Below are 55,508 nucleotides of genomic sequence, written 5' to 3' on the forward strand. Positions count from 1 at the left end.
CAACCCCAACATGGCGCTGGAGCTCGGCGTCATCGTCTTCGTGGTGGTGGTGGTCGGCGGGCTGGGCTCGCTCAAGGGCTCGCTGGTCGCGTCGCTGATGATCGGGCTGTTCTCGTCCTTCGCCGTCGGCATCGACTGGTCGCTGGCGAGCCTGTTCGCCATCGTCGGGCTCGGCGAGTGGGCGCGCTCGGTCGGTGGGCTGATGACGATGACGGTTTCCTCGGTGTCGGGCACGATCCCGTTCGTGCTGATGCTGGTCGTCCTGCTGGTGCGCCCGGCCGGGCTGATGGGCGAGCGCAGCTGAGATGGCCCGCATGAGATCCCTCGTCCTGATCGCCGTGGCGCTGGCGCTGCTGATCGCGCTGCCGCCGTTTCTCGGCCTCGGCTGGCAGAACGCGCTGATCAACATCCTGATCGCCAGCCTGTTCGCGCTCGCCTTCAACCTGCTGGCCGGGCAGGCGGGGCTGCTGTCGTTCGGCCACGCGGCCTATTTCGGGGTGGGTGCCTTCGCCGTCCTGCACCTGATGCGGGCGGTCGAGGACGGCTTCGGCTTCCCGACCCCGCTGCTGCCGCTCGCCGGCGCCGCCGTCGGCCTCCTCGTCGGCCTCTGCGCGGGCTTCTTCGCCACCATGCGCTCCGGCGTCTACTTCGCGCTGGTGACGCTGGCGATCGCCGAGCTGCTGCATTCGCTGGCCCCCCACTGGCAGGGCGTCTTCGGCGGCGAAGCGGGGCTGTCGTCGATGCGGATGCCCTGGCAGGGGATCATCTTCGGGTCGCTTCTGGAGGTCTACTACCTGACGCTCGGATGGGTGGCGCTGTCGATCCTGCTGCTGTGGGCCTACACGCGCACCCCGTTCGGCCGGCTGACGCTGGCGCTGCGCGACAACGAGGAGCGCGTGCGCTTCCTCGGCTACAGCGCGCACGCCTCCAAGGTGATCGTGTTCGCCATCTCGGCGATGTTCTCCGGCGTCGCCGGCGGCCTGCAGGCGATCTCGAACGAGGCCGCCAACTACGCGCTGTTCGGCTCCGGTGTGTCGGCGCAGGTGGTGCTCTACACCTTCGTCGGCGGCTCGACGATCTTCTTCGGGCCGATGGTCGGCGCCGTGACGTTCACGCTGTTCGCCTACCTGGTGTCGGACCTGACGCGCTCCTGGCTGTTCTACCAGGGCCTCGTCTTCGTGCTCGTCATGCTCTACGCGCCGACCGGCATCGGCGGTGTGGTCCAGGCGCATCTGGCCCGCCGCCACGAGCTGGACTGGTCGCGGCTGGCGGGACCCTATGCGATCGGAGCGGCCGGCGGCGTGCTGGTCGCCGCCGGAGCGGTGTTCCTCACCGAGACGCTGGCGATCCTGTTCGGCGACGGCTACGCGGTGCTGCGCCGGGACGCCGGCGGGGGCTATCCGCCCTACGCCGCGTTCGGCGCCGACTGGAGCCCGACGAGCCCGATCACCTGGCTGCTTCCGGCGGCCCTTCTCGTCGGCGGACTGGTTCTCATCCTCAAGGTGCGCGCGCCGATCGCGGCGGCGTGGGAAAGCGTGCAGGCGGCCCGATCCGAGCCCGAGCCCGGACCCGACCGGCCGGCCGCAGACGGGAGGGGGGCATGACCGCAACCGAGCTTCCCGCGCTCGAACTCGCCGGCGTGGTCAAGTCGTTCGGGGCGATCGAGGTCATCCAGGGCGTCGACCTCGCCGTGCGCTCCGGAGAGCGCCACGCCGTCATCGGCCCCAACGGCGCCGGCAAATCGACGCTCTTCAACCTGATCTCCGGCCAGTTCCCGCCGACGGCGGGCGAGATCCGCCTGAACGGCCGGTCGATCGCCGGCCTGCCGCCGGAGCGGATCAACCGCGCCGGCCTCTCCCGCTCGTTCCAGATCACCAAGCTGTTCCACCGCCTGAGCGTCTTCGAGAATCTCCGGATCGGCGTGCTGTCGCGCCACGGCGTGCGCTTCGGCCTGTTCCAGCCGGTCTCGCGCATGCGGGCGATCAACGAGGAGACCGCCGAGGTCCTGGCGCTCGTCGGGCTCGCCGCGCGGGGCGAGCATCTGGCCGGCGACCTGACCTACTCCGAGCAGCGCGCGCTGGAGATCGGCATGACGCTCACCACCGGCGCCGACGTGATCCTGCTCGACGAGCCGACCGCCGGCATGTCGCGGGAGGAGACGGCGGAAGCGGTCGAACTGATCCGCCACGTCACCAAGGGCAAGACGCTCCTGATGGTCGAGCACGACATGAGCGTCGTGTTCAGCCTGTGCGACCGCGTCTCCGTGCTCGTCTACGGCTCGATCCTCGCCACCGGCACGCCGGAGGAGGTGAGCGCCAATCGCGAGGTCCAGACGGCCTATCTCGGCGACGAGGCGGCATCATGAGCCTGCTCCAGGTCAGCGGGCTGCATGCCCACTACGGCAAGAGCCACATTCTCCACGGGGTCGATCTCGACATCGCCGACGGGGCGATCGTCTCGCTGCTCGGACGCAACGGGTCCGGCCGCTCGACGACGCTGAAGGCGATCATGGGGCTGGTGCCGCCGACCGCCGGTGCCGTCTGCCTCTCCGGCGCCGATCTCGCCGGCCATCGGCCCTACGACATCTGCCGCCGCGGCATCGGCTACGTGCCCGAGGAGCGGCTGGTCTTCTCCAACCTGACGGTGGAGGAGAACCTGCTGATGGGCGTGCAGAAGGCGCCGGCCAGCGCGCACAGCTGGTCGGTCGACGCCATGTACGACTACTTCCCTCGGCTCAAGGAACGCGCCGCGATCCGCGCGGGCTACCTGTCCGGCGGCGAACAGCAGATGCTGACGATCTGCCGGTCGCTGCTGGGCAATCCTCGCATCCTGCTGATCGACGAACCGACCGAGGGCCTCGCCCCGCGCATCGTCGAGGTGGTGATGGAGGTGATCCTCGACATCGGCCGCCGCGGCGTTGCGGTGATGCTCGTCGAGCAGAAGCTGACCATCGCGCTCAAGGTGGCGGCGGAAGTGATGGTGATGGGCCATGGCCGGATCGTCTTCCGCGGCCCCCCCGACGCGCTCGCCGAGCGCTCCGACGTTCGCCGCCAATGGCTGGAGGTCGCGTGACGCGGCCGGCCGCCCCAGGGAGACTGGAAACCCATGAGCCTGATTGAACGGATGCGGCCCCGGCCGGGCCTGCGCGTCGTCGTCACCGCCGGCGCGTCCGGCATCGGCGCGGCGATCGCGGCGGCCTTCCTGGAGGCCGAGGCGAAGGTGCTGGTCTGCGACGTCGACGCGGCGGCGCTCGACGCCTTCGGCAAGGCGCATCCGGCGGTGATGACGACCGAAACCGACGTCGCCGACGAAGCGGCGGTCGCCAGCCTGATCGCGGGCGCGGAGGAGCGCCTCGGCGGGCTCGACGTGCTCGTCAACAACGCCGGCATCGCCGGGCCGACCGACCTCATCGACGATCTCGAGATCGCGGACATCCGCCGCACGCTGGACATCAACCTGGTGAGCCAGTTCCTGACGGTGCGCCTGGCGGCGCCGATGCTGCGGGAGAGCCGGGGATCGATCGTCAACCTGTCGTCGGTCGCCGGCCGACTCGGCCTGGCGCTGCGCACGCCGTATGCGGCGTCGAAATGGGGAATCGTCGGCCTGACCGACAGCCTTGCCAAGGAGCTCGGCCCCGATGGCGTGCGGGTGAACGCGCTGCTGCCCGGCTTCGTGCGCGGCCCGCGGATCGAGGGGGTGATTCGCGCCCGGGCCGGTGCTTCCGGCCTGTCCTACGAGGCGATGGAGGCCGACTACCTGAAGGCGGTGTCGCTGCGCCGGATGGTCGAGCCGGAAGACGTGGCGGCGATGGCGCTGTTCCTGTGCTCGCCGGCCGGCGCCAACATCTCCGGCCAGGCGATCAGCATCTGCGGCAACGTCGAGCACATCTGAACGGCGCTGCGGAGCGGTTGCCTCGACCCGGACCGTCCGTCACGGCGAGGCCGCCAGGCCGGGCGCGTGCCGGCTTTCCGCGGGCGCCGCGGAGCGGTCGCGGCCGAGGAAGCGCGCCAGGCGCGCCATCAGCAGATCGATGCGGTCGTGGCTGCGGGCGTTCGGCTTCTCCGGCCGGTTGAGCCGGAGACGCCGTGTGGATCCGTGATCTTCCGTCTCGACGCGTGCCATCGGGGTCTCCCGTCGGTTGCCCCGAGTGCAGGCTGCCGATGGCGGGGTTGTCGACTGATATCGGCTGGCCCAGGATCGAGGATTCCTCCCTCGATCCGGGGGGCCGAAAGGCGCACGGCCGGTCCTCTGCAACCCGAACGGTGATCCGCCATGACAACCTCCCCCGTCGTCACGCTCGCCCGGCTCGCGCTGCAGCCGCAGGTCCACGGCGACAGCTTCGAGGCGCATGTCGCGCCGATCGCGGCCCCGGCCGGCGCGCGCCGCCTCGGCTCCCGGCTGGTCGAGGTGCCGGCGGGCAAGCGCGCGTGGCCGTTTCACTGCCACCACGCCAACGACGAAATGTTCGTGATCCTCGGCGGCGCCGGCACGCTGCGGTTCGGGACCGACACCTACGAGGTGGCGGCCGGCGACGTCGTCGTCTGCCCGGCGGGCGGGCCGGAGACGGCGCACCAACTGACCGCCTCCGCCGACGGCCCGCTGCGCTACGTGGCGGTCAGCACCATGTGCGAGCCGGACGTGATGGAGTATCCGGACTCCGGCAAGGTGACGGTCTTTGCCGGCGCGGCGCCCGGCGGCGACAAGGCGGCACGGCGGATGGCGCTGACCGTGCGGGCCGGCGACGCCGTCGATTACTGGGACGGCGAGGGCTAGGCCAGGCCGATCGGGGTAGCGCTCCTCGGGCTGCCGTCAGGGCTGAGCCCGCCGGACGGACCGGGCCTCTACGAAATCTCGAACTGGGCGGCCATCGACGAGGCGAGCTGGTCGGCGAAGCGCGCCGCGGCGACCGGCAGCGTGCGTCCCTTCAGCTGACCCATGTAGAGCACGCCGGCGGGCACGTCGCGCCGGTCGACCGGGCGCGAGGTCATGTCGCCGTCCATCATCGAGCCGGCGAGGCCGATCGGGATCTGGAAGCTGAGGATGTTCTCGGCGATCGCGTGGCTGCGCAGGAATTCGAAGCTGTCGGACAGCACGACGGGCTCGAGGCGCAGCGATGCGCCGTGGACCGCGATGTCGAGCAGGTGGCGCACGCCGTAGCGCGACGTCGGCAGCGAGATCGGGTGGGCCAGACAGTCGCTGAGCCGGACGGTCTCCTTCGCCGCCAGCGGATGGCTGTGCGACATCACCGCGTGCACCGGCTGCAGCACCCGGATGAGGGTCATGAAGTCGGCGAGCCGGACCGGCTCGAACACGATGGCGATGTCGGCGGTGTAGTCGAGGAGCGCCTGCTCGGCCGCCTCGCGATCGCGCAGGTGGACGCCGAAGGTCACCTTCGGATGCTCCTTGCGGTAGTGCGCGATCTCGGCGGGCAGGAAATACGGCAGCAGCGCCTGGCTGCAGGCGATCGACACATGACCGCGCCGCACGCCCGACAGGTCGGCGATCTGCGACTTCACCCGCTCCATGTCGGACAGCTGGTGGCGGATGTGGTGGATCAGCACCTCGCCCGCCGCCGAAAGCCGCACGCCGTGAGGCAGCCGCTCGAAGATCGGCACCCCCAGCTCCTGCTCGACCGCGAGGATGCGCCGGTTGAGCGCGGTCGAGGTGATCGCCAGCGAATCGGCCGCGCCGCGGATGGAACCGGCCTTGGCGACGGCGTCGATGTAGCGGGCGGAGGTGAGGTAACGCATCCGGCCCCTCCCGGGTGGTGCATATTTTGCATCGGGCTGCGGAAAACTTAGCACAAGACAGAAGCACCACCATCCGGATTACTGACGCAGGGCCATGACGGGCGGGGATCCGCGGGGCCGGCCGGAGCCGGCCGAAGGCCTCCGCACCCAGAGGGAGATCACGCGAGATGACCAGCACACGGACGCCGAACCGCCGCGACTTCCTGCGCAACTCGGCCGCACTCGCCGGGCTGGCCGCCGGCGCCGGCGCCTTTCCGCTCGCCGCCGCCCGGGCGGCGGGGCTCACCGTCGGCTTCATCTATGTCGGACCGAAGGACGACTACGGCTACAACCAGTCCCATGCCCAGGGCGCGGCCGCGGTGAAGGACATGCCCGGCGTCACCGTGGTCGAAGAGGAACAGGTGCCGGAGACGGTCGACGTCCAGAAGACCATGGAGAGCATGATCAACTTCGACGGCGCGTCGCTGCTGTTCCCGACCTCGTTCGGCTATTTCGACCCCCACATCCTGGCGCTTGCCGGCAAGAACCCGGACGTGCGCTTCGAGCACTGCGGCGGCCTGTGGACCGAAGGCATGCCGAGCAACGTCGGCTCCTATTTCGGCTACATCGGCATGGGCCAGTACCTGAACGGCATCGTCGCCGGGCACATGACCAGGTCGAAGAAGATCGGCTTCGTCGCCGCCAAGCCGATCCCGCAGGTGCTGCTCAACATCAACTCCTTCCTGCTCGGCGCCCGCACCGTCGATCCGACGATCACCTGCCAGGTGATCTTCACCGGCGAGTGGTCGCTGGCGGTGAAGGAGGCCGAGGCGACCAACGCGCTCGCCGACCAGGGCGTCGACGTCGTCACCTGCCACGTCGACGGGCCGAAGGTGGTGATGGAGACGGGGGCCGCGCGCGGCATGTATCTGTGCGGCTACCACGTCGACCAGAGCGCGCTGGCGCCCGACAAGTACCTCACCGGCGCCGAGTGGAACTGGGGCAAGGTCTACACCGAGATGGTGCAGGCCCGGCTGTCCGGCGGCACCATCCCGAACTTCGTCCGCGGCGGCCTGGCCGAAGGCTTCATCAAGATGAGCCCGCTCGGCCCCGCCGTGACCGATGCCGCGCGCCAGCAGTTCGAAACCACCAAGGCCGATATCCTGCTGGGCGACTACGCGGTCATCCGCGGGCCGCTGAAGGACAACCAGGGCAACGTGATCGCCACCGACGGCCAGTCCTTCGTGGAGAGCGCCGTCGAGCTGGAAAGCATGGGCTACCTGGTCGAAGGCGTCCTCGGCTCGACCTCCTGACGGTCGCCGGAGGGGGAGGCGAGCCATGAGCGTCGAGGCGCAGTCCGCAATCGCAGCCGTCCCGGCGGCGCGCTTCCTTACCGAGGCCTGGGCCCGCCGGATCGAGGCCGTCGTGCTGCCGCTGGCGGCGCTGCTTGCCGGCCTCGCCGCCTTCGCGGTCTTCCTCGTGCTGATCGGCAGCTCGCCGGTCACCTTCTACGGCCTCGTCTACAAGGCGGGCTTCGGGACGGCGTTCTCGTGGACCAACACGCTGTCCCGGGCGGCGCCGCTGCTGCTTGCGGCGCTATGCGTGGCGCTTCCCGCGCGGCTCGGCCTGGTGGTCATCGGCGGCGAGGGGGCGATCGTGCTCGGGGGCGTCGCGGCCGGCGCGGTGGGCATGCTGGCGCCGTCGCTGCCCGGGCCGTTCGGCATCGCCGCAATGGCCCTGGCCGCGGTGCTGGTCGGCGGCATCTGGATCGGTGCGGTGGGGGCGCTCCGCCACTATCGCGGCGTCAACGAGACGATCGCGAGCCTGCTGCTCGCCTACATCGCCATCGCCCTTATGAACCATCTGGTGGAAGGGCCGCTGCGCGATCCGGCGAGCCTCAACAAGCCGTCGACGGCGCCGCTTCCCGAGGTGTTCCGGATCGGCGAGATCGCCGGCATCGGCGTGCACTGGGGCCTGGCCGTCGGCATCGTCGCCTGCATCGCGAGCTGGATCCTCGTCGAACGGACCACCTGGGGCTTCGCCGCCCGCATCGTCGGCGGCAACGTCCGCGCCGCCCAGATCCAGGGCCTGCCGGCCGGGCTTCTGGTGGTCGGCTTCACGGCGCTGGGCGGCGCCTTCGCCGGGCTCGCCGGCATGTTCGAGGTCGCTGCCGTACACGGTTCGGCGAACGCCTCGCTCGCCGCCGGCTACGGCTACACCGGCATCCTGATCGCCTTCCTCGCCCGCCACAACGGGCTCGCCATCATTCCCGCCGCGATCCTGTTCGCCGGCTTCGAGGCGTCGAGCGGGCTGATCCAGCGCCGGATGGACCTGCCCGACGCCACCATCCTGGTGCTGGAGGGCATGGTGTTCATCGCGATCCTGGTCTCCGAGACGATGCAGGACCGGCTGGACCTGCGCGCGCTTGTCCAATGGAGGCGGTCATGACCGACGGGATCGGCATATGGGGCGTACCGCTGGCGATCATCGGCGGCGCGATCCGGGTCTCCACGCCGTTCATCTTCGTCAGCGTCGGCGAATGCCTGACGGAGCGCTCGGGCCGCATCAATCTGGGTCTGGAAGGCACCCTGGTGTTCGGGGCGATGAGCGGCTACGCGGTCGCCTATGCCACGGGATCGCCGTGGATCGGCACGTTCGCCGCCGCGTTCGCCGGTCTGCTGTTCGGGCTGTTCCACGGCTGGGTCTGCAAGCTGCGGAAGGTCAACGACATCGCCGTCGGCATCGCCCTGATGATCCTCGGAACCGGGCTCGCCTTCTTCTTCGGCAAGCCGTTCGTGCAGCCGGTGGCGCCGGACCTGCCGTCGATCTCGTTCGGCTGGTGGTCGGACGTGCCGCAGATCCGGGCCGTGCTCAACGTCAACGTCCTGTTCCTGGTCGGCATCGCGCTCGCCGTCGCGGCGGCGTGGATGCTGCGCGCAACGCGGGTCGGGCTCATCATCCGCGTCGCCGGCGACAGCGCCGACGCGGCCCGGGCCCTCGGCATCAACGTCAACCGCGTACGGCTGTGGGCGACGGCGGCCGGCGGCGCGCTCGCCGGCATCGGCGGCGCCTACCTGTCGCTCTACTACCCGGGCAGCTGGAACGAGGGGATCTCGTCCGGCCAGGGCCTGATGGCGGTCGCCCTCGTCATCTTCGCGCGCTGGAGCCCGATCAACTGCCTGTTCGCCTCGCTGCTGTTCGGGGGCGCCGGTGCGCTCGGCCCGGCGCTGCAGTCGGTCGGCGTCAGCGAGGGCTACTACCTCTTCTACGCCGCTCCGTACGTGCTCACCCTCGGGCTGCTGATCGCCACCAGCTCGCCGCGGCGGGCGATGACGGCCGCGCCGGGCGAGCTCTCCATCACGAAATAGGACGCTGCCGGCGCCCCGGCGCAGAGCCACCCCAGACACAGGACCGATCGCTCCCATGACCACCGTGCAGGCAGATCCCTACCTCTGGCCCTACAACGGCGATCTCCGGCCGGAAAACACGACGCTCGTCATCATCGACATGCAGACCGACTTCTGCGGCGAGGGCGGCTACGTCGACAAGATGGGCTACGACCTGAGCCTGACGCGGGCGCCGATCGAGCCGATCAGGGCGGTTCTCTCGGTCATGCGCGCGAAGGGCTACCACGTCATCCACACCCGCGAGGGCCACCGGCCGGATCTCTCCGACCTGCCCGCCAACAAGCGCTGGCGCTCGCGGCAGATCGGCGCCGGGATCGGCGATCCCGGGCCGTGCGGGCGCATCCTGGTACGCGGCGAACCGGGCTGGCAGATCATCGATGAGCTGGCGCCGCTTCCCGGCGAGCCGATCATCGACAAGCCGGGCAAGGGCAGCTTCTGCGCCACCGACCTGGAGCTCTTGCTGCGCACGCGCGGCATCGAGAACATCGTGCTGACGGGCATCACCACCGACGTCTGCGTGCACACCACCATGCGCGAGGCGAACGACCGCGGCTTCGAGTGCCTGCTGCTGGAGGACTGCTGCGGCGCCACCGACCCGGCCAACCACGCCGCGGCGATCCGGATGGTCAAGATGCAGGGCGGCGTGTTCGGGTCCGTGTCCGACAGCGCCGCCTTCGTGGAGGCGGTGTCGTGACGCTGGGCCCCAACACGGCGACGACCCCGGCCGGGGCGATTTCCGTCGAGACCGTGGGCATGACCATGCGCTTCGGCGCGTTCACGGCGCTGAACGACGTGTCGATCGCCATTCCGGCCGGCAGCTTCCACGTGCTGCTGGGCGAGAACGGCGCCGGCAAGTCGACGCTGGTCAAGTGCATGATGGGCTTTTACCGGGCCACCTCCGGCCAGATGATGGTGGAGGGCCGCGAGGCCGACGTGCCCGACACCCGCGCCGCCCACGATCTCGGCCTCGGCATGGTCTACCAGCACTTCACGCTGGTGCCGTCGCTGACGGCGGCGGAGAACCTGGTGATCAGCCGGGCCGACGTGCCGATGCGGATCGACTGGGCCAGGGAGCGCGCCGACCTGGCGGCGTTCATGGAGCGGATGCCGTTCTCCGTGCCGCTCGACATGCCGGTGGGGTGGCTGGCGGCGGGCGAGAAGCAGAAGCTGGAGCTTTTGAAGCAGCTCTATCTCGGGCGCCGGTTCCTGATCCTCGACGAGCCGACCTCGGTGCTGACGCCGGCGGAGGCCGACGAACTGCTCGGCATGGTGCGCGGGCTGACCAGCGCCGGCGAGCTTACCTGCCTGATGATCTCCCACAAGTTCCGCGAGGTGATCGCCTTCGCCGACGCGGTCTCGGTGCTGAGGCGCGGCGAGCACGTCGGCGGCGGCAGGGTCTGCGACCTGACGACGGAGGCGATGGCGGCGCTGATGATCGGCGACAAGGAACTGGTCCGTCCCGCCGCCCGGGTGGCGACCGAAGGCCCGACGGTCCTGTCGGTCGAAGGCGTCCGCGCGCGGGACCGGACGGGCCTCAAGACGATCGATATCGACGGGATCGCGGTGCGCTCCGGCGAGATCGTCGGCGTGGCGGGGATCTCCGGCAACGGGCAGATGGAGCTGATGGAGATGCTCTCCGGGCAGCGCCCGCTGGAGCGCGGCGAGATCCGCGTCGAGGGCACGCCCTTCCACGCGACCCGGGGCGAGGCGCGGGCCCACAAGGTGCGCTACCTGCCCGAGGAGCCGCTGAAGAATGCCTGCGTGCCGCGCATGAGCGTCGCCGAGAACATCTTTTTCCGCGATTTCGACGACCAGCGCGGCAAGCGGCCGATCTGGCTGAACGGGCGGCGGATGATCGAGGAGGCGGCGCGGCTCGTCGGCGAATTCAAGGTGAAGACGTCCTCGCTCGCCGCCCCGATCGCATCGCTCTCCGGCGGCAACGTGCAGCGGGCGGTGCTGGCGCGCGAGCTCAACGGCGCGGTCGACCTGCTGCTGATCGCCAACCCGTGCTTCGGCCTCGATTTTTCCGCGGTGGCGGAGATCCGCGCGCGGATCATGGCCGCCCGCAACGCCGGCGCCGCCATCCTGCTGATCAGTGAGGACCTCGACGAGATCCTCGAGCTGTCCGACCGCATCCTGGTGATGTCAGAGGGTCGCATCGCCTACACGACGAGCGCCGCGGCCGCCGACATCGGCGAGATCGGCCGGCACATGGCGGGGCATCCCTGATGGCGAGGATCGACGCCCGCCCGTTTCCCTTCGAGCTGGAGCCCGGCGCCGCCGCGCTGGTGGTGATCGACATGCAGCGCGACTTCATCGAGCCCGGCGGTTTCGGCGAGACGCTCGGCAACGAGGTGGCGCTCCTGCAGGCGATCGTGCCGGCGACGGCGCGGCTGATCGCCGGCTTCCGGGCGGCCGGCCTGCCGGTCATCCACACCCGCGAGTGCCACCGGCCGGACCTCTCCGATTGCCCGCCGGCGAAGCGGGACCGGGGCGACCCGACGCTGCGGATCGGCGACGCCGGACCGATGGGTCGGATCCTGATCGCGGGCGAGCCGGGCGCCGACATCATTCCCGAACTGGCGCCCGTCGCCGACGAGATCGTCCTCGACAAGCCCGGCAAGGGCGCGTTCTACGCCACGCCGCTCGACGCGATCCTGCGGGAAAGGGGGATCCGCCAGCTGGTGTTCGCCGGCGTCACCACGGAGGTCTGCGTGCAGACGACGATGCGCGAGGCGAACGACCGCGGCTATGAATGCCTGCTCGCCACCGACGCCACGGAAAGCTACTTCCCCGCCTTCAAGGCGGCGGCGATCGAGATGATCACCGCCCAGGGCGCGATCGTCGGCTGGGCGGCAAGCGTCGACCGGATCGTGGAGGCGCTCGATGGCTAGCGCCTGGACCTGCGACGACTTCCTCGGCGGCGGCTGGCGCCGCTGCGCGTTCGAACCGTTCCGCGACGGCGTGGAGATCTGCAGGCTGGTCGCCGGCGAACCCGAGCTCGCGCTGCTGCGCTATGCGCCGGGGGCCCGCGTTCCCCGCCACCTACATCAGGGACTGGAGACCATTCTCGTGCTGGAAGGCTCCCAGAGCGACGAATTCGGCCGCTACGGCGAAGGCGCGCTGGTCGCCAACGCGGCCGGCAGCATCCATTCGGTGGCGTCGGAGGAGGGATGCGTCGTGCTGATCCAGTGGACGCGACCGGTGGCCATCCTATGAGCGGGCCGCACGTGCCCGGCGGGGCGCTCCGGGACGCCCCGTTCACCCTCGCGGGCCTGCGGGCGCTCTATGCCGCAGGCGTCCGGCCCGAGGTGGTGATCGACGAGGTCTGGCGCCGCATCGAGGCGGCCGGCGATCCCGGCATCTTCCTGCATGTGGCCGACATCGACGCGGTGCGGGCGCAAGCGCGGGCACTGGGGGCGCCGGATCCGGCGCGGCCGCTGTGGGGCGTTCCGTTCGCCGTCAAGGACAACATCGACGTGGCCGGCATGCCGACCACCTGCGCCTGCCCGGCCTTCGCCTACCTGGCGGAGAGCGATGCGCAGGCGGTGGCGCAGCTTCGGGCGGCCGGCGCCATCCCGATCGGCAAGACCAATCTCGACCAGTTCGCGACCGGGCTGGTCGGCGTCCGAACGCCCCATCCCGCGCCGAAGAACGCCGTCGATCCGGCCATCGTGCCGGGCGGGTCCAGCAGCGGCTCGGCGGTTGCGGTGGCGCGCGGCATCGTGCCGTTCGCGCTCGGCACCGACACGGCCGGATCCGGGCGGGTGCCGGCCGGCCTCAACAACATCGTCGGCCTGAAGCCCAGCCTCGGCGCGGTCTCGGCGACGGGCCTGGTGCCGATCTGCCGGACCCTCGACACCATCTCGGTGTTCGCCCTCACCGTCGAGGATGCCTTCGCCGTCTACGAACAGGTGGCCGGCTACGACGCGGCCGACGCCTATGCACGGCCACTGTCCAAGCCGGTCCGGGAGGCTTTCTCTCCCGGCCTGTGCGTGGGCGTTCCGGATGCCGCCTCGCGCCGCTTCTTCGGCGACGGCGCCCAGGCCGCGTCGTTCGAGGCGTCGATCGCGGCGCTGGAGGCCCTCGGCTGCCGGGTCTTGCCGCTCGACTTCGCGCCGTTCTTCGACGTCGCCGAGATGCTCTACGACGGCGCCTGGATCGCCGAACGCTATGCGGTGACCGAGGATCTCCTGCGCGACGCGCCCGAGGCGGTGCATCCGGTGACGCGGGCGATCATCTCGAAGGCGGAGGGCCTCTCTGCCGCCGACGCGTTCCGGGGCTTCTACCGGCTCGCCGACCTGAAGCGGGCGGTGGCGCCGGTGCTCGGCTCCGTCGATCTCCTCTGCGTCCCCACCGTCCCGCGCTTCTATTCGGTGGCCGACCTGGTGGCCGACCCGATCGGCCCGAACGCGGCACTCGGCACCTACACCAACTTCGTCAACCTTTTGGAGCTGTGCGGCATCGCCGTGCCGGTGGCGGCCCGCCCCGACGGCCGGCCGGGCAGCGTGACTCTGCTCGGCGAAGCCGGCCGCGACGGCCGGATCGCCGGCGTGGCAGTGGCGCTTCAGGCGGCCGCCGCGGCCCCGCTCGGTGCCACCGGCTGGGCGTACGAAGCCGGGCCCGCGCCAGCAGCGGAGCCCTCCGGCGACGAGATCGCCGTCGCCATGGTGGGCGCCCACATGCGCGGCCTGCCGCTGAACGGCGAGGTCACCCGCCTCGGCGGCCGCTTCCTCCATGAGAGCGCGACGGCGCCCGGCTACCGCTTCTACGCCCTCGCCGGCGGCCCGCCGGAGCGGCCGGGGCTGGTGCGCGCCGACGGCGGCTCGTCGATCGCGCTGGAGGTGTGGGCGATCCCGCGCGCCCGCTTCGGCGACTTCATGGCCGGGATCCCGGCGCCGCTCGGCATCGGCACCGTCGAACTCCGCGACGGGAGCACGGTGAAGGGCTTCGTCTGCGAGACGGCGGGGCTTGCCGGGGCGCGGGAGATCACCGCGTCGGGCGGCTGGCGCCGCCATCTGGAGACGGCGCGCCCGTCCCCCGCCAGGATCGCGTAGAGCGGCCCTTAGCGGCTGCTCGGCCCGTCCGGGCGCGAACCCCCGGAGGTGGTTGCGGGGCGGGCCTTCCGGGGCCCGTCCTATTTCCGGAAGAATGCGGCGAAGGCCTCTTGCGCCGCCGGTTGCCGCCTGAGCGTCTGGAAGGTCTGCGCCTCGATGGCCAGCGCCTCGGCGACCGGGCCGGCGGTGGCGTGGCGGAGCAGGCGCTTGGTGGCGACGACGGGGTCGAGCGGAAGGGCGGCGAGCGCGACCGCCCTCTCGAGCGCGGTGGCGAGGGCCGCGCCGTCATCGGTCACCGCGTTGACGATGCCCGCCTCTTGCGCCCGGGCGGCGGTGAACGGCTCGCCGAACAGCAGCAGCTCGGCGGCGGCCTTGGTGCCGGCGATGCGCGGCAGCAGATAGGTCGATGCGCCCTCCGGGCAGAGGCCGAGATTGACGAACGGCATCCGGAAGCGGGTGTCGCGGCCCGCGAAGGCGAGGTCGCAGTGCAGCAGCATGGTCACGCCGATACCGACGGCGAACCCCTCCACGACGGCGATCACCGGTTTCGGGAAGGTGGAGAGCACGCCGAGGAAGGCGAGCGCCGCGCTCGGGCCGCCGCCGTCGGACAGGTCCTGGAAATCGGCGAGGTCGTTGCCGGCGGTGAACACTCCGCCGGCGCCGGTCAGGACGACCACATGGACGGTGTCGTCGGCGGCCGCGGCCGTCAGCGCTGCCTCTAGTGCCGCATAGGTGGCCTTGTCGAGGGCGTTGCGGCGCTCCGGCCGGCTGATGGTCAGCTGGCGGACGCCCGGATGCGGATCGGTGATGACGAGGCTGTCGGCCATGGCGGCGTCTCCTGTCGCGGGCTCAGTCGCCGAACATCGCGGCGGACGCCGCGACGCGGTCCCGGGCCCAACGGTATTCCTCGGCCAGGCGGTCGACGAGGTGGGCGACCGGCGGCGCGTCGCAGATGGTGCCGACGCCCTGGCCGGAGCCCCAGATGTCGCGCCACGCCTTGGCGCTGCTGGCGCTGAAATCCATGCTGGTCTTGTCGGCCGCCGGGAGGTTGTCCGGATCGAGGCCGGCGGCGACGATGCTCGGTTTCAGATAGTTGCCGTGCACGCCGGTGAAGGTGGGCGAATAGAGGATGTCGGCGGCGGCGGACGCGGCGATCATCTCCTTGTAGCCGGCGGCGGCGTTGGCCTCGGCGGTGGCGATGAAGCGGGTGCCCATGTAGGCGAGATCGGCGCCCATCGCCTGGGCGGTGAGGATGGCGTCGCCGGTGGCGATCGCGCCGGCGAGCGCGATCGGGCCGTCGAAGAAGCGGCGGACCTCGCCGAGCAGCGCGAACGGGCTCAGCGTGCCGGCGTGGCCGCCCGCGCCGGTGCACACGAGGATGAGGCCGTCGACGCCGGCCTCCAGCGCCTTTTCCGCGTGGCGGACGGTGGTCACGTCGTGGAAGACCACGCCGCCGTAGGAATGGGCCTGGCGCACGACTTCGCCGGGCGGGCGCAGCGAGGTGATGATGATCGGCACCTGGTGGGCGACGCAGGTCTCCATGTCCTCGGCGAGCCGGTTATTGGAGGCGTGGACGATCTGGTTCACCGCATGAGGTGCGATGCGGCGCTCGGGATCGGCGGCCTTGGCCGCGGCAAGTGCCGTCTCGATGCGGGTGAGCCAGCCGTCCAGCGTCTCCGGGGCCCTGGCGTTCAGCGCCGGGAAGGCGCCGACGACGCCGGACAGACATTCGGCGATGACGAGATCCGGTCCGGAGACGATGAACATCGGCGCGGCGATGACGGGCAGCCGAAGGGTGTTGCGGAAGGCGGCGGGAAGACGGTCGGCGGCAGCTGTCATGGGCGGCGCTTTCGTTCTCGAGCTTCGGACGGCGGACACGCCTCGATCTTAGAGCTCAAGCACGGCAGGCATACGAAAAACCAGCCCGCCGATTTCCGCACGCCGCGCGTTCGTGCGGCGCCGGGACGATGCGCCGCGCCCCATGGGTGGGAGACGTCAGTCCAGGGTCTCCGAGCCGAGCGCCTTGCGGGTGCGTTCCGCGCCGACCTCGATGACCGCCCGCATCGCTTCGCGGGTCGCCTCCGCGTCGCGCCGTTTCATGGCGTCGACGATGGTGCGGTGATTGCGCGCGGTCTCCTGGATGAGGGCGGGATCGTTGGCCGGCGACGACAGCTTGAAGGCGATGGCAAGGGCCGCCTCGATCAGGCTTCCGATCGCCCGCATGAACGGATTGTGGGAGAGATCGGCGACGGCCACGTGGAAATCGAGATCGGCGCGGGCCAGGCTGGCGCGGTCGTTGGCCGGATCGCCGAGCCGGTCGACGATCGCGTAGAGCCGGTCGAAGTCCGCCTCCGTCGCGCGCTCGGCGGCCAGCGCCGCCGCCGCCGGCTCGAAGGCCAGCCGCATGGTGGCGAGATCGGCGATGAAGGTCTCGTCGAGGCCGGCCTCGACGCGCCAGCGCAGTACGTCCTGGTCGAGCAGGTTCCAGCGGCTCTTCTCGAGCACCCGGGTGCCGACGCGGGTCTTCGGCTCGATCAGCGACTTCGCGGCAAGCGTCTTCATGGCCTCGCGCAGCACGGTGCGCGAGACGTCGAACCGCTCGCCGAGCTCCTTGTCGCCGGGCAGGATCGAGCCGGCTGCGAAGATTCCGGCGACGATCTCGCGGCCGAGCACGCCCACCACGAAGGCGTGGCTGGTGCGCGGCTCGCGCTCGTCGATCGCTCTCTGCAGCAGCCCGGTCATGCCGATTGGGCCCGCATCGCCGCGATGCGCCGCTCGGAGAGCCACATGAGGCCGCGCTGAAGCGCGATGAACGAAAACAGCAGCAGACCGATGACGATCTTCGTCCACCAGCTGGAGAGCGATCCGTCGAAGATGATGTAGGTCTGGATCAGGCCCATGATGAGGATGCCGATGAAGGTGCCGGCGACGAAGCCGGATCCGCCGGTGAGGAGGGTGCCGCCGATGACGACCGCGGCGATCGCGTCGAGCTCGACGCCCACGGCCGCCAGCGAATAGCCGGCCGAGGTGTAGAGAGAGAACACGATGCCCGACACACCGGCGAGGAAGCCCGACAGGGCATAGACGCTGACCGTCGTCCGCGCAACGGGAACGCCCATCAGCTCGGCGGACTGGCGGTTGCCGCCGAGGGCGTAGACGTTGCGCCCGAACCGGGTGCGCTGGGCGATCAGGATGCCCGCCGCGAACACCGCCAGCATCACCATTCCGACGAAGGTGAGCCGTCCGCCGCCCGGCATCCGCCAGTAGATGTCGTGCAGCGCATCGTAGAGCGGCGCGTTGATCGGCACGGATTCCGTCGACACCAGGAACGCCATGCCGCGGGCGAAGAACATGCCGGCGAGCGTGACGATGAAGGCGGGCATCTCCAGATAGTGGATCATCGCGCCCATGATCGCCCCGAACAGGGTGACGATGACGAGCAGGAGGCCGATCGCGACGACCGGCGGAATGCCCCATTCGCCCATGCCGACGGCCAGGAACACGCCGGTGAAGGCAATGACCGAGCCGACCGAGAGATCGATGCCACCGGACAGGATGACGAACGTCATGCCCACCGCCGCGATGCCGAGGAAGGCGTTGTCGGTGAGCAGGTTGCCGAGCACGCGGGTGGACAGCATGTTGGGGAACTGCGCCACGCAGAGCGCGTAGGCGAGGACGAAGATCGCCGCGGTGGTGATCAGCGGGAAGTAGCGCGACGAAGTCATGACGGCACCTTCTGCACGGCGGCGGCCGGGCGCGCGGCGCGGCTGCGGGCGCGGCGGAACGCGATGGTGTTGCGCGCCGCCGGCGACTGCACCACCAGGATGACGACGATGATCGCCGCCTTGATCACCAGGTTGAACTCCGGCGGGAAGCCGGCGAGCAGGATGCCGGTGTTGATCGCCTGCAGGATCATCGCGCCGAGCAGCGATCCGGCGATCGAGAACCGCCCGCCCAGCAGCGAGGTCCCGCCGATCACCACGGCGAGGATCGCGTCGAGCTCCAGCCAGAGGCCCGCGTTGTTGGCGTCGGCGCCCTTGATGTCGGCGGCCGCGATGATGCCGGCCAGCGCCGCGCACAGGCCCGAGGCGATGTAGACGGTGAACAGCAGCGCGCCCGTGCGCACCCCGGCATAGGTCGAGGCGCGGCGGTTGATGCCGACGGCCTCGATCATCAGGCCGAGCGCGGTGGAGCGGACCACGACGGCCACCGCGACGCCGGCGGCCAGCCACAGGAGCACCGGCACCGGAAGCCCGAGAACGTGACCGCTGCCGATGAAGATCAGGCCGGGGTGGTTGAAGGTGAGAATGACGCCTTCGGTCACCAGCTGGGCGATGCCGCGTCCGGCGACCATGAGAATGAGCGTGGCGATGATCGGCTGGATCGCCAGGATCGACACCAGCGCGCCGTTCCACAGGCCGCACAGGGCGCCGACGCCGAGCGACACCGCCACGGTGGTGGCGAGCGAAGAGCCGGAGGTGATCAGCGCGGCGGCGACCGCGCCGGCGATCGCCATGACCGCACCGACCGAGAGGTCGATGCCGCGGGTGGCGATGACCAGGGTCATGCCGATCGCGAGCAGGGCCGTCGGGGCCCCCCGGTTGAGGATGTCGATCAGGCTGCCGTACAGGCGCCCGTCGGAAAAGGACACGTGCAGGAAACCAGGTGCGATGGCGGTGTTGAGCGCCAGGATGACGGCGAGCGCCGCGATCTGGGGCGCGAGACGCACGAGCGGCTTGATGAGGCTGCCGGTCATGCGGCGTGCTCCGGGTGGGGGGCGCTCGCGGCGATCGCCTTCAGGATGTTGTCGAGGGTGACGTCCGCGCCGGCCAGCTCGCTCGCATGCCGCCGTTCGGCGAGGATGCGCACCCGGGTTGCGTAGGCAACGAGCTCCTCCAGTTCCGACGAGACGACCAGCAGCGCCATGCCGTCGGCGCAGAGCGTCTCGATCAGGCGGATGATCTCGGCGTGGGCGCCGACGTCGATGCCGCGCGTCGGTTCGTCGAGGATGAGGAAGCGCGGATTGGTCGCCAGCCAGCGGGCGAGGATCACCTTCTGCTGGTTGCCGCCGGAGAGGAACTTGATCGGCGTTTCGCGGTCGCTCGTGCGGATGTCGAGGGCGGCGATGTAGCGGTCGGCGATCGCGATCTGCTCGCGACGGGAGAGCGGGCGCGCCCACCCGCGCCGCGCCTGCAGCGCCAGCACGACGTTCTCGCGCACCGAGAGGTCGTCGATGATGCCGTCGGTCTTGCGATCCTCCGGGCAGAACCCGAACCCCTGGGCGATCGCCGCGCGCGGCGATGACAGCGACTGCCGCACGCCGTCGATGGTGAGGTCGCCCCGGTCGGGCTGGTCGATGCCGAAAAGAAGCTCCGCCGTTTCGGTCCGGCCCGATCCGAGCAGGCCGGCGATGCCGATCACCTCGCCCTTCCGGATATCGAGGTCGAAGGGCACGACCGAGCCGCACTTGCCGTAGGCGCGGAAGCTGGCGATCGTCTCGCCGGCTGGAGCGGCCGCGTCGGCAATGCCGCGGGCCTCCTGCTCTTCCAGGTCGCGTCCGAGCATCATCGACACGAGATCGAGGCGCGGCAGCTCGGCGAGCGCGCGGGTGCCGATGCGGCGGCCGTTGCGCAGCACGGTCGCCCGGTCGGCGACCCGGTACACCTGATCCAGGAAGTGGGTGATGAACACGATGCCGAGGCCGCGGTCCTTCAGGCGCCCGATGATGGCGAACAGCCGGTCCACTTCGGCGGCGTCGAGACTGGCGGTCGGTTCGTCGAGGATGAGCACCTTGCCGGACAGGTCGACCGCGCGGGCGATCGCCACGATCTGGCGGACGGCGACCGAATAGGTCTCGAGGACCGCGGTCACCTCGATGTCGAGCCCGTAGCCGGCGAGCAGGACGCGGGAGCGGCGGTTGATCTCGCCGGTGTCGATGAACCCGAAGCGTTTCGGCTCGCGGCCGAGGAACAGGTTTTCCGCCACCGTCAGGTTCGGCAGCAGGTTGACCTCCTGGTAGACGGTACCGATCCCGAGGCGCTGGGCGTGCTGGACGTCGCGGGGGTCGATGGCGGCGCCGTCGAGCTCGATGGTTCCGGAGTCGCGCCGGTGGGCGCCGGTCAGAACCTTGATCAGGGTCGATTTGCCGGCGCCGTTCTCGCCGAGCAGGGCGTGCACCTCGCCGCCCTGGAGTTCGAAGTCGACGCCGTCGAGCGCCGCGATCCCGAAGAAGGACTTGGTGATGGCCTGTGCGCGGAGACGCGGCGCGCTTCCGGTCATGGTTCGCTCCGTATCGGAGATGCGGGGAGGCGGGGGCAGCGGGCTTGCGGCCCCAGGTCGGAGTGGGGCATCCCGTCCGGAGCGAGGCATCCGGACGGGACGGGCACGACCTGTGACCAGTGGCGCCGTTCCGAGCGGCCGAAGCCGGCCGCCGGGACGGAAGGCCCTGGAGCCTCTTCCGGTCGGGTGGTCACACCTGACCGATAAGAAACGGCTCCAGAGTCAATACTTTGAGCAATTCCTCTTCGTTCGGATCGCTTCGATCCGAACGGGACATGCTCTAGTAGCCGAGGCCCTTCTTCTCCTCGTAGACCTTCATCGGATCGTCGGCCTGGGTGTAGAGCTTCGATTCCGTCTGGATCCACTTCTTCGGCTCGGTGCCGTCGGCGCGGTACTTCTCCAGGGCGTCGAAGGCGGGGCCGGCCATGTTCGGGGTCAGCTCGACGGTGGCGTTGGCCTCGCCGGCCGCCATCGCCTGGAAGATGTCGGGCACGGCGTCGATCGACACCACCAGGATGTCGGTGCCCGGCTTCAGCCCGGCTTCCTTGATCGCCTGGATCGCGCCGACGGCCATGTCGTCATTGTGGGCGTAGAGGGCGCAGATGTCCTTGCCGCCGTTCTCCGCCTTGATGAAGCTCTCCATGACTTCCTTGCCCTTGGTGCGGGTGAAGTCGCCGGTCTGGGAGCGGGTGATCTTGATGTTGTCGTGGCCGGCGATCGCCTCTTCGAAGCCCTTCTTGCGGTTGATGGCGGGCGAGGAACCCGTCGTGCCCTGGAGCTCGACCACGTTGCAGGACTTGTCGCCGACCGTCTTCACCAGCCAGTCGCCGGCGACCTTGCCCTCGTGCACCTGATCGGAGGTGACCGCGGTCAGATAGAGCGTATCCGGCGCGTCGATCTGGCGGTCGAGGAGGATCACGGGGATGTTGGCGTCCTGGGCTTCTTCCAGGACCTGGTTCCAGCCGGTGGCAACCACCGGGGCGAGCAGGATGCCGTCCACGCCCTGGGCGATGAACGAGCGGATCGCCTTGATCTGGTTTTCCTGCTTCTGCTGGGCGTCGGCGAACTTCAGCGTGATGCCACGTTCTTCGGCCTGCTGCTTGGTCAGGCTCGTCTCCGCGGCGCGCCAGCCCGACTCCGAGCCGATCTGCGAGAAGCCGACCGTCATGTCGGCGGCAAATGCCGGTGCGGCGACCAGCGTGGCCGCCACCGCGGCCCCGCAAAGGGTGGTCAGGATCTTCATCGTATTTTCCTCCCGTTCTGCGTACCGGTCTCCGCCGGAGCGTTGAAATATAATATTATATGACTTATAAAGTCTACGCCTTTCGGTGGTCTTTCGATGGTCCTGGCGGCGATATCGCCGGCAGGCGGGGGCCGGGGCTGACCGCTCAGTCGATCCGCACCGGCGGAGCGAACCAGCCCTTCACCGCAACGTCGAGCAGGAACACCTGTCCCCCCTCCGGGTCATCGCGGCGGTCGGCGGCGTTCATGCCGAACCGGGCGGTGGTGACCATCAGGCGATCGGCGGTGCGCCCGACGAAGGCCGGACAGGTCGGCTGCCGGGCCGGGACCGTCAGGCTCGCCGTCCGGTCGCCCGCCGCCGAATAGCTCTCGATGCGGCCGCCCGCCCAGATCGCCACCCAGAGCGTTCCGTCGCGATCCACGACGGCGCCGTCGAAGCCGCCCTCTCCCTCGCATCCGTCGACCAGCACTTCCGGCTCGCCCAGCGGCAGGCCGGTCGCCGGATCGGTGCGCACGCGCTTCACGCGCCCCACGGCGGTGTCGACGAAATGGGCGAACCGCCCGTCCCGGGTGAAGGAGATGGCGTTCGGGATCGTCAGGCCGGGAAAGATCGTCCGGATCTCTCCACGGAACGCGTGATAGATCGCCCCGGCGCCCGGTTCGGCGGCCTTGCCCATGGTGGAAATCCACAGCGCGCCGCAGGGATGGACCGCGCCGTCGTTCGACCGGGTGCTCGGTTCGTCGGCTTCCAGCGGCAGGTGCAGGGTGAGCGCGCCGCTGGATACGTCACGGATGTAGAGGCCATCCTCGGCGGCGACGAGTTGCCGCTCCGCGTCGATCGGTGCGATGGCGCTCGCCATCATCGGCAGCTCGTGGCGGATCGTCCGGGCGCCCGCGAAGCGATGCTCGTAGAGCGCCTTGCCGACGATGTCGAACCACCAGGCCGTGTCGGTCGCGGGGTCGTAACGCGGTCCCTCGCCGAGTTCGAGCGGCTCCGCATGGAGGATGGTTGCGCCGGCAGGCGTGCGCTCCTCGGTCATGTCGGGTCTCCGAACGCCAGGTCGTAGGCGGCGATGGTGGCGCGGGCGCGGGTCCCCACCTCGCCGGGCGTCATGCCGGGCCTGTAGAGGCTCGACCCCAGGCCGAAGATGCGGATGCCGGCCTTGGCGAAGGCGGTGAAGTCGGCCTCCGACACGCCGCCGACCGCGCCGATCGCGGTGCCGGGCGGCAGCACGGTGGCGATGGCGGCGATGCCGGCCGGACCGAGGATCGATGCCGGGAAGAACTTGAGGGCGGAGGCGCCAGCGTCGAGCGCGGCGAACGCTTCGGTGGCGGTGAAGACACCCGGCATCGTGACCATCCCGCGGGATGCGGCCCGGGCGATGACGTCCCGGTCGGTGTTCGGGCTCACGACCAACCGTCCGCCGGCGCGGGCTACGTCGTCGACCTGGTCCGCAGCGAGCACGGTTCCGGCGCCGATGAGGCAGGAGGAGGGGGCGGTTCTCGCGGCGATCTCGATGGACCGACAGGGCTCCGGCGAGTTGAGCGGGATCTCGATCGCCTCGAATCCGGCGTCGACGAGTTCGGTCACGACGGCCGCGGCATCGTCCGGCGCGATGCCGCGGAGGATGGCCACGAGCGGGCGGCGAAGCGCCGGCCAGGGGACGGTCGGCGACTTCATGCCCGGCACTCCTGCTGTGCGAGCAGCGGCCCGGCGGCGGCGAACAGGCCGCGCCGCACCGCCTCTTCGGCATCGACCCGCGTGACCGTGAACCCGGCCCGGGGCAGGGCGCTGGCGTACAGGTCGGCGAGGGGGCCGGTGGCGACGAGATGGACGCGCGCATCGCCGCCGGCGAACCGACGGGCGCCGGCAAGCTCGATGCCGATGAGCAGGCCGGAAAGCCGCGCGCGTCCGGCTGCCGGCGGTCGATCGGTCAGCAGCGATGCGGCCCGGATCTCGAACAGCCGGTTCGTGATGCGCTCGGGCTCGGCAAACGCCGCGTCGACACCGTCTGCGAAGGCGGCCGCATCGAAAGGGGCGCCCGGAAGACCGAGCGCGTCGGCGAGCGTCGAGTGGGCCGCCAGAAGGGAAAAGAGTTCGCCGGTGGCAAAGGTGGCAAATGCGCTGACGGTCGCGTCTTCCATCCGCACCCATTTGGAGTGGGTGCCGGGAAGACAGACGAGCGCCGAGGAGATGCCGCTGGCGGCCAGCCCCAGGAGCTGCGTCTCCTCGCCGCGCATCACGTCGAGGCGGTCGGGGTCGCGCTGGGCGAGGCCCGGCAGAATGCGGACCGGGCGTGCCTGCCCCGGGACGGCAACGGCGCGTCCCAGCAGCGTGTCGAGGCGCGCTGGAACATCGACGTACGCCGCCTCGTGCCAGCCCTGCCGGGCGCCGGCCATGCCGGCGATCACCACGGGCAAATCCGGCGACGCAACGAGATCGGCGAGGTGGCTTTCGAGCACCGTCTCGAAGCTGTCCGTGGCGGCGCGGACCATGCCCTGATCGCTGCGCCGTTCGGCGAGGACGCCGCCGCTCTCGTCAAGCAGCCACAGGCGAAAGGTCGAAGTTCCCCAGTCGACCACCGCAACCCGCGGCGGCCCGCCTTCGCCACGGACGGTCGCGTCAGTGGTTGTCACGCGGCACCCCCCTGGTCTGGGCGATGCGCTGGTAGGACACCGCCGGCTCGAGCACCATGCCGGTGTCGTGCTGGGAGACGATCGCGCGCTGGATCTCCTGCCAGGGCGTCTGGGCGGCCGGATACGGAAAGCCGCCGGCCGCTTCGAGTGCCGCGCGACGGCTTGCGAGTTCCTCTTCGGACACCAGGATGTCGGCGGTGCCGCGGCCCAGGTCGATGCGCACCCGGTCGCCCGTCTGCAGCAGCGCCAGGCCGCCGCCGGCTGCCGCCTCGGGTGAGGCGTTCAGGATCGACGGCGAGCCCGAGGTTCCCGACTGGCGCCCGTCGCCGACGCACGGCAGCTCGTGGATGCCGCGCTTCAGCAGGTAGTCCGGGGCGCGCATGTTCACGACCTCGGCGCCGCCGGGATAGCCGATCGGCCCGACGCCGCGCATGAACAGGATGGTGTCCTCGTCGATGGCGAGCGCCGGATCGTCGATGCGGGCGTGGTAGTCCTCGGGCCCGTCGAACACCATTGCCGTCCCCTCGAAGGCCATCGGGTCGTCCGGGTTGGAGAGATAGCGCTTGCGGAAGTCGTCGGAGACGACCGAGAGCTTCATGATGGCGGAGGTGAAGAGGTTGCCCTTGAGGACGCGGAAGCCGGCCGCCGGCATCAGCGGGCGGTCGAACGGCCGGATGACGTTCTCGTCGAGGATTTCCGCGCCCCGGCAGTTGTCGCCGATGGTCCAGCCGTTGGCGGTGATCTGGTCCTCGTGGATCAGGCCCTGGGCCATCAGCTGGGCGACGACGGCCGGCACGCCGCCGGCGTGGTAGTAGTCCTCGCCGAGATATTCGCCGGCCGGCTGCAGGTTGACCAGCAGCGGGATGTCCTCGCCGTAGGTTTGCCAGTCGTCGACCGACAGCGGCACGCCGAGGTGCCGCGCGAGGCCGTTCAGGTGGATCGGCGCGTTGGTGGAGCCGCCGATCGCCGAGTTCACCCGGATGGCGTTGACGAAGGCCTCCCGGGTCATGATGTCGGTGGGCTTCAGGTCCTCGTGCACCATGTCGACGATGCGCAGGCCGGTGCGGTAGGCCATCTCCTGCCGGTCCCGGTAGGGGGCCGGAATGGCGGCCGACCCCGGCAGCTGCATGCCCAGCACCTCGGCCAGCGAGTTCATGGTCGTCGCCGTCCCCATCGTGTTGCAGAAGCCGGTGGAGGGCGCTGACGAAGCGACCAGGCGGATGAACTCCTGGTAGTCGATCTCGCCGGCGGCCATCAGTTCCCTGGCCTTCCAAACGATGGTGCCGGAGCCGGTGCGCTCGCCTCGGAACCAGCCGTTGAGCATCGGGCCGACCGACAGCGCGATCGCCGGAATGTTCACCGTCGCGGCCGCCATCAGGCAGGCCGGCGTGGTCTTGTCGCAGCCGATGGTCAAGACGACCCCGTCGAGCGGATATCCGTAGAGAAGCTCCACCAGCCCCAGATAGGCGAGGTTGCGGTCGACCGCCGCGGTCGGCCGCTTGCCGGTCTCCTGGATCGGATGGACGGGAAACTCGATGGGGATGCCGCCCGCCTCACGGATCCCGTCGCGGACCCGCTTGGCGAGTTCCAGATGATGCCGGTTGCACGGTGACAGGTCGGAGCCGGTCTGGGCGATGCCGATGATCGGCTTGCCCGACTGGAGCTCCTCCTGGCTCAGCCCGAAGTTCAGGTAGCGCTCCAGATAGAGCGCGGTCATGTCGGGATTGGCGGGATTGTCGAACCAGGCGCGCGAACGCAGCGTCTGTCCCTTGAGGCCGGTCGACTTGCTCATGATGGCCGTCTGCTCTCTCACTCGAACCGGCGCGCCGCACCGTTCACGTCGTCTTCAGTTGGTAGACCGACACCTGCCGGCAGGTGTCGCCGGGATCCAGTCGGGCGGATGGAAAGTCGGGCCGGTTGGGCGCATCCGGAAAGCGCTGGCGCTCCATGCAGAAGCCGGTCGAGCGCCGGATCACGGCGGGTCGCCGCCCGGGCGTCTCCTCCTGGAGAAGCGCGCCGGAATAGAGCTGCAGGCCTGGCTCGGTGGTCAGGATGGCAAGCGACCGCCCCGAGGTGTCGTCCTGGACCCGCGCCGCGAACTGCAGCCCGTCCTCACGGTCGACGAGCGCGAACGTGTGGTCGAAGCCGCGTTCCTGCAGCAGCTGCGGATCGGAGGTGTCTCGAATGCGGTCGGCGAAGGTCTTCGGCGTCCGGAAGTCGAAGTCCGTGCCCTCGACGGGCCGCCGCTCGCCGGTCGGAATGCGTGTCGCGTCGATCGGCAGTACCGCGTCTGCGGCGATCCGGACGCGGTGGTCGACGATGGTGTTTCGGTCGTCGCCGGTCAAATTGAAGTAGGCGTGGTTGGTCATGTTGACGACCGTCGGCCGGTCGGTCGTCGCCGTGTAGGCAATGGTCAGTTCGCCGGGTCCCGTCAGCGCGTAGCGCGCCGTGGCGACCAGATGGCCGGGAAACCCGTCCTGGCCGTCGGGACAATCGAGCTGCATCGCCACGAACGGATCGCGCGCGTCGCCCGTGTCGGTGATCGTCCACGTCCGTCCGTGGAAGCCGAGCGGTCCGCCATGAAGGCAGTTCGGCTCCTCGTTGCGCGGGAGCGTGAAGGTCGTGCCGTCCAGATCGCAGCGTCCGCCGGCGATGCGGTTGGCGTAGCGGCCGATGCTGGCGCCGCAGTACGGCGGCCGGAGGGCCTTTGCTTCCAGGCTGTCGAACGCCAGCACCACCTCGCCCATGGCTCCCTTGCGATCGGGCGAGCGCAGAGAGGCGATCGTGGCGCCCAGCGTGATCACCGTCAGGGAGATGCCCTCTCCGGCGAGATCGACCGCCTCGACGGACGTGCCGTCGTCCAGCGTTCCGAATGGGCGCCTGCGGACCGTCATCGGGCCAGCGCCTCCGGTGTATCGTCGTGGAACGGCGCGACCGTCTCGAACCGCGCCATGAGGAAGGCGTCGGCGACGTGCCGGAACGGCGCCAGATCGACGTCTGAGGTTCCCGCCTCGACGAGGGCGGCGAAGCGGGCATAGATCGCCGCGTACTCGCTGTCCGGCGCCTCGACTTTGGCGACGCCGTCGACGTGCATCTCCGCGCCGCCCTTCGACAGGACGAGGCGGCCACCGTCGGTCGCGATCGCGATGTCCCACGTCTGCGGGCCTTCCTGGCGAAAGTCGAAATCCGCCGTGATCGGCGTGCCCTTCGCGTCGGTGAAGGCGAGGTCGGCCGCGATCGGGGCGGCGCAGTTCTCCGGAACGGAAAGGTGCGAACTGACAAGGAAGAACGGGTCGAGGATCCGCGTCGCGATGGACAGCGCGTTGATGCCGGGATCGAAGACGCCGAGACCGCCGGGCTCCCAGATCCAGGCCTGGCCGGGATGCCAGCGCTTCACGTCCTCCCGCCAGGTGATCTCCACGGAGCGCACCGTCCGGCCTTCGAGCCACGTTCGCGCCGGCTCGACGGCGGCGGCGAACCGCGAATGCCAGGTCGCGAACAGGGTCAGGCCCTGACGTTCCGCGAACGCCGCGAGGTCGATCACCTCGCTCACCGTCGCCCCGGGCGGCTTTTCCAGGAGAACGTGCTTGCCGGCGGCAAGGGCCTGGCGGGCGAGGCGGCAGCGCACCTGGGGCGGCGTGCAGAGAGAGACGGCGTCGATCTCGGCGCCGTCCAGCATCACCTCCAGGCTGGTGAATTCCGGCACGTCGGGAAGCCCGCCAGCCGGATCCGCAGTGGCGACCAGCGCCACGGCGTCGCAACCGGCGATCGCCGGCAGGTGCTGGTCGCGGGCGATCTTGCCGAGCCCGGCGATGCCGATGCGCAAGGGGGTCATGGCTGCCGCTCCTTCACAGCGCACGCACGCGGGTCTCGACCGGGGGGGCGACCCGGAGCGGGTTGACCAGCGGCAGGGCGAACGGTGCCGCGGAGATCTCGAAGACATCGCCGGGTGCGGTCGCGATTCCGTCGGAGAAGGAGAGCGTCGCGGTCCCGAAGAAGTGGACGTGCACGTCGCCCGGCCGGCGGAACTGGGCGTACTTGAAGTGGTGGTGCTCGAGGTTGGCGATGAAATGGGACATGTTGGCCTCGCCGGTCAGGAACGCGCCCTGCCAGATCACCACGCCGTCTCGCGTCACCCTGGAGGTGCCGCGCACGTCCTCCGGAAGCTCCCCCACCAGGATTTCCGGGCCGAGTGCGGCCGGCCGCAGCTTGGAATGGGCGAGCCAGAGATAGTTCTGCCGCTCCGTCACGTGGTCGGAGAACTCGTTCGCCAGGGCGAAGCCCAGCCGGTGCGGCATCCCGTCGGGGCCGTTGACGTAGATCGCGGCGAGTTCCGGTTCTTCCGATCCGTCGAGGGCAAAGGCCGGCGAGGTGAGGGGCGCGCCCGGGCCGACGAGGGCCGTGCCGTCGCCCTTGTAGAACCACTCCGGCTGGACGCCTTCGGCGCCGTCCGCCGGCTTGCCGCCTTCCAGGCCCATCCGGAACATCCGCATGGAATCGGTCTGCTTGGCGTCATCGACGGTCTTGGCATGCATCTTGTCGCGGCCCTCGGCGGAACCGAGATGGGTCAGTCCGGTGCCGGTCATGTGCAGGTGGGCGGGATCGGGATGGTCGATCGGCGCGAGAATGCGGCCGGCGGCCAGCGCCTCGTGCGGGTCGATCACGGCGCCGCGCCCGAGCCGCGCCACCGTCTCGGCAAGCGTGGTGCCGGTCTCGATGGCCTGGAGCGCCAGGCCGTAGGTCGTCTCGACGCCTTCGACCAAGTGGGTGGTCTCGCCATCGCTGGCTGCGACGCTGCGGCGGCCGTGGTCGTCGGTAAGCTGCAGAAGCCTGAACGTCATGGTGGTCTTCCCCCTGTCGGTGCCGTCAGGCCTTGTTCTTGTTGTAGACGTCGAAGATCACGGCCAGCAGCAGCACCAGCCCCTTGACCACCTGCTGGTCGTCGATGCCGATGCCCAGCATCGACATGCCGTTGTTCATCACCCCCATGATGAAGGCGCCGACCACCGCGCCGACGATGGTGCCGACGCCGCCGGACATGGACGCGCCGCCGATGAAGACGGCCGCGATCACGTCGAGCTCGAAGCCGAGGCCGGCCTTCGGCTGGGCGGTGTTGAGGCGGGCGGCGAAGACGAGGCCGGCGAGCGCTGCCAGCATTCCCATGTTGACGAAGGTCAGGAACACCAGCCGCGGCGAGTTGATGCCGGAGAGGCGCGCCGCCTTCTCGTTGCCGCCGACGGCATAGATGCGGCGGCCGATGGTCGTGCGCGAGGTGATGAAGGAATAGACGCTGACCAGCAGCGCCATCACGATGAGGACGTTGGGAAAGCCTCGGAACGTCGCCAGCACCCAGACGAAGTAGCCGATGGCGCCGACGAACAGCAGGATCTTGGCGACGAAGAAGCCGAGCGGTTCGTCGTCGTGGCCGCCGGCGCGGCCCCGGAATCGGCTGCGCAGGCCGAAATAGAGGATCGCCGACACCACCGCCAGCCCGAGCAGCAGCGACAGCACGTTGAGGCCCTTTACCGACGCGATGTCGGGCAGGAAGCCGGAGGCGAGGAGCTGGAAGCCGCGCGGGAACGGCCCGACGGACTGGCCGTCGAGGAGCTTCATCATCAGCCCCTTGAAGACCAGCATGCCGGCAAGCGTGACGATGAAGGAGGGGATCTTCCAGTAGGCCACCCAGTAGCCCTGGGCGGCGCCGATCAGCGCCCCCGCGACCAGGCAGAGGGCGCCGGCAAGCAGGTAGTTCATGTCCCAGTTGACGATCATCACCGCGGCGAGCGCCCCGATGAAGCCCATCACCGAGCCGACCGACAGATCGATGTGGCCGGAGACGATCACCAGCAGCATGCCCACCGCCATGATGACGATGTAGCTGTTTTGCAGGATGAGGTTGGTCAGGTTGACCGGCTTCATCAGGATGCCGTCGGTCATCACCTGGAAGAACGCCATGATGACGATCAGCGCGATCAGGATGCCGTATTCCCGCATGTGCCGGCGCAGGAACGCGCTGCGCGATCCGTGGGCGGCGGACGGCGCGCCGCCGGTCGCCTTTGCGGACAGGTCGATGCTTTCGCTGAGGTCTTGCGACATGCGCGTTTCCTAGTGGTCTTTGCCGGAGCGGACGATGAGCGACATGATCGCCTCCTGCGACGCGTGCGCCGCGTCGAGCTCGCCCACGAAGCGGCCTTCGTTCATCACGTAGATGCGGTCGGAGACGCCCAGCAGCTCCGGCATCTCCGAGGAGATCATCACGATCGCCTTCCCGGCCGCCGCCAGGTCGGCGATGATCCCGTAGATCTCGGTCTTGGCGCCCACATCGATGCCGCGCGTCGGCTCGTCGAGGATCAGCACCTCGGGTCCCGCGAACAGCCATTTCGACAGCACGACCTTCTGCTGGTTGCCGCCGGAAAGGTTGACCACTTCCTGCCCCACGCCGGAGCATTTGATGTGCATGCGCTCGCGGTAGTCGCCCGCCACCGCGAGCTCGCGGCCCTCGTCGACAACGATGCCGTCGGAGATGCCGAGGAGGTTGGCGAGGGGGATGTTCCGCCGGATGGGCTCGTCGAGGATGAGGCCGTAGGTCTTGCGGTCCTCGGTCGCGTAGCAGAGGCCGTTGCCGATCGCCCGCGCCACCGTCGAGACGTCGGCCGGCGCGCCGTTGATGCGCACTTCGCCGGAAATGCGGGTTCCGTACGACCGGCCGAACAGGCTCATGGCGAGCTCGGTGCGGCCGGCGCCCATCAGCCCGGCGATGCCGACCACCTCGCCGCGCCGCACGTGAAAGCTCACGTCGTCGACCACCTTGCGGTCGGCGTGCAGCGGATGGTGGACCGTCCAGTTCGACACCTCGAGGATCGTCTCGCCGATCTTCGGGTCGCGGTTCGGAAACCGGTCCTCCAGATTGCGGCCGACCATGTCGCGGATGATGTCTTCCTCGCTCACCGCGCCGGTGGCGCAGTCGAGGTTGGACACCACGCCGCCGTCCCGCAGGACGGTGATGGTGTCGGCCACCTTGGAGATCTCGTTCAGCTTGTGGGAGATCAGGATGGAGGAGATGCCGCGGCGCTTGAACTCCAGGAGAAGCTCGAGCAGCGCGTCGCTGTCGTGTTCGTTGAGGCTCGATGTCGGCTCGTCGAGGATCAGGAGCTTCACCTCCTTCGACAGCGCCTTGGCGATCTCCACCAGCTGCTGCTTGCCGAGGCCGAGGTCCGTCACTCGGGTCTTCGGCGATTCCGTCAGCCCGACCTTGGCCAGAAGCTCGGCCGTCCGCTCGAAGGTCTCGTCCCAGTCGATGACGCCGCGCGTGGCGCGCTCGTTGCCGAGGAAGATGTTCTCGGCGATCGACAGAAGCGGGATCAGCGCCAGCTCCTGGTGGATGATGATGATGCCCAGGCGCTCGCTGTCCGTGATGCCCGAGAAACGGCACTCCTCGCCCCGGAAGGCGATCGATCCCGTGTAGCTGCCGTGCGGATAGACCCCCGACAGGACCTTCATCAGGGTCGACTTGCCCGCCCCGTTCTCGCCGACGAGCGCGTGGATCTCGCCTTCACGCACCGACAGGCTGACGGTGTCGAGGGCGACGACGCCGGGAAACGTCTTGGTGATGCCGTGCATCTCCAGGATCGGCGTCGGGGCAGCGGTCATCGGGGCGTTCATCGACAGGTGATCCTGAACTTTGGGGCAGGGCCCCGGCGCCGCGTTCGGGAGGCGGGTGCCGGCCGCGCCGGTACGCTGCGGCGGCCGGCTCCCCCGCTTCGGCGCGCGGTCGGGCAAGGGGAGAAACCCGATCGCGGCCCTGGGCCTGGCGTCGTCGTCGGTCAGGCGCGGGGCCTGACCGAAAGGCGCTCTAGAACACCTGGTCTTCGGTGTAGTAGCCGCTGTCGACCAGCACGGACCGGATGTTGTCCTTGGTCACGATCACCGGCTTCAGGAGGTAGGACGGCACCACCTTGACCCCGTTGTCGTAGGTCTTGGTGTCGTTCACCTCGGGCGTCTTCCCGTTGAGGACGGCGTTGACCATGTCGACCGTGACGCCGGCAAGCTGCCGGGTGTCCTTGAAGATGGTCGAGTACTGGTCGCCCCGCAGGATCGCCTTCACCGAGGGGATTTCCGCATCCTGGCCGCTGATGATCGGCATCGGCATGTCGCCGGAACCGTAGCCGACGCCCTTCAGCGAGGAGATGATCCCGATCGACAGCCCGTCATAGGGCGAGAGCACCGCGTGAACGTGCTTGTCGCTGTAGTAGGCGGACAGCAGATTATCCATGCGCGCCTGGGCGAGCGAGCCGTCCCAGCGCAGGGTGCCGACCTTGTCCATGCCGGTCTGGCCGGAGACGATCGCGATCTTGCCCTGGTCGATGAGCGGCTGCAGCACACTCATGGCGCCGTTGTAGAAGAAGTAGGCGTTGTTGTCGTCGGGCGACCCGCCGAACAGCTCCACGTTCCAGGTCTCGGCGTCGGGGAAGCGCTGCTTCAGGCCGTCGACCAGGGTCTCGGCCTGCTGCACGCCGACCTGGAAGTTGTCGAAGGTCGCGTAGTAGTCGACGTTCTCGGAATCGCGGATCAGCCGGTCGTAGGCGATCACCGGGATGTTCATGGCGGCGGCATTGGCGAGCACGTTCGACAGGGTGGTGCCGTCGATGGAGGCGATCACCAGCGCGTCGACGCCCTTCGTCACCATGTTCTCGATCTGCGAGAGCTGGTTCGGAATGTCGTCTTCGGCGTACTGCAGGTCGGTGGCGTAGCCGGCCTCCTGGAACTGCTTGACCATGTTGTTGCCGTCGGCGATCCAGCGGGCCGACGATTTCGTCGGCATGGCGATGCCGACGGTTCCCTTGTCCTGTGCGAAGGCAGCCTGTGGTTGTGCGGCGGCAAGGCCGAGCGCGGCGGCCGCCAGGACGAGCGTCCTCAAAAGCATCGTTGTCTCCATCCCTGTCTGGCGTCCGTCGGGGCGGGCGCGCGTTTCCTCACCGCACGTGAAGGCGGTCTTTCTCGTTGGCGACGGGCATCGTGCCCGGCCGCTCCCCGTCGCCTGCTCCGCCATCGGCGTAGAGCGCGAGGAGGACGTCGTCGAAGGCGCTTTCGATCAGCCTTCGCATGTAGATCTCGGCGAGTTCCCCGTCGCCGCTGCAGATGGCGTCGTGGACGCGGGCGTGCTGGCGGACGGTCTCGTCCTGCGGATTCTGCCGCCAGCTCATCGAGAACGAGATCGACAGGCTGCGCTCGATCATCGCGCCGAGCGAGCGCAGGATCGGGTTGCCGGTGGCGCGCAGGATGATGCGGTGGAAATCGAGGTCGGCGGCGATCAGTGCGTCGGAGCCGCGCGGGTGCTGCGCCATGCCGTCGAGGGCGGCGCCCAGCGCGCGCCGGTCGGACGGATCGATGCGGTCGGCGGCGATCCGGGCGGCGGCGGGCTCGTTGATCAGGCGCATCTCGTAGAGCGCCTCGACGAACGGGCGCCGGACCTCGGCGAGGAGATGCCAGCGCATCACCTCCGAATCCAGCATGTTCCAGTCGGTCTCGGGACGGACGCGCATTCCGACTTTCGGGCGCACCGAGATCAGGCCCTTGCCGGCCAGATGGCGCACCGCTTCGCGCACCACGGTTCGGGACACCCCGTACTCGGTCTGGATGTCCTTCTCGGTCGGCAGGAGTTCGCCGGGAAGCAGCCGGCCGGAGGCGATCCGGCAGCCGATATGGGTGGCGACACCGGTCGTCAGGTTCGACCGCTCGCCGTCAGCCCCATTCTCGTCGGCCCAACCCACCAGAGACACGCGTGATCCTCCCAGATCTCTATTTATCGTACAATTAGATCAAGAGGTGGGCTTCATCAAGCGTGATTTGGCCAATCGCCCCCTATTCATATGATGAGTGAGCGGGGCGCGTGGCCCTGATGATGGGCGGGGGCTGCCCTTGATCGCCATGAGAGGGCGGGTCGGCGACCGCTGGCGGGCTTGCCGGCCGCACGCATCGTCAAACCGCTGGCCCGTGATGCCGGACACATGCGGATTGGCGGGCGTCGGGCTATAAACGACATCCTGCGCGGGCTGCCGGTGTCATCTGCCGGCCGCCGGACACTCAGACGGTCGGGGGGCCGAGTCGGGGAGGGACGATGCCGATCGTCAGCCTGAGAGCCAGCGATTTCGATGCGGCGACGCGCGTCGCCGCCTTCCAGGACGCGGTATCTGCGATCTGCAAGCTCGACATCGTACCGGACCATCTCGACCGCTTCACATCCGAGACGGTGATCGGCGTGCTGCCGACGCTGGTGACGGGGATCGGCATCCATTCCGCGTGCCGTGCGGAACGCACCACGGGTCTCGCCGCCGAGACCGGTGACAATCTGATGATCCACATTCCAGTGGCTGGCGGCTTCTCCATGCATCAGCAGGGCGGTGTCCCCGTCGATTGTGCGCCGGGGACCATCTACGTCGACCCGAACGAGGTGCCGGGGCGGGCGCGGTTCCACGGTGCCCGGTCCGAGGTGTTCTATGTCTCGCTGCCGCGCGGCGTGCTGGCGAGCTGTGGCAGCAGGCTCGACCGGATGCTGCGCGGCACCGCGCCGCTGACGCCCCAGTGGCGGTTGTTCAGCCGCTATGCCCGCGCCTTGCACGACGAGATGGCCGGGCTCTCCACCGACGAGGCGCTGCGCTGCGCGGTCCACGTTCAGGATCTCGCCCTGCTGGCGCTCGGCGCCGACCGCGACAGCGCCGAACAGGCCCGCGGTCGGGGCGGCCGTGCGGCGCGCCTGGCGGCCATCAAGGCAGACATCGAGACCCGCCTCACCGAGCCCGGCCTCTCGGTGGAGTGGATCACTGGCCGCCACCGCATTTCCGAACGCTATCTGCGCGCGCTGTTCGCCGGCGAGGAGACCTCGTTCCGCGACTACGTCACCGCACGGCGGCTGCTGTTGGCCTATCGCGAACTCACCGATCCGGCCGCGTCCCACCGGTCGGTCGCGGACATCGCCCTGTCGTGCGGCTTCGGCGATGTGTCCTGGTTCAACGCCCTGTTCAAGCGTGCCTTCGCCGCAACCCCGCGCGACGTACGCGCCCGCGCGGCGGCCGGCGTGACACCGGCGCCGGCGTTCCGTGATGCCCCGGCGGGCCGCCCGCGCCCGGCCTGATCCGGGAGGGGGGCGTGTGGGACCTCCGTCGCCCCGCTTTGTGCCGCGCTCCCCCGCTCCACTACCGGCATCCCCAAGAACCGCGCGGACGCGTCGCGTAGGGTCAGGCAACCGACGGGCATTCCGCTCGGCCGCCACCTCGACACCAGACGCGACGGAAACCGATGCCGCACATCCGCTTCTCCCGACCGCCCCTTCTGTCCGCCACGCGTGTGGCGCTCGGCCTGCTCGTCGGGTCCCTCGTCCTGGCGCCGACGATGCCGGCGCGGGCGGCGGATTCGCAACGGGCCTCCATCCTCGTGCTCGACGCTTCGGGATCCATGTGGGGCCAGCTCGACGGCGGTCGGACCAAGATCGAGATTGCCCGGGACGTGCTCACCGACTTCTTTACCCTGCGCGACCGCAGCGTGCCGCTGGGCGTCGTCGCCTATGGCCACAACCGCAAGGGAGACTGCTCCGACATCGAGGTGATTGCCCCCACCGGCCTCCAGGATCCGGCGGGCCTGGCTGACCGCGTCTCCCGGATCTCGCCGAAGGGCAAGACGCCGCTCGGTCAGTCGTTGCGAATTGCAGCCTCCCAGATCCCCCGCATGGCCGAGGAGGCCGACATCGTGCTGGTGACCGACGGGCTGGAGACATGCGGCGTCGATCCGTGCGCGGTGATCGACGCGTTGCTGGCGGAAGGCATCCGCGTCCGGGCCCACGTTGTGGGTTTTGGCCTGACCGAGCAGGAGGCGGAAACGCTCGCCTGCATTCCGGCCAGGACCGGGGGGCTGCTGCTGCGGCCGCAATCCGGCGACGAACTGGCCGAGGCGCTGGTGCGCACAGGAGCCGCTCCGGCGGAGACGCGGACGGCGGGCGTGCACCTCCTGTTCGTCTATTCCGGCGGGATGCCAGACAGCTATGCGTGGCGGGTGCGCGACGACGGCGGGCAGGAGCGCGTCGCCGCCACGGTGACCGGAGACGACCGCTACGCACCCTATCCCGTGGAGCTGCCGCCCGGTGCGTACGTGGCGAGCGTGGAGGCGGCGAACGGCTACGGCGAGGCGGCGTTCACGGTGGCGGCCGGCGAGCCGCAGGACGTTCCGGTTACCCTGATCGGCAAGCTGCCGCAGGTCGCCCTCCGCGATCGCGGCCCCTATGCGGCAATCGGCGAGACGACCCAGGTGGACCTGGAGATCCTGCACGAAGGCCAGGAGACCAACGGGGCGGCGCTCGCTCTGCAGCTCTACCGGCTCGCGGCCGACGGCAGCCCCGGCGAGTCCATCACCTACAGCACGGTCGAGGGCACCAAGGGGCGCAAGAACGCCGGCATCAACCTGCCGGCCGGGTCCGGCCGCTATCTGCTGCGGCTGGAGAGCTGGGGCGGCGAGGCGATCGAAAGCGTGGTCATCGAGGCAGAGATGGAGCCAGCGGTTGCCTTGAGCGCGCCTGCGCGCGTTGCGCCCGGAGCCCCGATCCCGGTGGAGACACGCGGCAGCCAGCTGCGCAACGACCGGATCGAGATCTGGCGCGGCGAAGAGCGCATCGGCTACGGCCTGAACCTGGGCGAACTGGCCGAAGGCGGGGTTTTGGCCGCCCCTGACGAGCCCGGCACCTACGCCCTCGTCTATCGCGGCTACGACGCGACCGGTGAGCAGGCGGAGAAGGCGCGGATCCCGCTCGAGGTGGGCGCGGTCGAGGACGACGCCACCGGCGCCGGTGCGATCGGGCGCAAGGCGGAGGCGGACGACGCGGGCCATGGGCCCGACGACGGCGCCGACGGCAAGCGCTGGGAGGACTACGCCTTCACCTGTCTCGGCGCGACCGATTGCGCGCTCCGCGATCCGGCGACGGGGCTCGGCTTCACGCTGCCGGCCGGATGGGTGGCGACCGCGCCGAGCGTAGCTCCACAGTCGGCGGGCGCGCAGGCGGCCGGCGAGCGGCTCGACCGGCCGATGGTGGAATTCTACGAAGCTGGCGGCAATCTCAATATGCTGCTTCTCAATCCGCGCCAGTGGATCGAGGCGAACGGCATCTGCGGCGCCTCCCGAGCCGGCGACGTCTGCCTGTGGCGCAACGATGCCGCCCCCGATGACGCGCAGGCGTTTGCTGCCCTCGACACCCTGCGCGCCAGCCTTACGCTCAGCCCGCAGCCTGTGGCCGCGCGCTGCGCCGGTCCCGCGCCGTGCCGTTTTGCCCTCGCCGATCCGCCCCTGTCGGGAACCCTGCCCCCCGGGTGGTCGGTGGAATTGCCGACGCGCACAGGCGACGGCCGGATCGCCACCTGGTTTCACGACCGCGATCCGGGCGGCAACGTGAAGCTCGTCGGTCTCAACCAGCCGAGCGCCGATCCCTGCGTCGACACCGCCCTCGGCCCGCTCTGCGACGTCACGCCCTACGTCTCGACCGACGAACTGGAGGCGCTGGCGGCTGGATTGACCGCCGCGGCGGGGCCGGTCGGTCAGGGACGGCAAGTCGATGGGGCGGCGTTCGATGCCTTCATGTCCAAGGTGGGAGGCGCAAAATGATCCGCCCGATCATCGTGCTCGCTGGCCTGGCGGCCGGTGTCTCCCCGGTTTTCGCAACCTGTCCGTCGCCGCTGGTCGTCGTTCGGCCCGGCGAGGCGCCCACGTATCAGGTCCCGGAGAGCGAAGTGCGCGGCGAGATGGAGGCCCTGTTCGGCTCGGCGCCGGATCCGCGCTCGGTGCTGGTCGTCGCACCGGCCGACCGAAAGGGATACTGGGTCGCCCGAGACAGCCTGCAGGAGGCGGCCGTGGTGCTCGGCGCCGACCGCACGGCCTTCGTCTATTCCGGTCCGGACACGTGCGTCCCTCGGGACGTACCGATGGATCTCGATCGGCTGCCCGAGACACCGGTCCAGCCGCTCCCCGACGGGACGCGCAAGCCGATCGAGCTGTTCCCGGACGGGACGGCCGGCGGGCCGCAGCCGCGCAGCGGTCTCTGGCAGGCCCGGCTCGGCGAGACGCAGATGCGGGGCTGTCCGCCCATGATGCAGAAGGCGTTTCCCGTCTCACCGGGCAAGCTGCCGGCCGAGATGATGGCGCCGCGCCGGCTCGACGTGCGCCGGCCCTTCCATCCCGACCAGTTGCCGATGACGCAGCAGATGAAGGTGCGCTGGAAGCCCGCCGGCACCAACCGCTGGACGACAAGCGTGATGCCCGGGACGTTCGCCAAGATCCCGGGCGGCGGCAGCTCGCTGGTCTGGTCGTTGCGGGTGGTCGACGCTGCGACCATCGAGCACATCACCACGGTGACGGTCTCGTTGCCGCCGGAAGCTGCCGCCGTCATGGGCACTGCGAAGGATTGCCGGGTGGAGAGCGTCAATCACTGGGTGCGCGTCGGCGACTGACCGGAACGGGGACTAAGGTTCGTTGCCGGCCGCCGATCCCAGCGAGCGGCGGATGACCAGCTCGAACTCGAAGCAGCGGTTGTCGACGGGTGCGCCGTCGATCATCCGGCGCAGCATGTCGGCGGCAGCCCGGCCCATCCGCCGATGCGGCACCCGCACCGTGGTGAGCGGCGGATCGACGGCGATCGACAGGTCGATGTCGTCGTAGCCGACGACGGACACGTCCTCCGGAATGCGCAGCCCGAGCTCCTTGGCGCCGACGAGCGCGCCGGCGGCCAGCACGTCGTTGCCGCAGATGATGGCGGTCGGGCGCGGGACGCGCGTCAGGATATCCCGCGCGGCGGCGGCGGCCGCTGCCAGCTCATAGGGGGCTTCCACCAGCAGTGGTGGCGCGAGTTCGATGCCGCGCATGGAGAGGGCACCCGTGACGCCGTCGACGCGGGAGAGGGCGCGGTCGTTGTCGCGGGTGACGCCGGCGATCATCGCGATCCGGCGATGCCCGTTGTCCATCACCAGGTCCGCCATCGCGCGCGCCGCGGCGTGGTTGTCGAAGCCAGCGAACGGTGTGCCGGCGTTGTCGCTCCGGTTCCACAGCGTCACGAACGGGACGCCCCGGGTGCGCAGGATCTCGTAGGTGCTGTCGGGTCGCGCCTGACCGATGAGGGCCAGCGCGTCGACGCCGCGGGCCAGCAGTGCCCGCACCTGCCGGGCCTCGCGGTCGGGATCGTAGTGGGAGGTGGCGACCAGCAGGGTGATGCCGTGGTCGCTCAGCTCCTCCTCCATCGCCTGCAGCCCACGCGCGAAAATGGCGTTTTCCATGGTGGGGATCACCGCGCCGATGGTGTCGGTGCGGTTGGAGGCGAGCGCCCGTCCACCGAAATGGGGCGTGTAGCCGAGCGCCATCACCGCGTCCTCGACGCGCTTTCGGGTGTCCGTCTTCACCAGGTGCGGCGTGTTGAGCGCGCGCGAGACCGTCGCCGTGGAGACGCCGGCGTGGCGGGCGACGTCGTTGAGAGAGGCGGCGGACTTGATGAGACAGCTCCTGAAGACGGACACGAACCTTGCGGGTGGCAGGAATGTAAGCGCTTGCATTTCGTCTTTGCAAGCGCTTACGCTGATGATGCGCGCGCAGGCCGGCGCTCTCCACGCCGCTTCTCCCCCACGTGTACAAGTGAGGATTCCATGACCGTCCAGTATCTCAAGAAGGCCGAAAGAGCCTCCACCGACGACGCCGCCGACGTGCGGGCGACGGTGCAGGCGATCCTCGACACGATCGAGGCGGGCGGGGACGACGCGGCGCGGCGCTACGCGGCCGAATTCGACCGCTACGAGGGCGACATCGTGGTGGGGAGGGCCGAGATCGAAGAGGCCGCGGCGAAGGTGTCCCAGAAGCTGAAGGACGACATCCGCTACGCCCACGACAACATCCGCCGCTTCGCCGAGGCCCAGAAGGCGACGATCGTCGACATGGAGTTCGAGATCGAGCCGGGGCTCATCGCCGGCCAGAAGGCGATCCCGTGCCAGGCGGCAGGCTGCTACGCGCCCGGCGGCCGCTATGCCCACATCGCCTCGGCGCTGATGACGGTGACGACGGCGAAGGTGGCGGGCTGCGGCCACATCGCCGCCTGCTCGCCGCCGCGGCCGGGCGTCGGGATCCACCCGGCGATCATCTACACCGCCGACCTGTGCGGTGCCGACCGCATCCTGGCGCTCGGCGGCGTGCAGGGCGTGGCCGCCATGGCGTTCGGTCTGTTCGGCCTGCCGAAGGCCGACATTCTGGTCGGGCCGGGCAACCAGTTCGTCGCCGAGGCCAAGCGCATCCTGTTCGGGCGAGTCGGCATCGACATGTTCGCCGGCCCGACCGACAGCCTGATCCTCGCCGACGACGCCGCCGATGCGGAGATCGTCGCGGTCGACCTCGTCAGCCAGGCCGAGCATGGCTACAACTCGCCGGTCTGGCTGGCGACGACCTCGCGGGCCCTGGCGGAGCGGGTGATGGCGCGGGTGCCGGAGCTGATCGCCGATCTGCCGGAGCTGAACGCCAGGAACGCCGAGGCCGCCTGGCGCGACTATGCCGACGTCATCCTCTGCGCCGACCGGGAGGAGATGGCGCGCGTGGCCGACGACATCGCGGCCGAGCATCTGACCGTGCAGGCGGCCGACCTCGACTGGTGGCTGGGGCGGCTGCAGTGCTACGGGTCGCTGTTCCTGGGCGAGGAGACCACGGTCGCGTATGGCGACAAGGCGGCGGGCACCAACCACGTGCTGCCGACCTCGGGGGCGGCGCGCTACACCGGCGGTCTGTCGGTCCACAAGTACATGAAGCTTGTCACCTGGCAGCGCGCGACCGCCGATGGTGCCAAGCGGGTCGCCGAGGCGACGGCGCGCATCTCCCGCCTGGAAGGCATGGAAGGCCATGCCCGCAGCGCCGACATCCGTCTCGCGAAGTATTTCCCGGGCGAGACGTTCGATCTCAGCGCGGCGGAGTGAGCATGGTGGACGATCGCTTTTCCGTGGCCGGCCGGGTGGCCTGCGTGACCGGCGCCAGCGGCGGGATCGGGCGCGCACTGGCCGCGGCGTTCGCCGCCTCCGGCGCGCAGGTGGTCGGGGTGGCGCGGCGTGCCGAAGCGCTCGAGGACTGGCGCCGGGAGGCCGACGGCGAGACGGCAGCGATCGCCGCCGACCTGTCGGACTACGCCTCGCTCGACGCGCTCGCCGAAAAGATCTCGCAGCCGTTCGGCCCGCCGGACATCCTCGTCAACGCCGCGGGTCTCACCGCCCGCCAGCCGGCCGACGAGGTGACGGTCGAGGCGTGGCGGGCGACCATCGACCTCAACCTCGCCACGCCGTTCTTTCTGGCGAAGGCGCTGGTTCCGCCGATGAAGGCGCGGGGCTGGGGCCGGATCCTCAACATCGCCTCGCTGCAGACCACGCGCGCCTTTCCGGGCGGGCTTGCCTATGGCGCCTCGAAGGGCGGTGTCGGACAGCTCACCCGGGCGATGGCCGAGGCCTGGTCGCGCCACGGCATCACCGCCAACGCGCTGGCGCCGGGCTTCTTCCCGACCGAGCTCACCGCCGCCGTGTTCGCCGATGCCGAGCGCACCGCCCGCAACGCCGAGCAGACCTGCATCGGCCGCAACGGCGTGCTGGAGGATCTGGTCGGGCCGGCGCTGTTCCTCTGCTCGGATGCGGCGGCCTACGTCACCGGCCAGATCCTGCACGTGGACGGCGGCTTCACCGCCAAATGAAGGCAGGCGTCCACACCGGTGCGCAATCGGTGGGCCTCGGGGTCAGGCCCCGGCCGGCATTTTGGTGACCTCGACCTCGACCGACATTTGCTGGAAGTCCTCGGCGGCGCCTTCGAAGCTGCCGACGACCGGCATCGCCTGCCGGATATCCCGGGCGACCGCCACCGGGATCAGGTTGGCGCCGCCGACGCCGAGATTGGTCGGGTCGAAGGTGATCCAGCCGGCCCCCGGCACATAGACTTCGGCCCACGCATGGGTCGAGCCGGCGCCCTGGGAGCCGGTGAGGCCGTTGCCCGCGCTGCAGAGATAGCCGGAAACGATGCGTGCCCCGAACCCGAGGCTGCGGACCGCTTCCACCAGAAGCACCGCGAAGTCGCGGCAGGAGCCGGCGCCGCGCTCCAGGGTGCGCAGCGGAGATTGGGTGCCTTCGTCCTCGCGGACCTCGTAGCGGATCCGGGCCGTGATCCCGGCGTTCATGTCCTTGAGGAGGGAGAGCGTATCGGTGGAGTAGCCGGCGACGAAACCTTGCGCCCACCGGGCGAGCTGCCCCTGCGGGTCCTCGTACTGGCAGGCGGAGAGTTGGCCCAGATCCTTCCAATCGTCGTCGGAATATCGGAACGGAAAGTGGATCGCCGACGCGGCGATGTCGAAGATCGGCCAGTCGACCGCATAGAGTTCGAGTTCAGTCGCGCATTCTATGGTAAGATTCGCCGTCAGATCCCCGAAGGTCGCTGTCGTTACGGCATTGCCATAGACATCGTGCGCCCAGGTGATTGTCGCCGCAGGCCGGACCATGAGATCGTTACGGATGAGCCTCAGGTCGCGGCTTTCGCGCGGCCGCAGCATCAGCCGGTGCGGTCCCAGCCTGAGCGGACGGCGGTAGTCATAGGTCGTTCTATGAACAATCCTGAGCGTCGTCACGGCACCCTCCAGGCGGCCACGGGTTGCTGAACGTTCATCGCAGATCATCGATCGCGCCGGATACCGATCTTGCCGTCCAACGAGAGGATTAACGTCGTGTCTGAGCATTCCAAGCGGCGCCAGGAGGCAGATGCCGCTTTCAAAAAAGTGCAGAAGGGCGGCGGCAAGTCGGCCTCGGAACCGCGGCAGGCGTACGAGAGCGATGCCGAGGAGGCGCGCACGAATTCCGCACGGCTCAAGGAATTGCGGCTCGCCAGAGACGAGGCTGCCGCAAAGGGCAAGCCGTCAAAGGCCTAGGGCCGGACGCGTTCACGCGGTTCCGGAGGGCATCCGGCGACTGCGCTGCGAACGGCCGCGCTTCCGCATCATGTATCACATCCGCGCCGCGCTGGCGCCTGAGGCGGGAGACTGTCCGCCCGGCAGCGGGCGGTCTGCCACGGCTGGGGGCGGCCGTGTGAGCGCATATTTCTTGGCAATTTGAAATACCACTTTTGTCGTTTTCCTGGAATATTGGGCTTTCACCTGTATATTTGTAAATATTTTCGTATATGATGAAAGTCACATCATAAGTTCTGAGATTTGGCCTATCTTTGCCGGGAGGGATAGGCTCCCGGTGCTGTGCGCCGGATGATGGCGCGTGCTTTCATGTCTGCGATGCGCCCGTCTGCAGCCATCTCGTGCCCTCGAATTCTTTCCGGTCCGGTGGCGCCGCCCGAGCGACGGAACGTGACCTCAGATCCCGTCCTCTGAGCAATCCCATCGGTTCGCATCGGCCAGATCCGCGACAGACCCACCCGCACGCCCCTCCCGAACCTCCGGGACGGGTTTCGCCCCGGCCGATCGCCGCAAACAACACCAACCCAGAAGGAAACCTCTGCATGGCCGTCCAAACCGACAAGAAACCGTCGATGTCCAAGCGCTGGGAAGCGTATCAGCCGACGAAGACGATCCTGCTCTGGGCCTGTGTCGCCTGCGTCGCCGCCACCCTGGTGGTCGGCTTCACATGGGGCGGCTGGATGACCGGCGCCAAGGCGCGCGATGCCAGCGAAGCCTCCGCCGATGCGGCGCGCAGCAAGCTGGTCGCCGAGATCTGCGTCGCGCGGTTCAACGCCGCCGACAACTCCTCGGCCCGCCTCACCGAACTGAACGCCATCACAAGTTCCTACAAGCGGCGCGAATTCGTCGAGGAAGGCGGCTGGGCAACGATGCCCGGTGAGACGTCAGCGACCCGCGACGGGGCCGAGGCGTGCGCCGATGCGTTGACCGCGTAACGCCAGCGCTGCGCTCCCGACCCTGACCGATGCCGCCGAGGACCGTATTCCTCCGGCGGCATCATCGTGTCTGGGTGCCGTTCGTGCCGCCATGGCCTGGAGGTTCAGGCGATCGGCCTCTCAGGCAGCGCGCCGGGGCTGGCCTGATAGCAGCCGGCGGGTCTGCTCATGCCGGACCCCCGATCCCAGGTCTCCGACCTCGAACCGGTCGACCATGTGTCCGTCGTGCATGACCACGATCTCGTCCGATATCCAGCGCACGACTTCGATGTCGTGGCCGATGAAGGCCATGGCGAAGCCGCGCTCGGCCTGCAGCCGTCGCAGGAGCGCGAGGATCTGCACCTGGACGGTCATGTCGAGCGCCGAGACGACTTCGTCGCAGACGAGGATCCGGGGCTCGCAGAGCAGCGCGCGCGCGATGCACACCCGCTGGCGCTGGCCGCCGGACAGCTGGTGGGGATAGCGCCCGGCCAGAGACGGCTCGAGCCCGACGTCTTCCAGCGCGGTCTCGACCCGCGCCGGCACCTCGTCGGCAAGGCCGGCCAGCCTCAGCGGCTCGGCCAGGAGCCGGCGGACGGTCAGCCGGGGATTGAGCGCGCCGAGCGGGTTCTGGAACACGAACTGGATCGGGCGCCGCAGCGCGCGGGGAAGATGCGGCGCCGCCGGCGTCAGGGTCCGGTCGATGAGCCGGATCGAGCCGGTGGCCGGCGCGCGCAATCCGCAGAGCGCCGCGGCGAGCGTGCTCTTGCCCGAGCCGGACTGTCCCAGGATGCCGAGGGTGCGGCCTTCGTGCAGCGCGATCTGGACGTCGTGCACGGCGCGCGTCGGCCGGCTGAACAGGCCCTTGCCGGGATAGTCGACGGAGAGGCCGACGGCGGAGGCGAGACAGGCCGCGCCGCGCAGACCGATCGGTGGCGCCGAGGCCTGCAGGGTGGCGCGGGCCGCCACCAGCCGCCTGGTGTAGGGGTGGCGCGGTCGGGTCAGCACCTCGTCGGCCGGTCCGATTTCCAGCAGTTCGCCATCGTGCATGACGGCCACTTCGTGGGCGAGCGCGCCGGCCACCGACAGGTCGTGGGTGATGAACAGCATGGCCATCCGCCGCCGCTCCTGCAGGGCGGCGAGAAGCGCGATGATCTCCACCGCCACGGTGGCGTCGAGGGCGCTGGTGGGTTCGTCGGCGATGAGCAGGTCGGGCTCGCCGGCCAGCGCCATGGCGATCATGACGCGCTGCTGCTGGCCGCCGGAGAGCTCGTGCGGATAGCGGCCGACGAGGGCGGGATCGGGGAGTTCGACCTCCTCCATCAGGCCGGCGATCCGCCGCCGGCGTGCGGCGGCGTCGCGCATGCCCGCCCGCACCAGCGCCTCCTCGATCTGGCGGCCCACCCGCATGAACGGATTGAGGCAGGCCATCGGATCCTGGAACACGACGCCGATGCGCGCGCCGCGCAGCGCCCGCATGCCGGCCTCGTCGCCGAGCGGCAGCGGCGCGCCTTCGAACAGGATGCGGGCGCCCGTCCCGTAGTCGACGCCGCGCGGCAGCAGGCCCAGGATGGCCAGCGCCGTCATCGACTTACCCGATCCGGACTCGCCGATCAGCGCGAGGGTGCGCCCGGCCGCAAGCGGGAAGGAGACGCCGTTCAGGATCGCGGTGTCGGCGGTTCCGACGTGCAGGTTGCGGACGTCCAGAAGGGGCGTGTCGGTCATCGCGCGATCCTCGGGTCGACGGTGCGGTGGACGATGTCGATGAGCGCGTTGACGACCACCAGGCCGACGGCGGCGACGGTGATCGCCGCCTGCACCACGGGGTAGTCGCGGCCGTGGATGGCGTTGAGCATCAGGCTGCCGAGGCCCGGAAGCCCGAACAGGATCTCCATGGTCAGCGTGCCAGCGACCAGGCCGGCGAGCACCAGGCCCGACATGGCGAGCGCCACCGGCAGCGCGGTCGGCAGCAGGTGGAAGAAGGCGATGCGCACCGGCCCGAGGCCCTTGGCCCGTGCGGTCCGCACGTGAGCGGAGGTCGCCGCCTCGCGCAGCTCTTCGAACAGCGGCTTGCCGATCTGGCCGGCGTTGTCCATGCCGATGATGATCACCGGCATCAGGAGGCCGCCCAGGACCGGCAGCCAGCCGAGCCAGATGGAGAAGACCAGGATGGCGATCACCCCGACGCAGAAGGTCGGCAGGGCGATCGACCAGACGTTGACGAGGTTGACGAGGCCGGAGAGCCAGGGGCTGCCGGTCATGGCGGCGGCGACCGCCAGGCCGATCGCCAGCGTCAGCCCGAACACGAACGAGAACACCGCCAGCTTCAGCGTCGTCGGCAGCGCCGTCGCCAGCATGTCGGACACCGGCCGGTGGTAGCGCAGCGAAGTGCCGAAATCGCCGCGCACCGCCTCGCCGGCCCAGTCAGTGAACTGGGCGGCGAGGCTGCGGTCGAGACCCATCTCGGCGCGCAGCGCGCTTTCCTGCGCGCTGGTCAGCCCGCCTTCCAGCGCCATCCGGTCGACGGCGTCGCCGGGCACCACCCGGCACAAAAGGAAGACGAGCACCACGATGCCGGCTGCCTGCAGCACCATGCGCGCGAGGCTGGTCGCGAGGGCAAGGAGACGTGCGGTCACGGGGCCACCTCCACGACGGCGCGCTTCACCCGGCGCAGGGGGTCGAGGTGGGCCCGCAGGGCGTCGCCGACGAGCAGCAGGCTGACGGTGAGCGCGATCAGCGCGATCACCGGGGCGAGGATGGCGTGCGGCGCGATCTCCAGATAGCGGCTGGCATCCGAGACCATGCGGCCCCAGGTCGGCGCGTCGGGGGAGGCGCCGAGGCCGAGGAAGCTCAGCACCGATTCCGTCACGATGCAGCGCGGCAGGATGATCGCCGCCTGGGTGATCAGCCCGCCCATCACGTTGGGCAGCACGTGCAGCGTCAGGACGTGCAGCCGGCCGCCGCCGAACAGGCCGGCGGCGCGCACGTAGTCCTGGGCGGCTTCGCGCTTGTAGGCGGCGCGCGAGACATAGGCGAAATGGGGTGCGTAGGAGAGGCCGAGCGCGAGCAGCACCGGTCCCGTTCCGGCGCCGATGGCGACGATCAGCAGCAGCGCCAGCAGGATGCCCGGCATGGCGCGGACGATGTCGATCGCGCCGAAGACGATCGCCTCGGGGATCCGTCCCAGCGCCAGCGCGGTGAGGCCGCAGCAGGCCCCCAGGACAAAGGCCACCAGCGTTCCGCCGATGCCGACAAGGAGAGTGGTGCGGCCGCCCATCAGGAGGCGCGAGAAGACGTCGCGCCCGAGATGGTCGGTGCCGAGAAGATGCGCCGCGCTCGGACCCTTGTTCAGGTTGAGGAGATCCTGGGCGAGCGGATCGTAAGGGGCGATCAGCGGCGCGAAGATGGCCGCCAGCACGATGATCAGGACGATCGCGCCGCCGATCAGCGCCCCGGGGGAAACGGCCCCCGGGACGTGTCGTCGGACGCCGGCCGAAGCCGGCGGTGCCAAGTCTGCGCCCGCATCGCGCTCCGGTTTTCCAGAGGCGGCCACGTGGTGGACGGCGGGCCGGTTGGATCCGATGTCGTCGTGAGCGGAGACGAGCGCCATGACGGTCAGTCCTGCTTGAGCCAGGTCTGGGCGATGCCGCCGCTCGCCCAGTTCGGCGACCAGGTGAAGCCCGGCTCGTAGCCCTGGACCGCCTCGCGCATGGCGATGGTGTTGGCGGCGTGGCCGAGGACGACCGTGTAGTAGTTGTCCAACACCCGCTGCCAGGCGGCGAGATAGAGCGCCTTGCGCTTGTCCTCGTCGGTCTCCGCGACGGCCTGCTTGATGAGCGCGTCGAGTTCCGGATCCTGGACGCCGCCCCACAGGACGGGGTTCGGGCCATCGCTCATCAGCCGCACGAAGCGCAGGAAGATGTCGGCGCGCGGCCCGGAGGCCATGGTGTTCATGTCCCAGTCGTACTGGCCGAGGCGGTTCTGGGCGCCGAGGTCGTCGAGGGCGACGTGGTTCACCTGGAAGCCGAGCTGGCGCACCATCTGCACGACGACCTGCGGATAGTTCTCCTGCCAGGAGACGAACTCGATGGTGACGTCCTCCGGCGTCACGCCGGCCTCGGCCAGCATCGCCTTCGCCTTGTCGAGATGCGGCGCGGCGTGCTTGTCGGCGTCATGCAGCGCCTGGTCGAAGTAGACGTGCCCGGGCATGACCATCTGGTTGGTCACCACGCCGTCGTCGCCGGCCAGGAAGTTCATGAAGGCCTGCTTGTCGACCGCGTACATGATCGCCTCGCGGACGCGGGGATCGTCGAAGGGCGGGCGCGGATTGCGGTTGTTGAAGGAGACGAAGTACCAGGTGGAGTCCTTCAGGGTGCTCACCCGGACGTCGCCGGTCTTGGCCAGTTGGGTCGACTCGTCGCGGGGAACGCTGGCGATGTCGATGTCGCCGGCGCGCATGGCGCCCGACTTGTCGAGGTCCTCGCGCAGGTTAGCCTCGACCGCCTCCAGATAGGGCATGTCGCCGCGCCAGTAGGCCTTGTGGGCCGGGGCATACAGCCGGATCTGGGGCTGCCATTCGCCGAACGAGAACGGCCCGGTGCCGATCGGGGTGGTGATGGTCTCTTCCCAGCCCGGCGACTTCGGCGACAGGATCCACAGCTCCGAGAGCAGGTTGGTCAGCGGCGCGTAGGGTTCCGTCATCTGGATGACGACGGTGCGGCCGTCCGTGGCCTCGGCTCCATCGACGAGCTTCATGGCGGAGGCGAGCCAGCCGCCCTTCACGTTGGAGCGCACGCGCTCGACGTTGGCGACCACGTCGTCGGCGGTCAGCGTGTCGCCGTTGTGGAAGGTGACCCCGTCACGGATGGTGAACGTGTAGGTCATGCCGTCGTCTGAGACCTCGACGGCTTCCGCCAGGAACGGCTCGACGCGGCCATCCGGCCCGATGGAGGTCAGCGCCTCGGCATAGAGCTGCTGCACGGCGATCGAGCCGGTGTGGCGGTGCGGATCGGAGGTGTCGAGGCCGAGGGTCGCGTAGCGCAGCACGCCGCCACGGGTGACATCCTGGGCATGCAGCGAGATCGGAAGCGTCGCGACCAGCGCGGTGGTGGCGGCGCCCAGCATCAGCTGGCGACGGGTGAGCGAAGGGGATTTCATGGTTCAGGTCTCCGGCGTCATGGAGGGGGAAGCGGCTTGCAGGGCCCGCCCGTCGAGGTCGTCGGCAGGAAGGCCGAGATGGGCGAGAAAGGTGGGGGCGAGATCGACGGCCGATGTCGTCGCGCCGTGGCGGCCGCCGGGCGCGAACCCGCGTCCCGACAGCATCAGGACCGGCGACTGCTCGCGGGCCGCGAGGCCGCCGTGCTGGCCGCAGCCGGTGCGGTCGGCCTTGCCCGGACCGGGCATCACCGCAGCGCTCAGGCCCGGCACGCCGAAGGCGTTGTCGGCGTCGCTCGCCGCCATCGAGAGGGCGATCGCGGGACCGGTCTCCGGGTGGTGGCGGATGTCAGCCAGTGCTGCGCCGTGAAAGACCGGGCCGGCCCAGGGCTGGGCGGCGAGATGCGCGGCAATCGCGTCAATCCGTTCCGCGTGGTCGGGGTGGATGTAGATCAGGGCCGCGGTGCCGTTGGGCGCCACCACCACATCGTCGGAGGTGTCCGCCTGCTTGAGGCCTGCCGCGACGAGGGAGCCGGCGACGTCGATCGTCTCGGTGACCGTCTGGTGGCCGTGGTCGGAGCCGACCGACAGCAGGATGTCCTCACCGGCGGCGATGCGGGCGTCGACCGCGCCGATGACGGTGCCGGCAAGCGCGTCGACCGCGGCGAGCAGGTCCAGGTGCTCCGGCGAGCCGAGCGGCAGGGCGTGTTGGGAGGTGTCGGGTTCGGACAGCCAGAGCAGCGCGAAGGCGGCGTCGCCGTCCACACCTTCGGCGACGAAGCGGCGGGTCATCTCCCGGTCGCCATCGATGCCGAGCGCGATCGCCAGCGCGTCGGTCTCGGGGACCGGTATGCGGCCGGGCCCGAACGATCCGGCGCGATGGTAGACGTGGCCGTGCCCGTCGGGATCGTGGGCGTAGGCGGCTCCCGGCGAGACGTTGTTGAAGACGATCGCGCCGCCGTGGGGGGCGACCCGTTCGGCCAGCGTCGGCATGGCGAGCGAACATCCGGTGACGGCGCGCTTGTGCTGCAGGAACTCCGGCTTGCCGGCGTCGTGCAGCACCAGCCGACCGTCTTCCATGAGGGCCATCGCGTTGCCCTGCAGGCCGTTGCGCGCCGGGTGGCAGCCGGTGGCGAAGGCCGCCGAGACGACGCGGGTCGCCGACGGAAACACCGACCGATGGGCCTCGAACACCGTCGCGCGGGCGGCAAAGCGGACGAGGTTGGGCATGATCTCCGGGCGCACGAAATCGCGCCTGAGGCCGTCCAGCATGATCGCGATGACGCGGGCCATGACTTCAATCCGTCCCGTTGATGGCGAACTCGAAAATGTCGAAGTTGCGCAAGGTCCCCTCGGCGCGCGCGCGATAGGCGGCGTTGAGCGGCCGCGAGAGGATGAACGGCACCCGCTGCTCGGACAGGCCGCCGTGAGACCGGAGCCTTGTACCTGCGAGCTGTGACAGGTCGTGGTCGGCCGACCGGGCGCCCAGCGCCACGCCGGGCGCGCCGACGACGACGATGTCGGCCTCGCGGTCCGCCGGCAGTTCGAAGCGTGCGCAAGCCTCGTCCCGGCCAAGTGCCAGGTCGACGCCGTCGATGGCGGCGACGTATGCCAGCACCGTCCCGGCATCGAGCCCCGCGTCGAGGACGTGGACCCGCACGAAGCCGCCGAGCGCGCCGTGGTGGCGGACGAACGGATCGGTGATCGGGCAGATGACGCGGGTGCGGCCTTCGCCGAAGCGGGCGTTCAGCGCGTCGCCGAGATAGACGACGTTGGGGCTGCCGTCGGCGGTCGCCATGTCGGTCATGCCGTGGTCGGCGACGATGCCCACGGTGGCGCCGAGCTCGGCCAGCCGGCCGAGCCGCGCGTCCACCTCGGCCATGAAGGCGTTGGCGTCCGGGGTGCCGGGGGCATGGCTGTGCTGGACGAGATCGGAGAGCGACAGGTAGAGGAGGTCGGGCGACCGCTCCTCGAGCAGCCGGACGCCGGCATCGAGCACGAACAGGGAGAGGTCGGGCTGGTACTGGCCCGGCGTCGGGCGGCCGACCAGCCGGGTCGCATCTTCGATGCCGTTGCGCGCGAGCGTCGCCAGATGCGCCTTCTCGGCGGAGAAGGCGATCCCGTCCATGTCCTTGCCGAGCGCCTTCAAGAGCTTGTCCTTGGCGGTGACGGTCGCGACCTCGGCACCGGCGCGGGAGAAGGCGGAGAGGATCGTCGGCGCCACCATGCCGGCATCGTCCAGCATCATCACCTCGTCGCCGGTTACGACGTCGAGGAAGTAGTTGCCGGAGATGCCGTGGACGCGCGGCGGGGCGCCGCAGACGATCGAGACGTTGTTGGGGTTGGTAAAGGTCGGCATCGCCGCCAGCGCCTCGCCGGCAAAGCCGTCGCGCATCATGCGGTCCATGTGCGGCACCACCCCGTCGCGGCGTGCCGCCTCGACATACGCGGGATCGCATCCGTCGTAGCAGATCACGACGACGGGATGCTGGGGCCAGCGATAGCTGCGGCCGTTCACATCGACCGTTCGGTCATCGGCGGCATCGGACCTGGGCACTGCGACGGACATCCTTGCTCCCTGTTATCAAAGCGCCATGGGCGTGCTGTATGCTAATGAATTCAAATACATATTCGATGTATTGAACGTATTCCCATTATGTTGATCCGTGGAATTCGTTCAATCGAAATAAAATCGGAGATGTGTGAGGGTTGCTCACATGACAAAACGAAGACTTCCGCCGATGAAATCTATGATGGCGCTGGAAAGTGTCGTCAGGAGCGGGAGTGTTTCCGCCGCGGCGGACGATCTTGCTGTGACCCACGGCGCTGTGAGCAAGCAAATCACGCTGCTTGAAGAGTGGCTGGGGCGTCCGCTGTTCGCGGAGAAGCGCCGCGGCATGATCGCCAACGCCGCCGGCGAGCGGCTTGCGGCGGCGACGGCGGAAGCCTGCCGGATTCTTGCCACCGCCCTGGACGAGATCGAGGCGGAGGATGGCGCGGCCGAGCTGAACGTGGTCGCGCCGGCGACCTTCGCCATGCGCTGGCTGATCCCGCGGCTGCCGTCGTTCCAGGCGGCAGGGCAGGGGGTACGGGTGCGCGTGCGGCCGACCCACACGACCGAGGACTGGGACGCGCTCGACTGCGACGTGATGGTCCGAAGGGGGCGGGCGCTGGCGCCGCGCTTCGACCCGCGTCCGATCTTCGTGGAGGAGCTGGGGTTGGTGATGGCGCCGGGACTGGCCGGCGCGTCGGCGCCGTCGGCGCTGCCGCTGGTGTCGGCGGAAACGCGCGCCGGTGAACTGGATCGCTGGTTCGCCCATGCGACGGGCACGCATGCGGCACCCGAGGCGATCGCCTTTCCGCATTTCTACATCGCGCTGGAGGCGGCGCTGTCCGGCATCGGCGCGCTCGTCGCGCCGCTGTTCCTGGTCGACGAGCTGCTGCGGGCCGGCCATCTGGTGGAGCCGTGGCCCGACCGGCGGGTCGCCGGGGCGACCTACAGCGTCGGCGTCAATCCCGAGGGGGGCAACGTGGCGGCCTCCCGGCAGGTCGCTGACTGGCTCTGCAGGGCGGCGGGAGATCGCGCCGGGCGCGCGGTCGGCGATGGCGAGCGGAGCGGCCTGCCGGCCGGTCCGGGCACGGCGGTGCAGGCACCGCCGCGCTGAGGCGCGCTTCGCTCCCGAATCCGCGAAGGCGTGACCCGGTCAGCTCGACGCGACCTGAATGCAGAGGGGCTGCTCGAGAGCTTGGGTCCTGAGCGATCTCTCGCCGGCCGGACGAACGGGTTCAGCCGACGAAGCCTCTACCGATCCGAGGTCTGCCAGCGCGGATTGATCCACGGTTCGGCGTTATCGGCGGCAAGCGGCGGCTTGCCGAGGATCATGTCCGAGGCCTTCTCGCCGACCATGATCGACGGCCCGTTGAGGTTGCCGTTGGTGATGCGCGGGAAGATCGAGGAATCGACCACCCGCAGCGCGTCGACGCCGATCACCCGGCATTCCGGGTCGACGACGGCCATCGGGTCGCTGGCCTTGCCCATCCTGGCGGTGCCGCATGGATGGTAGGCGCTTTCCGCATGCTCGCAGATGAAGGCGTCGATCTCGTCGTCGCTCTGGCAGGCGGCACCCGGCTGGATCTCCTTGCCGCGATAGGGGTCGAACGCCGGCTGGGAGAAGATCTCCCGGGTCAGCCGGATGCAGTGGCGGAAATCGACCCAGTCCTGCTCGGTGGACATGTAGTTGAAGAAGATGCGCGGGGCCTCGGCGGGATCGGCGCTCTTCAGGGTGACCTCGCCGCGCGACGGCGAGCGCATCGGGCCGACATGGGCCTGGAAGCCGTGCCCCTCGGCGGCCGCCTTGCCGTCGTAGCGCACCGCGATCGGCAGGAAATGATACTGGATGTCGGGATACTCGACGCCCGGCTTGGAGCGAAGGAAGGCCGCGCTCTCGAACTGGTTGGAGGCACCGAGGCCGGTCTTGAAGAACAGCCATTCGGCGCCGGCCAGCGCCTTCCCGAACAGGTTCCAGTGCTTGTAGAGGGTGATCGGCTGGGTGCAGGCCTGCTGCACGTAGACCTCCAGGTGATCCTGCAGGTTCTTGCCGACGCCGGCCCGGTCGGCGACCACGTCGATGCCGTGCTCGGCCAGGTGGGCGGCCGGACCGACGCCCGACAGCATCAGCAGCTTCGGCGTGTTGATGGAGGAGGCGGCGAGGATCACCTCGCGCCGCGCCCGGACGATCTCGATCTTGCCGCCGCGCTCGATCTCGACGCCGACGGCGCGGCCGTTCTCGATGACGACCCGGCGGGCGAGGCAGCGGACCATGTCGAGGTTGGACCGCTTGAGCGCCGGCTTCAGGTAGGCGTTGGCGGTGGACCAGCGGCGGCCCTTCCAGACCGTCTGCTCCATCGGGCCGAAGCCCTCCTGCTTTTCGCCGTTGTAGTCCGCCGTGAGTTCGAAGCCGGCTTCTTCGCCGGCCTTCACGAAGGCGTGGAACAGTGGGTTCCGGCGGGAGCCGCGCGAGACGTGCATCGGCCCCGACCGGCCGCGCCAGTCCGGATCGCCGCCGTGGCCGCCGTCGTGCCAGTGCTCCATGCGCTTGTAGTAGGGGAGCACGTCGGCATAGGACCAGCCGGTGGCGCCGCTCTCGGCCCAGTGGTCGAAGTCGCGGGCGTGGCCGCGGACATAGACCATGCCGTTGATCGACGACGAACCGCCGACCACCTTGCCGCGCGGCGTGACCAGCCGGCGGCCGCCGAGGCCGGGCTCCGGCTCCGAGGCAAAGCCCCAGTCGTAGCGGGGCATGTTCATCGGGTAGGAGAGCGCCGCCGGCATCTGGATGAACGGACCGGCATCGCTGCCGCCGTACTCCAGCACGAGCACGCTGTGCCTGCCGTCCTCCGACAGGCGCGCGGCCAGGGCCGACCCGGCCGAGCCGGACCCGACGATCACGAAATCCGCTTCGCTCATATCATTTTCTACGATCGCCGGACGGATCGCCCGGCACCGCCTCCTTGTCGTGTCAGTAGGGGCTCTCGACGGGACCGAGGCCCACGTGAATGGTCTTGAGCTGCGAGTAGAATTCCATCGCGGCGCGGCCGTTTTCCCGGCCGAGGCCCGACTTCTTGACACCGCCGAAGGGCGCCTCGACCGGCGTCAGGTTGTAGGTGTTGATCCAGCAGATCCCGGCCTGGAGCTGGCCGGCGACCCGGTGGCCTCGGGTGAGGTCGCGCGTGAACACGCCGGCCGCAAGACCGAACTGGGTGCCGTTGGCACGGGCCACGCCCTCCTCCTCGGTCTCGAAGGTGAGGACCGACATCACCGGCCCGAAGATCTCCTCGCGGGCGATCGTCATGTCGTCGGTGACGTCTGAGAAGATCGTCGGCTCCACGTAGGCGCCGGCATCGAATGCGCCACCCGTGGGCACGCCGCCGCCATAGTCCAGCGTCGCGCCTTCGCTGCGGCCCGTCTCGACGTATCCCAGCACTTTCTCGCGCTGCGCTTCGGACACCAGCGGCCCCATCTGGGTGTCGGGATCGAGTGGATCGCCGATGCGGATCGCCCGGGTGCGCTCGACCAGCCGCTCGATGAACCGGTCCTTGAT

The 55,508-nt window shown here is 69.7% G+C and carries 52 protein-coding genes (2 of these 52 cut by a window edge); 22 read left to right on the forward strand and 30 right to left on the reverse strand.

Features of this window, described 5'->3' with window-relative positions; genetic code table 11:
• The 5 genes in view from ACSSVZ_RS12725 to ACSSVZ_RS12745 are tightly spaced (at most 33 nt apart) and all read left to right on the forward strand, a layout consistent with a single transcriptional unit that may run on beyond the window.
• Positions 1-304, forward strand: partial view of a branched-chain amino acid ABC transporter permease gene (locus ACSSVZ_RS12725; RefSeq protein WP_453970519.1) — the 3' end only. Its footprint begins 638 nt before the window's first position; only the last 304 of its 942 coding nucleotides appear in the window; its start codon lies beyond the left edge, outside the window; it ends in the stop codon at positions 302-304.
• A gap of 1 nt (position 305) precedes the next feature.
• Entirely contained in the window at positions 306-1,604 is a 1,299-nt protein-coding gene (locus ACSSVZ_RS12730; protein WP_453970521.1) for a branched-chain amino acid ABC transporter permease, read from the forward strand.
• Positions 1,601-2,365: an ABC transporter ATP-binding protein gene (locus tag ACSSVZ_RS12735; RefSeq protein ID WP_453970523.1), complete on the forward strand. Its 765-nt coding sequence runs from the start codon at positions 1,601-1,603 to the stop codon at positions 2,363-2,365. The genes ACSSVZ_RS12730 and ACSSVZ_RS12735 overlap by 4 nt, the downstream gene beginning before the upstream one ends.
• On the forward strand, positions 2,362-3,072 hold the full coding sequence (locus ACSSVZ_RS12740) for an ABC transporter ATP-binding protein (RefSeq protein ID WP_453970525.1): 711 nt from the start codon (positions 2,362-2,364) through the stop codon (positions 3,070-3,072). The genes ACSSVZ_RS12735 and ACSSVZ_RS12740 overlap by 4 nt, the downstream gene beginning before the upstream one ends.
• A 33-nt stretch (positions 3,073-3,105) precedes the next feature.
• A complete protein-coding gene (locus ACSSVZ_RS12745) occupies positions 3,106-3,891 on the forward strand; it encodes an SDR family oxidoreductase (RefSeq protein ID WP_453970526.1) in 786 nt (261 codons plus the stop codon).
• Between the two features lie 39 nt (positions 3,892-3,930).
• Here ACSSVZ_RS12745 and ACSSVZ_RS12750 read toward each other — a convergent pair whose 3' ends face one another.
• A complete protein-coding gene (locus tag ACSSVZ_RS12750; RefSeq protein ID WP_453970528.1) occupies positions 3,931-4,122 on the reverse strand; it encodes a hypothetical protein in 192 nt (63 codons plus the stop codon).
• Positions 4,123-4,272: 150 nt separating this feature from the next.
• Between ACSSVZ_RS12750 and ACSSVZ_RS12755 the strand changes: the two genes are divergently transcribed.
• Entirely contained in the window at positions 4,273-4,773 is a 501-nt protein-coding gene (locus tag ACSSVZ_RS12755) for a cupin domain-containing protein (protein ID WP_453970530.1), read from the forward strand.
• A 68-nt stretch (positions 4,774-4,841) separates the two neighbouring features.
• Here the strand turns inward: ACSSVZ_RS12755 and ACSSVZ_RS12760 are convergent, their stop codons facing one another.
• Positions 4,842-5,750: a LysR family transcriptional regulator gene (locus ACSSVZ_RS12760; RefSeq protein WP_453970532.1), complete on the reverse strand. Its 909-nt coding sequence runs from the start codon at positions 5,748-5,750 to the stop codon at positions 4,842-4,844.
• Between the two features lie 167 nt (positions 5,751-5,917).
• On the opposite strand from ACSSVZ_RS12760, the gene ACSSVZ_RS12765 reads away from it, so the two are divergent.
• The 8 genes from ACSSVZ_RS12765 to atzF are packed head-to-tail and all read left to right on the forward strand — an operon-like array spanning position 5,918 to position 14,193.
• Positions 5,918-7,042, forward strand: a complete 1,125-nt coding sequence (locus ACSSVZ_RS12765; RefSeq protein ID WP_453970534.1) for a BMP family ABC transporter substrate-binding protein — start codon at positions 5,918-5,920, stop codon at positions 7,040-7,042.
• 25 nt (positions 7,043-7,067) lie between these two features.
• Complete coding sequence (locus ACSSVZ_RS12770; RefSeq protein WP_453970536.1) at positions 7,068-8,177, forward strand: ABC transporter permease; 1,110 nt, start codon at positions 7,068-7,070, stop codon at positions 8,175-8,177.
• On the forward strand, positions 8,174-9,097 hold the full coding sequence (locus tag ACSSVZ_RS12775) for an ABC transporter permease (protein WP_453970537.1): 924 nt from the start codon (positions 8,174-8,176) through the stop codon (positions 9,095-9,097). The genes ACSSVZ_RS12770 and ACSSVZ_RS12775 overlap by 4 nt, the downstream gene beginning before the upstream one ends.
• Positions 9,098-9,152: 55 nt before the next feature.
• Positions 9,153-9,830, forward strand: coding sequence for a biuret amidohydrolase (gene biuH / locus ACSSVZ_RS12780; protein WP_453970539.1), 678 nt, complete (start codon positions 9,153-9,155; stop codon positions 9,828-9,830).
• 59 nt (positions 9,831-9,889) lie between these two features.
• A complete protein-coding gene (locus tag ACSSVZ_RS12785) occupies positions 9,890-11,365 on the forward strand; it encodes an ABC transporter ATP-binding protein (protein ID WP_453970760.1) in 1,476 nt (491 codons plus the stop codon).
• On the forward strand, positions 11,365-12,030 hold the full coding sequence (locus ACSSVZ_RS12790) for a cysteine hydrolase family protein (protein WP_453970540.1): 666 nt from the start codon (positions 11,365-11,367) through the stop codon (positions 12,028-12,030). The genes ACSSVZ_RS12785 and ACSSVZ_RS12790 overlap by 1 nt, the downstream gene beginning before the upstream one ends.
• Positions 12,023-12,355 (forward strand): cupin domain-containing protein, encoded by a 333-nt coding sequence (locus tag ACSSVZ_RS12795; protein ID WP_453970541.1) that lies wholly within the window; start codon positions 12,023-12,025, stop codon positions 12,353-12,355. The genes ACSSVZ_RS12790 and ACSSVZ_RS12795 overlap by 8 nt, the downstream gene beginning before the upstream one ends.
• Positions 12,352-14,193 carry an allophanate hydrolase gene (atzF, locus tag ACSSVZ_RS12800; protein ID WP_453970543.1) on the forward strand — a complete coding sequence of 614 codons (1,842 nt, stop codon included), beginning with the start codon at positions 12,352-12,354 and terminating at the stop codon, positions 14,191-14,193. Before ACSSVZ_RS12795 ends, atzF begins: the two co-directional genes overlap by 4 nt.
• Before the next feature lie 80 nt (positions 14,194-14,273).
• Here atzF and ACSSVZ_RS12805 read toward each other — a convergent pair whose 3' ends face one another.
• The 18 genes from ACSSVZ_RS12805 to ACSSVZ_RS12890 form a co-directional block, all read right to left on the reverse strand.
• On the reverse strand, positions 14,274-15,020 hold the full coding sequence (locus tag ACSSVZ_RS12805; RefSeq protein ID WP_453970545.1) for an enoyl-CoA hydratase-related protein: 747 nt from the start codon (positions 15,018-15,020) through the stop codon (positions 14,274-14,276).
• A 22-nt stretch (positions 15,021-15,042) separates the two neighbouring features.
• Positions 15,043-16,032, reverse strand: coding sequence for an NAD(P)H-dependent flavin oxidoreductase (locus ACSSVZ_RS12810; protein WP_453970546.1), 990 nt, complete (start codon positions 16,030-16,032; stop codon positions 15,043-15,045).
• A gap of 156 nt (positions 16,033-16,188) precedes the next feature.
• A complete protein-coding gene (locus tag ACSSVZ_RS12815; RefSeq protein ID WP_453970547.1) occupies positions 16,189-16,935 on the reverse strand; it encodes a FadR/GntR family transcriptional regulator in 747 nt (248 codons plus the stop codon).
• Positions 16,932-17,918 (reverse strand): galactofuranose ABC transporter, permease protein YjfF, encoded by a 987-nt coding sequence (yjfF, locus tag ACSSVZ_RS12820; RefSeq protein WP_453970549.1) that lies wholly within the window; start codon positions 17,916-17,918, stop codon positions 16,932-16,934. The genes ACSSVZ_RS12815 and yjfF overlap by 4 nt, the downstream gene beginning before the upstream one ends.
• Positions 17,915-18,949, reverse strand: a complete 1,035-nt coding sequence (locus ACSSVZ_RS12825; protein ID WP_453970551.1) for an ABC transporter permease — start codon at positions 18,947-18,949, stop codon at positions 17,915-17,917. The genes yjfF and ACSSVZ_RS12825 overlap by 4 nt, the downstream gene beginning before the upstream one ends.
• On the reverse strand, positions 18,946-20,472 hold the full coding sequence (locus ACSSVZ_RS12830; protein ID WP_453970552.1) for a sugar ABC transporter ATP-binding protein: 1,527 nt from the start codon (positions 20,470-20,472) through the stop codon (positions 18,946-18,948). Before ACSSVZ_RS12830 ends, ACSSVZ_RS12825 begins: the two co-directional genes overlap by 4 nt.
• 280 nt (positions 20,473-20,752) lie before the next feature.
• Entirely contained in the window at positions 20,753-21,715 is a 963-nt protein-coding gene (gene ytfQ, locus ACSSVZ_RS12835; RefSeq protein ID WP_453970554.1) for a galactofuranose ABC transporter, galactofuranose-binding protein YtfQ, read from the reverse strand.
• 145 nt (positions 21,716-21,860) lie between these two features.
• Entirely contained in the window at positions 21,861-22,754 is an 894-nt protein-coding gene (locus ACSSVZ_RS12840) for an SMP-30/gluconolactonase/LRE family protein (protein WP_453970555.1), read from the reverse strand.
• Positions 22,751-23,395: a 2-dehydro-3-deoxy-6-phosphogalactonate aldolase gene (locus tag ACSSVZ_RS12845; protein ID WP_453970556.1), complete on the reverse strand. Its 645-nt coding sequence runs from the start codon at positions 23,393-23,395 to the stop codon at positions 22,751-22,753. The genes ACSSVZ_RS12840 and ACSSVZ_RS12845 overlap by 4 nt, the downstream gene beginning before the upstream one ends.
• Positions 23,392-24,351, reverse strand: coding sequence for a 2-dehydro-3-deoxygalactonokinase (locus tag ACSSVZ_RS12850; protein WP_453970558.1), 960 nt, complete (start codon positions 24,349-24,351; stop codon positions 23,392-23,394). Before ACSSVZ_RS12850 ends, ACSSVZ_RS12845 begins: the two co-directional genes overlap by 4 nt.
• The gene (locus tag ACSSVZ_RS12855; RefSeq protein ID WP_453970560.1) at positions 24,338-26,143 is read right to left on the reverse strand and encodes an IlvD/Edd family dehydratase; all 1,806 of its coding nucleotides are present in this window, start codon (positions 26,141-26,143) and stop codon (positions 24,338-24,340) included. The genes ACSSVZ_RS12850 and ACSSVZ_RS12855 overlap by 14 nt, the downstream gene beginning before the upstream one ends.
• A 43-nt stretch (positions 26,144-26,186) precedes the next feature.
• Positions 26,187-27,245 (reverse strand): aldose epimerase family protein, encoded by a 1,059-nt coding sequence (locus ACSSVZ_RS12860; protein WP_453970562.1) that lies wholly within the window; start codon positions 27,243-27,245, stop codon positions 26,187-26,189.
• A complete protein-coding gene (locus ACSSVZ_RS12865; protein ID WP_453970563.1) occupies positions 27,242-28,186 on the reverse strand; it encodes a Gfo/Idh/MocA family protein in 945 nt (314 codons plus the stop codon). Before ACSSVZ_RS12865 ends, ACSSVZ_RS12860 begins: the two co-directional genes overlap by 4 nt.
• Before the next feature lie 13 nt (positions 28,187-28,199).
• Positions 28,200-29,192: an AraD1 family protein gene (gene araD1, locus ACSSVZ_RS12870; RefSeq protein WP_453970565.1), complete on the reverse strand. Its 993-nt coding sequence runs from the start codon at positions 29,190-29,192 to the stop codon at positions 28,200-28,202.
• 25 nt (positions 29,193-29,217) lie between these two features.
• On the reverse strand, positions 29,218-30,447 hold the full coding sequence (gene mmsB / locus ACSSVZ_RS12875; RefSeq protein ID WP_453970566.1) for a multiple monosaccharide ABC transporter permease: 1,230 nt from the start codon (positions 30,445-30,447) through the stop codon (positions 29,218-29,220).
• Between the two features lie 9 nt (positions 30,448-30,456).
• Positions 30,457-32,001 (reverse strand): multiple monosaccharide ABC transporter ATP-binding protein, encoded by a 1,545-nt coding sequence (mmsA, locus tag ACSSVZ_RS12880; RefSeq protein WP_453970569.1) that lies wholly within the window; start codon positions 31,999-32,001, stop codon positions 30,457-30,459.
• A gap of 202 nt (positions 32,002-32,203) precedes the next feature.
• Positions 32,204-33,274 (reverse strand): multiple monosaccharide ABC transporter substrate-binding protein, encoded by a 1,071-nt coding sequence (gene chvE / locus ACSSVZ_RS12885; RefSeq protein ID WP_453970570.1) that lies wholly within the window; start codon positions 33,272-33,274, stop codon positions 32,204-32,206.
• Positions 33,275-33,323: 49 nt separating this feature from the next.
• Positions 33,324-34,130 (reverse strand): FadR/GntR family transcriptional regulator, encoded by an 807-nt coding sequence (locus ACSSVZ_RS12890; RefSeq protein ID WP_453970572.1) that lies wholly within the window; start codon positions 34,128-34,130, stop codon positions 33,324-33,326.
• A gap of 338 nt (positions 34,131-34,468) precedes the next feature.
• Here ACSSVZ_RS12890 and ACSSVZ_RS12895 point away from each other — a divergent pair, with 338 nt between their 5' ends.
• The 3 genes from ACSSVZ_RS12895 to ACSSVZ_RS12905 all read left to right on the forward strand — a co-directional run bounded on the left by ACSSVZ_RS12895 (position 34,469) and on the right by ACSSVZ_RS12905 (position 38,834).
• Positions 34,469-35,482 carry a helix-turn-helix transcriptional regulator gene (locus ACSSVZ_RS12895; RefSeq protein WP_453970574.1) on the forward strand — a complete coding sequence of 338 codons (1,014 nt, stop codon included), beginning with the start codon at positions 34,469-34,471 and terminating at the stop codon, positions 35,480-35,482.
• Positions 35,483-35,646: 164 nt separating this feature from the next.
• On the forward strand, positions 35,647-37,992 hold the full coding sequence (locus tag ACSSVZ_RS12900; protein WP_453970576.1) for a vWA domain-containing protein: 2,346 nt from the start codon (positions 35,647-35,649) through the stop codon (positions 37,990-37,992).
• On the forward strand, positions 37,989-38,834 hold the full coding sequence (locus ACSSVZ_RS12905) for a hypothetical protein (protein WP_453970577.1): 846 nt from the start codon (positions 37,989-37,991) through the stop codon (positions 38,832-38,834). The genes ACSSVZ_RS12900 and ACSSVZ_RS12905 overlap by 4 nt, the downstream gene beginning before the upstream one ends.
• 12 nt (positions 38,835-38,846) lie before the next feature.
• Here ACSSVZ_RS12905 and ACSSVZ_RS12910 read toward each other — a convergent pair whose 3' ends face one another.
• Entirely contained in the window at positions 38,847-39,890 is a 1,044-nt protein-coding gene (locus ACSSVZ_RS12910) for a LacI family DNA-binding transcriptional regulator (protein WP_453970579.1), read from the reverse strand.
• 126 nt (positions 39,891-40,016) lie between these two features.
• Here ACSSVZ_RS12910 and hisD point away from each other — a divergent pair, with 126 nt between their 5' ends.
• Together hisD and ACSSVZ_RS12920 are read left to right on the forward strand one after the other, a co-directional pair.
• Positions 40,017-41,324, forward strand: a complete 1,308-nt coding sequence (gene hisD / locus ACSSVZ_RS12915; protein WP_453970581.1) for a histidinol dehydrogenase — start codon at positions 40,017-40,019, stop codon at positions 41,322-41,324.
• A 2-nt stretch (positions 41,325-41,326) separates the two neighbouring features.
• Positions 41,327-42,082 (forward strand): SDR family NAD(P)-dependent oxidoreductase, encoded by a 756-nt coding sequence (locus ACSSVZ_RS12920; RefSeq protein ID WP_453970583.1) that lies wholly within the window; start codon positions 41,327-41,329, stop codon positions 42,080-42,082.
• Between the two features lie 42 nt (positions 42,083-42,124).
• On the opposite strand, the gene ACSSVZ_RS12925 is transcribed toward ACSSVZ_RS12920, so the two are convergent.
• Positions 42,125-43,003, reverse strand: a complete 879-nt coding sequence (locus ACSSVZ_RS12925; protein ID WP_453970584.1) for a transglutaminase family protein — start codon at positions 43,001-43,003, stop codon at positions 42,125-42,127.
• A gap of 96 nt (positions 43,004-43,099) precedes the next feature.
• On the opposite strand from ACSSVZ_RS12925, the gene ACSSVZ_RS12930 reads away from it, so the two are divergent.
• On the forward strand, positions 43,100-43,300 hold the full coding sequence (locus ACSSVZ_RS12930; RefSeq protein ID WP_453970586.1) for a hypothetical protein: 201 nt from the start codon (positions 43,100-43,102) through the stop codon (positions 43,298-43,300).
• Between the two features lie 581 nt (positions 43,301-43,881).
• Positions 43,882-44,274: a hypothetical protein gene (locus ACSSVZ_RS12935; RefSeq protein WP_453970588.1), complete on the forward strand. Its 393-nt coding sequence runs from the start codon at positions 43,882-43,884 to the stop codon at positions 44,272-44,274.
• A 120-nt stretch (positions 44,275-44,394) separates the two neighbouring features.
• On the opposite strand, the gene ACSSVZ_RS12940 is transcribed toward ACSSVZ_RS12935, so the two are convergent.
• From ACSSVZ_RS12940 to phnA, 6 genes are read right to left on the reverse strand one after another with little or no spacing between them, the layout of a single operon-like run.
• Positions 44,395-45,978, reverse strand: a complete 1,584-nt coding sequence (locus ACSSVZ_RS12940) for a dipeptide ABC transporter ATP-binding protein (protein ID WP_453970590.1) — start codon at positions 45,976-45,978, stop codon at positions 44,395-44,397.
• Positions 45,975-46,889, reverse strand: a complete 915-nt coding sequence (locus ACSSVZ_RS12945) for an ABC transporter permease (protein WP_453970592.1) — start codon at positions 46,887-46,889, stop codon at positions 45,975-45,977. Before ACSSVZ_RS12945 ends, ACSSVZ_RS12940 begins: the two co-directional genes overlap by 4 nt.
• Complete coding sequence (locus ACSSVZ_RS12950; protein WP_453970593.1) at positions 46,886-47,863, reverse strand: ABC transporter permease; 978 nt, start codon at positions 47,861-47,863, stop codon at positions 46,886-46,888. The genes ACSSVZ_RS12945 and ACSSVZ_RS12950 overlap by 4 nt, the downstream gene beginning before the upstream one ends.
• Positions 47,864-47,868: 5 nt before the next feature.
• Entirely contained in the window at positions 47,869-49,410 is a 1,542-nt protein-coding gene (locus tag ACSSVZ_RS12955) for an ABC transporter substrate-binding protein (RefSeq protein WP_453970594.1), read from the reverse strand.
• A 3-nt stretch (positions 49,411-49,413) separates the two neighbouring features.
• Positions 49,414-50,700 carry an alkaline phosphatase family protein gene (locus ACSSVZ_RS12960; protein ID WP_453970596.1) on the reverse strand — a complete coding sequence of 429 codons (1,287 nt, stop codon included), beginning with the start codon at positions 50,698-50,700 and terminating at the stop codon, positions 49,414-49,416.
• A 4-nt stretch (positions 50,701-50,704) separates the two neighbouring features.
• Entirely contained in the window at positions 50,705-51,976 is a 1,272-nt protein-coding gene (gene phnA / locus ACSSVZ_RS12965; protein ID WP_453970598.1) for a phosphonoacetate hydrolase, read from the reverse strand.
• 184 nt (positions 51,977-52,160) lie between these two features.
• On the opposite strand from phnA, the gene ACSSVZ_RS12970 reads away from it, so the two are divergent.
• Positions 52,161-53,072 carry a LysR substrate-binding domain-containing protein gene (locus tag ACSSVZ_RS12970; protein WP_453970761.1) on the forward strand — a complete coding sequence of 304 codons (912 nt, stop codon included), beginning with the start codon at positions 52,161-52,163 and terminating at the stop codon, positions 53,070-53,072.
• A gap of 137 nt (positions 53,073-53,209) precedes the next feature.
• Here the strand turns inward: ACSSVZ_RS12970 and betA are convergent, their stop codons facing one another.
• Both betA and betB read right to left on the reverse strand, forming a co-directional pair.
• Positions 53,210-54,874 (reverse strand): choline dehydrogenase, encoded by a 1,665-nt coding sequence (gene betA, locus ACSSVZ_RS12975; protein ID WP_453970600.1) that lies wholly within the window; start codon positions 54,872-54,874, stop codon positions 53,210-53,212.
• 52 nt (positions 54,875-54,926) lie between these two features.
• Positions 54,927-55,508: the 3' portion of a betaine-aldehyde dehydrogenase gene (betB, locus tag ACSSVZ_RS12980; RefSeq protein WP_453970602.1), read on the reverse strand. Its footprint extends 882 nt past the window's final position; the window shows 582 of its 1,464 coding nt (coding positions 883-1,464); the start codon falls outside the window, past its right edge — the gene reads right to left on this strand; its stop codon occupies positions 54,927-54,929.

Source organism: Amorphus sp. MBR-141 (genome assembly GCF_053628695.1).

What these genes read in the sequence shown, in the direction of transcription:
- ACSSVZ_RS12790 (WP_453970540.1), top strand. Translation starts at nt 11,365, where the DNA reads ATGGCGAGGATCGACGCCCGCCCGTTTCCCTTCGAGCTGGAGCCCGGC.
- ACSSVZ_RS12745 (WP_453970526.1), top strand. Translation starts at nt 3,106, where the DNA reads ATGAGCCTGATTGAACGGATGCGGCCCCGGCCGGGCCTGCGCGTCGTC.
- ytfQ (WP_453970554.1), bottom strand. Translation starts at nt 21,715, where the DNA reads ATGAAGATCCTGACCACCCTTTGCGGGGCCGCGGTGGCGGCCACGCTG.
- ACSSVZ_RS12740 (WP_453970525.1), top strand. Translation starts at nt 2,362, where the DNA reads ATGAGCCTGCTCCAGGTCAGCGGGCTGCATGCCCACTACGGCAAGAGC.
- ACSSVZ_RS12750 (WP_453970528.1), bottom strand. Translation starts at nt 4,122, where the DNA reads ATGGCACGCGTCGAGACGGAAGATCACGGATCCACACGGCGTCTCCGG.
- ACSSVZ_RS12920 (WP_453970583.1), top strand. Translation starts at nt 41,327, where the DNA reads ATGGTGGACGATCGCTTTTCCGTGGCCGGCCGGGTGGCCTGCGTGACC.
- biuH (WP_453970539.1), top strand. Translation starts at nt 9,153, where the DNA reads ATGACCACCGTGCAGGCAGATCCCTACCTCTGGCCCTACAACGGCGAT.
- ACSSVZ_RS12900 (WP_453970576.1), top strand. Translation starts at nt 35,647, where the DNA reads ATGCCGCACATCCGCTTCTCCCGACCGCCCCTTCTGTCCGCCACGCGT.
- hisD (WP_453970581.1), top strand. Translation starts at nt 40,017, where the DNA reads ATGACCGTCCAGTATCTCAAGAAGGCCGAAAGAGCCTCCACCGACGAC.
- ACSSVZ_RS12970 (WP_453970761.1), top strand. Translation starts at nt 52,161, where the DNA reads ATGGCGCTGGAAAGTGTCGTCAGGAGCGGGAGTGTTTCCGCCGCGGCG.
- ACSSVZ_RS12840 (WP_453970555.1), bottom strand. Translation starts at nt 22,754, where the DNA reads ATGACCGAGGAGCGCACGCCTGCCGGCGCAACCATCCTCCATGCGGAG.
- ACSSVZ_RS12845 (WP_453970556.1), bottom strand. Translation starts at nt 23,395, where the DNA reads ATGAAGTCGCCGACCGTCCCCTGGCCGGCGCTTCGCCGCCCGCTCGTG.
- araD1 (WP_453970565.1), bottom strand. Translation starts at nt 29,192, where the DNA reads ATGACGTTCAGGCTTCTGCAGCTTACCGACGACCACGGCCGCCGCAGC.
- ACSSVZ_RS12935 (WP_453970588.1), top strand. Translation starts at nt 43,882, where the DNA reads ATGGCCGTCCAAACCGACAAGAAACCGTCGATGTCCAAGCGCTGGGAA.
- ACSSVZ_RS12830 (WP_453970552.1), bottom strand. Translation starts at nt 20,472, where the DNA reads ATGACCGGAAGCGCGCCGCGTCTCCGCGCACAGGCCATCACCAAGTCC.
- ACSSVZ_RS12895 (WP_453970574.1), top strand. Translation starts at nt 34,469, where the DNA reads ATGCCGATCGTCAGCCTGAGAGCCAGCGATTTCGATGCGGCGACGCGC.
- betA (WP_453970600.1), bottom strand. Translation starts at nt 54,874, where the DNA reads ATGAGCGAAGCGGATTTCGTGATCGTCGGGTCCGGCTCGGCCGGGTCG.
- ACSSVZ_RS12775 (WP_453970537.1), top strand. Translation starts at nt 8,174, where the DNA reads ATGACCGACGGGATCGGCATATGGGGCGTACCGCTGGCGATCATCGGC.
- ACSSVZ_RS12955 (WP_453970594.1), bottom strand. Translation starts at nt 49,410, where the DNA reads ATGAAATCCCCTTCGCTCACCCGTCGCCAGCTGATGCTGGGCGCCGCC.
- ACSSVZ_RS12865 (WP_453970563.1), bottom strand. Translation starts at nt 28,186, where the DNA reads ATGACCCCCTTGCGCATCGGCATCGCCGGGCTCGGCAAGATCGCCCGC.
- ACSSVZ_RS12795 (WP_453970541.1), top strand. Translation starts at nt 12,023, where the DNA reads ATGGCTAGCGCCTGGACCTGCGACGACTTCCTCGGCGGCGGCTGGCGC.
- mmsB (WP_453970566.1), bottom strand. Translation starts at nt 30,447, where the DNA reads ATGTCGCAAGACCTCAGCGAAAGCATCGACCTGTCCGCAAAGGCGACC.
- ACSSVZ_RS12905 (WP_453970577.1), top strand. Translation starts at nt 37,989, where the DNA reads ATGATCCGCCCGATCATCGTGCTCGCTGGCCTGGCGGCCGGTGTCTCC.
- ACSSVZ_RS12860 (WP_453970562.1), bottom strand. Translation starts at nt 27,245, where the DNA reads ATGACGGTCCGCAGGCGCCCATTCGGAACGCTGGACGACGGCACGTCC.
- ACSSVZ_RS12735 (WP_453970523.1), top strand. Translation starts at nt 1,601, where the DNA reads ATGACCGCAACCGAGCTTCCCGCGCTCGAACTCGCCGGCGTGGTCAAG.
- ACSSVZ_RS12785 (WP_453970760.1), top strand. Translation starts at nt 9,890, where the DNA reads ATGACCATGCGCTTCGGCGCGTTCACGGCGCTGAACGACGTGTCGATC.
- ACSSVZ_RS12760 (WP_453970532.1), bottom strand. Translation starts at nt 5,750, where the DNA reads ATGCGTTACCTCACCTCCGCCCGCTACATCGACGCCGTCGCCAAGGCC.
- ACSSVZ_RS12940 (WP_453970590.1), bottom strand. Translation starts at nt 45,978, where the DNA reads ATGACCGACACGCCCCTTCTGGACGTCCGCAACCTGCACGTCGGAACC.
- ACSSVZ_RS12730 (WP_453970521.1), top strand. Translation starts at nt 306, where the DNA reads ATGGCCCGCATGAGATCCCTCGTCCTGATCGCCGTGGCGCTGGCGCTG.
- ACSSVZ_RS12810 (WP_453970546.1), bottom strand. Translation starts at nt 16,032, where the DNA reads ATGACAGCTGCCGCCGACCGTCTTCCCGCCGCCTTCCGCAACACCCTT.
- chvE (WP_453970570.1), bottom strand. Translation starts at nt 33,274, where the DNA reads ATGCTTTTGAGGACGCTCGTCCTGGCGGCCGCCGCGCTCGGCCTTGCC.
- yjfF (WP_453970549.1), bottom strand. Translation starts at nt 17,918, where the DNA reads ATGACTTCGTCGCGCTACTTCCCGCTGATCACCACCGCGGCGATCTTC.
- ACSSVZ_RS12765 (WP_453970534.1), top strand. Translation starts at nt 5,918, where the DNA reads ATGACCAGCACACGGACGCCGAACCGCCGCGACTTCCTGCGCAACTCG.
- ACSSVZ_RS12950 (WP_453970593.1), bottom strand. Translation starts at nt 47,863, where the DNA reads ATGGCGCTCGTCTCCGCTCACGACGACATCGGATCCAACCGGCCCGCC.
- ACSSVZ_RS12855 (WP_453970560.1), bottom strand. Translation starts at nt 26,143, where the DNA reads ATGAGCAAGTCGACCGGCCTCAAGGGACAGACGCTGCGTTCGCGCGCC.
- ACSSVZ_RS12960 (WP_453970596.1), bottom strand. Translation starts at nt 50,700, where the DNA reads ATGGCCCGCGTCATCGCGATCATGCTGGACGGCCTCAGGCGCGATTTC.
- atzF (WP_453970543.1), top strand. Translation starts at nt 12,352, where the DNA reads ATGAGCGGGCCGCACGTGCCCGGCGGGGCGCTCCGGGACGCCCCGTTC.
- ACSSVZ_RS12825 (WP_453970551.1), bottom strand. Translation starts at nt 18,949, where the DNA reads ATGACCGGCAGCCTCATCAAGCCGCTCGTGCGTCTCGCGCCCCAGATC.
- phnA (WP_453970598.1), bottom strand. Translation starts at nt 51,976, where the DNA reads ATGTCCGTCGCAGTGCCCAGGTCCGATGCCGCCGATGACCGAACGGTC.
- ACSSVZ_RS12755 (WP_453970530.1), top strand. Translation starts at nt 4,273, where the DNA reads ATGACAACCTCCCCCGTCGTCACGCTCGCCCGGCTCGCGCTGCAGCCG.
- ACSSVZ_RS12805 (WP_453970545.1), bottom strand. Translation starts at nt 15,020, where the DNA reads ATGGCCGACAGCCTCGTCATCACCGATCCGCATCCGGGCGTCCGCCAG.
- ACSSVZ_RS12815 (WP_453970547.1), bottom strand. Translation starts at nt 16,935, where the DNA reads ATGACCGGGCTGCTGCAGAGAGCGATCGACGAGCGCGAGCCGCGCACC.
- ACSSVZ_RS12770 (WP_453970536.1), top strand. Translation starts at nt 7,068, where the DNA reads ATGAGCGTCGAGGCGCAGTCCGCAATCGCAGCCGTCCCGGCGGCGCGC.
- mmsA (WP_453970569.1), bottom strand. Translation starts at nt 32,001, where the DNA reads ATGACCGCTGCCCCGACGCCGATCCTGGAGATGCACGGCATCACCAAG.